We start from the raw sequence: 55,294 nt of genomic DNA, 5'->3' as shown, positions 1-55,294 counted from the left end.
GACGATCACGATCTCACCGTCCATGACGCAGCGACTCGGCAGATTGCTCTTCAGCGCCTCCACCAGCTCGGGAAAATACCTGGTCAGGGACTTTCCCGTGCGGCTGCCGATCTCGATCTCATCGCCGTCGCGAAACACGATGGCCCGGAAGCCGTCCCACTTGGCCTCGTACTGCATCCCGGGCGGGATCTTCGCCACGGACTTGGCGAGCATCGGCTTCACGGGCGGCATCACTGGCAGATCCATGCCATTGATTCTGCGGCGGTACGTCCTGGCCCGCCCGGTATGCGCGCATCGCCCGGCCCGCCTACCGTGGCGCACATGGGTGCTGCCGGTAGTGCGATCGAGCTGGACGCGGGCGGGCGGACGGTACGGCTGTCCAGCCCGGACAAGGTGTACTTCCCGGAGCGCGGCCTCACCAAGCGGCACGTGGCCGAGTACTACCTCGCGGTCGCGCCCGGCATCACCCGCGCCCTGCGCAACCGGCCGACGACCCTGGAACGCTTTCCGGACGGGGTGGAGGGCGAGTCCTTCTTCCAGAAGCGGGCACCGAAGAACCTTCCCGACTGGATCCCCACCGCTCACATCGCTTTCCCGAGCGGCCGCACGGCCGACGAGATCTGTCCGACCGAACCGGCCGCCGTCCTGTGGGCGGTCAACCTGGGCTGCCTCACCTTCCATCCCTGGCCGGTGCGGCGTGAGGACACCGACCGCCCCGACGAGCTCCGGATCGACTTGGACCCGCAGCCGGGCACCGACTATCACCACGCGGTGGCGGCCGCCCATGAACTGCGCGCCCTGCTGGAGGAGTTGGGTCTGCGCGGCTGGCCCAAGACCTCGGGCGGCCGCGGACTGCACGTCTTCGTGCCGATCGAGCCGCGCTGGACGTTCACCGAGGTCCGGCGCTGCGCCATCGCGCTGGGCCGGGAACTGGAACGCCGCATGCCCGGCAAGGTCACGACGGCCTGGTGGAAGGAGGAGCGCGGCGAGCGGATCTTCGTCGACTACAACCAGACGGCCCGCGACCGCACGATCGCCTCCGCCTACTCCGTCCGCCCCCGCCCGCACGCCCCGGTATCGGCGCCACTGCGCTGGGACGAGGTGGACGACGCGGAGCCCCGCGACTTCGACATCGTGACGATGCCGGCGCGCTTCGCCGAACTGGGCGATCTGCACGCGGACATGGACGAGCACGCCTTCGCCCTGGACGCCGTGCTGGAACTCGCGGCCCGCGACGAACACGAGCACGGCCTGGGCGACATGCCCTACCCCCCGGACTACCCGAAGATGCCGGGCGAACCCAAGCGGGTCCAGCCCAGCCGGGCGAAGCACGAGGACTGACTGCCGCTAAACGGCGGCGTCCAGCCGGGGGAAGGGGGCGAGGTCGGGCTCGACCCAGCCGTTCTTGGCCTGGGGGGCGGCCAGCGTGGCCGGGCGGTAGTAGCGGGTCAGCAGGCGCTTGTCGAGCAGCGCCGGGTGGCGGTCGGCGAAGGCGTCGTAGTCGTCCTCGCCGGACTCGCCGGCGTGGTACCCGACCAGCTCCACCCAGGCACGGCTGACGGTCACGTGGTACTTCTGCGGCGCGCCCGCGTAGCGGGCGGTGCGCTGGATGCCCTCACTGATCAGGTCGACCGCCGCGGGTATGCCGCAGCGGCGCACGGCCAGCCAGGTCAGATGGACATGTTCGCGGTGGCCGAACCGCTCCGCGGTCGCCATCACTTCGGCCATCAACGCGTCAAAGGTGGACTCGCTCATCAGGGCACCTCCGTCAGGGCTTGCAGGGCGGCGCGCAGGCCGGCGACGGCCTCGGCGGGCAGGCCGCCGAGCGCGCGGCGCTCCAGTTCGGCGATGGCCCGCCGGATGGTGGCGGCGGCCACCCGACCGGAGTCGGTGAGCTCGACGAGCACCGCCCGGCGGTCTCCGGGGCGGGCGCCCCGGGTGATGTGGCCGCGCCGCTCCAGCCGGTCCAGCACGCTGGTCAGCGTGCTCGGCCGGGTCCCGACGGCGGCTCCGAGCTCGGACACGGTGCGCCCGTGGCCGTCGGCGAGGTTGGCCAGCGCGTTGATCTCGGACGCGGTGAGATCCAGGTCGGCCAGCTCGGCGGCCAGCACCTGGAGGGTGGCGTGCGTGGCCCGCTGCAGGGCCAGGAGGGCGGACCATTCGGATGGAACGATTTCGTACGTCATGTTTTCGAACAATACGATTTCGTTGTATCGATGACAAGGGGTCGTTCGGCGCCATAAAACAACACGAACGATCGTGCTAATATCTTCTCATTGGCTCGCCCTCGGCATCTGGCTGCCCTGAGGAGAATTCCGGAGAACCCGCGCATGCATCCCATGGCTTCACTCCTGAGCACCACCCTCAACATCACCGCCCGGATCGCCCCGGGACTGGCCGGCCCCCGGGCCTTCGCGCTGTTCGTCCGGCCTCTCGGGCGGGCGCGCCTGCGGCCCGAGGAGGCGGAGGTGATGGCACGGGCCGAGAGGGGGCGGATGGTCGTGCACGGCACGGCCGTGACCACCTACCGCTGGGGCGACGGGGAGCGGCCCGTCCTCATCGTGCACGGGTGGTCCTCGCGCGCCTCGCGTCTCGCCGGATTCGTCGAGGCCCTCAGGGCCCAGGGGCGCACCGTGGTCGCCTTCGACGCCCCCGGGCACGGGGAGTCCGACGGCCGCGCCTCCACGATCCTCGACTACCGCGCCATCATCGGCCGGCTGCAGGCGGAGCACGGCGACTTCTCGGCCGTCGTGGCCCACTCCTTCGGCGTGCTCGCCACCTTCTCCATGCTGCACGACGGCATACGGGCCGACCGCGTCGTCTGCATCGGCGGCGTGGCCGACTTCGACCACCTCGTGGACCGCTTCCGCGCCGGACTGAACCTGGACGAGGGCGTCGGGCGTGCGCTGCGCGCCCACGTCGAGCGCCGCCTCTTCCCCGGCGACCCCGACGTCTGGCAGCGCCTCGACGCCCGCCGCCTCACGGACGTACGGGCGCCGATCCTGCTCGTCCACGACACCGAGGACGACGTGATCGACCCCGCCCAGTCCCGCGCGATCGCCACCGCCTACGGTCCGCAGGCCCGCCTGATCGAGACCACGGGCCTCGGCCATCGCCGCATCCTCGCCGACCCCGATGTCATCGGGACGGCGGTCGAGTTCGCAGTGTCCGAGCGTGTCCTCCAGCCCGGGCGCAGGCCCGAGGCCGCCCGACGCGTGTGAGGCGCGGGGTCAGGAAGCCGGGTCGAACACAGGCGGCCGTTCCGGGAGTTCGTCCGGGGCGGCCGCCACCGCACGCAGCCGGCCGAGGATGCCGCGGCTGGCCCGTTCGTACGCCAACGGGTCGTCGTGCAGGACGGAGTGCGCGTTGGCCAGTTCCATCAGGGCCGTCAGCTCGAAGGCGAGCTGTGGCACCTCCTGCGCGTCGACCGTGTCCCGGAACCCGCCCGCCAGCCGCGCCTCCTCCAGCAGCCGCTCCACGTAACGCGTCCAGTCGGAGCGGATCCTGGCGATCTCGTCCCGTACGGGGCCGGGGCGCGCGTCGAACTCGGCGGAGACGGAATAGAAGAAGCAGCCGCCGGGGAAGATCCGGCGCCCGGAGTAGTCGAGCCAGCGCTCGCACAGCCGCCACACCTTGGCGAGACCGTCGGGGTCCGGGCGCACGGGCCGCACGACGTTGTCCACGAACACGTCCACGGCGGCGCGGACGGTGGCGAGCTGCAGGTCCTCCTTGGAACCGAAGAGGGCGAAGACGCCGCTCTTGCTCAGGCCGAGATCCGCGGCGATCTTCCCCAGGGAGAGACCCTCCAGGCCGTCCACGGAGGCGATGCTCATCGTCCGGTCGAGAACGGCCCGCCGCGTCTGGTTGCCGCGTTCCACGCGTCCGTCAGCCATCACACCATCTTACCGAACGCACGGTCGTTCACTGAGTTCGGGAAGGCGGCCGCTGTCAGTGGGGGGTGCGATGCTCGAAGGGAAGGGGACGGTGTTCGCGGTACCGGGGGCGGAAGGAGTGCGGACCATGCTCACCACTGACTACAAGGACGGCTCCCCGAACTGGGTGGACTTCGGCACGCCCGACATCGACGGCGCCGCCGGGTTCTATGAGGCACTGTTCGGCTGGGACTTCCAGGCGGGCGGCGAGGAAGTCGACGGGTACGGGATGTTCCACCTCCGGGGCAGGACCGTCGCGGGCGGCATGGCCGTCCCCGCGGAGCAGGGCCCCTCCGCCTGGCAGGTGTACTTCCAGAGCGCCGACGCGGACGCGACGGCCGCGGCCGTGACCGAGGCGGGTGGCACGGTGGCCTTCGAGCCGATGGACGTGCTGGACCTGGGCCGGATGGCGATATTCGCGGACCCGGCGGGCGTGGGCTTCGGCGTGTGGCAGCCGAGGAAGAACACGGGCCTGGGTGCGGTGACGGACGTGGGCTCCCTGTGCTGGACGGAGCTGTACACGGGCGACGTGGCCGGGGCTGCCGAGTTCTACCGCGCGGTCTTCGGCTGGGAGATCAGCGAGATGCCGTTCGAGGGCGGAACGTACACGATGGTCAAGCCGGCCGGTACGACGGACGAGGCGGCCTTCGGTGGCCTGGTGCCGATCTCGACGGACCCGGTGGAGGACGCCGAACGGCCCTACTGGACGCCGTACTTCGAGGTGGCCGACTGTGACGTGGCCGCGGCGAAGGCGGAGGAGTCGGGCGGCAAGGTGCGACTGACCCCGGTGTTCATGGAGGGAGTCGGCCGGTTCGCCAAGCTGGCGGACCCCTTCGGGGCGCGGTTCGCCGTCATAGCCAGCGCGCCGGCGCCGGGGGCATGACAGGGTGTTGATCAGTCGTTGATCGGACGTCCATCCGCGGCGGTCAGTATCACCGGCATGTCGATGAATACCACTGCCACCACCACTGACACCGCTTGGTACGACCTTGCCCTGTGTGCCCAGACGGGCCCCGGCTTCTTCTTCCCGGAGCCCGGTTCCTCCTTGCGTGACGCGAAGCGGCTGTGCGGGGCGTGCGAGGGGCGGACGGCTTGCCTGGAGTACGCCCTGGCCAACGACGAGCGGTTCGGAGTCTGGGGCGGCCTCTCGGAGGCCGAGCGCCTCGCACTGCGCTCCCGCCGCCGCTGATCAGGTGCGCGTCCCCTTCCCGCTGCCACGGACCAGCCCCACTCGCCGCGCGAGGTCGAACCCCTCGCCACCGCACTCCTCCCGGCGCGGCGTGTGGGGGACGACGCGCACGGGATAGTGCCCCCCGACGGGCGACACGACGCCGCCGAAGCGGGGGTCTCCCGCGAACCAGATCCGGTCCGGATGGTCGCCCTCCATGAGTGCCAAGGGGACGGGGAACGGGATGATCCGGAACATGGCCGTGAAGTCTTCCCGGAACGGGATGGCGACGCTTGCAGGGCTGCCGTTCACCCTGGGCTGGTGTCGGCAGGGCAACTCGCGCCAGGGGTAGGCCTGGAGCACGGCGGCCACGCGACGACGGCGGAAGTAGGTGACGACGACCCAGGGCAGGTATGGGGTCGAAACGATGATCATCAAGGCGAAGGCCCAACCTGCGCGCGGAGTGAGACCGGTGAAGGCCAGGGCCGTCAGCGGGGGGCCACCGAGGCAGAGCACCCAATTGAAGCGACGGACGACCAGCCGCCTATATCCGACCACTGTCGCCGGGTGATCCCAGGCCACCTTGGTCAGGGTGACGCTCATAGGAGTACCTCCAGGATGCGTGAGGTCCCGGCGGCCGTCCGCGCGCTCGCAGAGAGGTCGGGGTCGGAGAAGCTGAGAGTGTGAGCGACTGCTTCGAGGATGTCCGTGTAGGCATCGGCGTGCTGGGTGGAGGAGCTGGTCAGGTCGAGGACCAGCAGATGGAGTCCATCTGGATGCGCGGTCGCGACCCTGGCCTGAAATAGACCTCGCTCCATGTCAGGGAGGGAAATGATCCCGGCAACCAGACAGCAAGGGAGAGTTGACGGCAGGTCAACGAACCGGCGGTTGGAGCTGGTCCACAGCGGCGAGCGGGCCATGGCCAGAGCGGTACGTGCCACGGTGAACCGGGGGTTGGGCTGCTCGACGCGTCGCACGGCCAGGGAGAACAGCGAGGTGGCGACGCCCTCAGGGTCCTCGGGATGGAAGCCGAGTGCCGTGTGCACGACATCGTGCTCCGCCAGCCCCTCAATTTCATCCATCACCTGGGACAGTTCCCGCTGTGCCGCGGGACTGCCCAACACCTCGGCGAACGCGTCCAAGGACGCCCTGTCACCGGCGGCGATGTCGTGGAAACCCGGAGGTAGGCGGAACCAGACCGGCGGAATGTTGCTCTGGTGTGTCATGGCCTCAGCACCGACAAGACGTGCCCCGACTTCCTGATCGCCGAGGGAGCGTCCTCCAGAACTCCGCGAGTGCCGTCCACGACTGTTGAGCCCTGTGCCAGGGTTTCGTCGTCCGAGGCGTAGTCTCCTGCGGCGGTCATCGCACCTGTAGTTGCTACTGCCACGCCCACCCCTTCTCTGGCATCCGGAGTTGATGACCGCATGGCCCATCCGGTGAGCGGGCTCTCCAGCTGACGTAGATCCTCGGACGTGCTCCAAGCCGTCTGCCTGAACGCGGTGGCTCCGGGGGCGAGTCCCACCACCGCGCTGCTCTCCGGGGCGGCTGCCATCGCGGCCCGCGCGGCCACCGTGCCAGCCTTGGCCCCGGAGGCGACTGCTGCCACGCCCGGGACCGCGCCGACGGTGTCTCCCAGGAGGGTCACGCTGCTCTTCCAGAAGTCCGCGTCGAACTGGCCCTTGGTGAAGCCGTCGGTCAGGGACTTGCGGAACTTCGGGTCCGAGGTGTGCATGGCCAGAGCGGCCAAGGACAGGCCGCTCCCGACCAGCATGATCGCGAGCCCTGCCGGCGGGCAGAGGAGGGCCACGCCCGCTCCGATTGCACCCAGGATCGCCGACGCGTTCGACATCGCGTCCGCCGGATCCTCGACGATCTTGTTCCAGATGGAGGCCAGCAGGCCCGGTTCCTTCGGGGCCAGCCGGTCCGTCGCCGCGTTCAGTGTCTTCGCCACCCGGCGGGCCGCCGCCGCGTGCTCGGCGGCGAGTTCCTTGGCCAGGCGGCGGGCGTCCTTCAGGGCCTCCTCCGTCTTCGCCGCGGCCGCCCGGGCCTCGTACCGGGTGGCCAGCGCGCGGTGGGAGACCAGGGTGTCGTGCCACCCCGTGAGCCGGCGGGCCGCCTCCGCGAGGGAGGTGTGGGCCGAGCCGAGATAGCGGGGGAGGTCCTGCGAGAGGGAGGCGCGGAAGGCGGTGGCGGCCTCGCCCTGCCATGCCGAGCTGTGGGAGACCAGGTCCTTCACCACCCGGGAGGCTTCTCCGAGGGAGGTGGCCGAGGCGCTGAGCTTCTTGGCCAGAGCCAGGACCGTGGCGGGATTCCCGGGGGCCGGGTCGAAGCCCAGCGCCGCGTGCTCAGTCACGGGCGGCCGCCGCCCTCAGGAAGGCCGCGCGGACGGCCTGGTCCAGCTCCGCGTACTCCGCGGCGCTGCGGTCCACGCCTTCCCGTAAGTCCTTGACGCGTTTGGTCAGCTCCTGCGTGCCGTAGGCCCACCGTTCCTGGAAGCCGTCACACGCCGCGTCGAGATCCGCTGTGCCCAGCTGGTCGGGCCGTACGTGGTCCAGAGCGCGCCGGGCCTCCCGCAGGGAGACCAGGGAGGAGTCCAGGGCGCGCGTCAGACGGGTCAGCTGGTCGATGTCCACCTGGAGCGAGGTCATGACGCGAAACCCTGGCAGAGCGCGGCTCTGCCAGGGCAATCGGCGTCACTCGCCAGAGCGAGCGGAAATCGGTCAGCCCTTGCGGGCGGCGAGGCGCGCGGCGCGGGCGGCCAGCTTCTCGTCGAACTTCCGGGCCTCGGAGTCCAGGCCGTTCATGAACAGCCCGAGCTCCTCCTGGGCCTTCTGGCCCTCGGGGCCGAGGCCGTCGATGTCCATGATCTTGAGGAAGCGGATCACGGGGCTCAGCACGTCGTCGTGGTGGATCCGCATGTTGTAGACCCCGCCGATCGCCATCTGCGCGGCCATCCGCTCGAAGCCGGGCATGCCGTGTCCGGGCATCCGGAAGTTGACCACGACGTCGCGCACGGCCTGCATGGTGAGGTCCGGGGCGATCTCGAAGGCCGCGCCCAGCAGGTTGCGGTAGAAGATCATGTGCAGGTTCTCGTCCTGCGCGATGCGGGCCAGCATCCGGTCGCAGACCGGGTCACCGGACTGGTGGCCGGTGTTGCGGTGCGAGATGCGGGTGGCGAGCTCCTGGAAGGCCACGTACGCCACCGAGTGCAGCATGGAGTGGCGGTTGTCGGACTCGAAACCCTCCGACATGTGCTGCATGCGGAACGCTTCCAGCTTGTCCGGGTCCACGGCGCGCGAGGCCAGCAGGTAGTCGCGCATCACGATGCCGTGGCGGCCCTCCTCGGCGGTCCAGCGGTGCACCCACGTGCCCCAGGCGCCGTTGCGGCCGAAGAGCGTCGCGATCTCGTGGTGGTAGCTGGGGAGGTTGTCCTCGGTCAGCAGGTTCACGACCAGCGCGATCTTGCCGATGTCGGTGACCTTGGACTGCTGCGGGTCCCAGGCCTCGCCGTCCTCGAAGAAGCCCGGGAAGTTCCGGCCGTCGCTCCACGGGACGTACTCGTGGGGCATCCAGTCCTTGGTGACCTTCAGGTGGCGGTTGAGTTCCTTCTCGACCACCTCTTCCAGCGCGTACAGCAGCTTGGCGTCTGTCCACGCCTCCGAGCTGCCGAGGTGGGGAGAGGTGATCGTCACGGGTACTCCTGGGTGCAAAGCGAATTACCTACGGTTCCGTAGCCTACGGAGTCGTAGGTTAAGCGCGACATCAAGACCAGCCAAGCCCCCGGTGGGTGTATGTCCGGTTACATCCAGCTATCTGTACAGTTTATGGCGGGTGTGTGGGGGTATTGAGGGCCCAAAATCACGCAGGCAGGTGGTCCGCCGCCCTCCGTTTTGACGGAAAAAATTGGTTCCGGTTCGCCCGTCACCGCCGCCGCCACCACCGCCGCCGCCCGCCCCGATGACGGGGCGGGCGGCGGTGTGGGCGGTGTGGACGGGGCGCGGCCGGGCGGTCGGCCTCAGTCCCGGCGGCGGCGCGGGCTCACTCGCCCGACCACAGCGTCTCCCGGACCTCGGCGGCCGTGGACGGACGCAGCTCGCCGTCGAGCATGAGCCACCGCGTGATCCCGATCGACTCCAGGAACGGCACGTCATGGCTCGCCACCAGGAGCGCGCCCTCGTAGGACTCCAGCGCGTTCGTCAGTTGCCGCACGCTCGACAGGTCCAGGTTGTTCGTCGGTTCGTCCAGCATGAGCAGCTGCGGAGCCGGCTCCGCCAGCAGCAGCGCCGCCAGGGCCGCCCGGAAGCGCTCGCCGCCCGACAGGGTGCCGGCCGGACGGTCCGCCCGGGCCCCGCGGAAGAGGAAGTGCGCGAGCCGGGCCCGGATCAGATTGTTGGTGGCCTGCGGGGCGAACCGCGCCACGTTCTCCACCACCGAACGGCTCTCGTCCAGTACGTCGAGGCGCTGCGGCAGGAACCGCGTCGTCACGTGCGTCACCGCCTCCCCGGACTCCGGCGGGAGCTGTCCGGCGATCGTGCGCAGCAGGGTGGTCTTCCCCGACCCGTTGCGGCCCACCAGTGCGATCCGCTCCGGACCCCGCAGCTCCCACTCGCCCGGTACGGATGCCCCGTGGGCCAGGTGCAGAGCGCTCAGGGTCAGGACCCGCCGGCCCGGCGGGACCTGGGTGGCGGGCAGCTCGATCCGGATCTCGTCGTCGTCGCGCACCGCTTCCACCGCGTGGTCCAGGCGTTCCTTCGCCTGTGCCAGTTTCTCGGTGTGCATGATCCGGTGCTTGCCCGCCGATTCCTGGGCGGCGCGCTTACGCGCTCCCATGACGATCTTCGGTTCGCGCTTGTTCTCGAACATCTTCTGCCCGTACCGCTTGCGCCGCGCCAATTTGACGTGTGCGTCGGCCAGTTCGCGCTTCTGCCGCTGTACGTCGGCCTCCGCGACGCGGACCATCCGCTCGGCCGACTCCTGCTCGGCGGCGAGCATGTCCTCGTAGTCGGTGAAGTTCCCTCCGTACCAGCGGACTTCGCCGTCCCGCAGATCGGCGATCTGATCCACCCGCTCCAGCAGCTCCCTGTCGTGGCTGACCAGGAGCATCACCCCGGACCAGGACTCGACCGCCTCGTACAGGCGGCCGCGGGCCCGCAGGTCCAGGTTGTTGGTGGGCTCGTCCAGCAGCAGGACGTCGGGGCGCGCGAGCAGCAGGGAAGCCAGCCGCAGCAGGACGGACTCGCCGCCCGAGAGCTCGCCGACCGTTCGGTCCAGGCCGATCCGGGCGAGACCGAGCTGGTCGAGCGTGGCCAGGGCCCGCTCCTCCACGTCCCAGTCGTCGCCGACGGCGGTGAAGTTCGCCTCGGTGGCCTCGCCCGCCTCGATGGCGTGGAGAGCGGCGCGGGTGGTGTGGATACCGAGCGCCTCGTCCACGCGCAGCGCGGTGTCGAGGGTGACGTTCTGAGGGAGGTGGCCGACCGAGCCGGCGACGCAGGACTGGCCCCCGGTCGGGGTCAGTTCACCGGCGATCAGCTTCAGCAGGGTGGATTTCCCGCAGCCGTTGAGCCCGATCAGGCCGGTGCGGCCGGGGCCCACGGCGAGTTGGAACCCGTCGAAGACGGGAGTGCCGTCGGGCCAGTCGAAGGACAGGGCGGAGCAGGTGATGAAAGCAGGGGCGTGACTCATGGAGGCCTCCAGGTTGCGTGAGTGGTGCGTGCAACGCGGGGAGACAGCCGACGCTCGGACGGTGACGATGACGGTGGCGTTGATGCCAGGGGTCACGGCGGTCGGTGTCTCGAACCTCAGAAGAGCAACGTCCTGCTCCGTTTCGACGGGGATGGGCCGTCTTCGAAGCTACGGGCGGCCGGAGCCGCCCGCAATCGAATTTGTCTCAGCAGGTGTCGCGCATCAGCTCGGCCAGGCTGTGGTCCATGTCCAGGTAGAGGTGCTCGAGGCCGGGCGGAACCACGGCCGCCGCCCGCTCCAGGAAGCGGTGCAGCTCGGCCGTCAGCATCAGCACGATCGCGACGCCCTCCGTCGCGTGGAACTCGATGGTCGTGCGGTCGCCGTCGTACGGGCGCACGCGGACGTCACCGCAGCCCGACGGGCGGTCCAGCCCCGACTCCAGCAGCTCGCGCGAGAAGGTCCACGAGACCTCGACGCCCTCCAGCGTGGCCGGGGCGGGGAAGGCCATGCGCACGGCGAACGGATCCGCGCGGTCGTAGCAGAGGGTGACGGGCACGGTCTCGACCTTCGGCGCGGTGGCTACCAGACGGGCCTGTGCGGCCTGCTCGATGACAGTGATCAAGGCTCACTCCCTTGCGGCGGATCTGCTGCCGGACGGCGGGGTGGGGCCCGGCAACCCGATAGACGCCGGAATCGGCAAATCCGTGCATGGGCCGTTGCGTGAGCTGTGTCACCGATTGGCTTGAACCAATCCGTGTGATCGCACAGAGTGACCGGACGGGGGATGTGCCCGAAGGCGAGCCCCGGACCGCAGGGGGGTCGGGGTGCCTCGGAGAAGGGCCGGTTACCGATCACTCCACAGGCCTAACGGCCGGCGCGCGAGGGCGGGGCCGCGGCTTTCGGGAGCCGTGGAGGCCGGTCGGGAGCGGGAGTCGGGACGGGGGTGAGAGCGCTGACGGGGTCGTGTGAGGGTGGGTGCCGTGGATGAACCCGTGGAGCGCGTGGACGAGCAGGATCAGGTGTTGGCGGTGGTGGACCGCGGTGAGGCGATCCGTCGAGGTTGGCTGCACCGCATCGCGACGACGATCTGCCGTGACCGGCAGGGGCGGGTGCTGGTCCATCGCCGGCCCGAGAACCTGTCCCGGTTCCCGGGCCACCACGAGGTGATGTTCGGCGGGGCCGTGGACGTGGGCGAGTCCTATGAGCAGGCTGCGGCCAGGGAGCTGGCCGAGGAGCTGGGCGTTCACGTGCCGGTGCGCTTCTTGTTCAAGTTCCTGTGCCGGGGGGCGATCAGCCCGTACTGGCTCGGCGTGCACGAGGCCGTGATCACGGGCGAGGTGACGCCCGATCCGGGAGAGGTTGTCTGGCACGGCTGGCTGACGGAGGCGGAGCTGCGGGAAGCCGTGCGGCAATGGCGCTTCATTCCGGACGGGCAGGAGGCGTTCGGCCGGTATCTCGCGCGGCGCCAGGACCTGCCCCGGACCGGGGCGTGACGCGGTAGGGGCCGACCGGCTTCCCGAGTGGGTCAGCGCCCGGCCGAAGGGGCCGAAGGGCCGAAGGAGGGCGCGGCCCCCGGCGTGCGGTGCGCGTGGCGGTGGCGGACGGAGCACTGCCGGCCTCGATGGCGGACCGAGTCGGCAGGGCCCGCATCAGCGTCGCGTACAGCGTGGCGGAGACGGCCATGCCGACGGGCAGGGAGAGGTCCAGGCCGCCCAGGGCCGTGGCGATCGGCCCGGTGTAGAGCGTGTTGACGCAGAGGGCGGCCCCGGTCACCCCGGCCGTGAGCGCGAGGGCGCCCGCCGGGTTGACGCCGCCGGTGTACCAGAAGGGGCTGCCGGGGGTCTCGTCCGCGAGGGCCCGGCCGTCGTAGCGGAACCGCCGCAGCAGGATGTCGGTGGCGTAGATCGCCATGACGGGGCCGATCAGGACGACGATCAGCTGGAGGGAGTTGCTGACGGTGTCCAGCAGGTTGGAGACGAGCAGGCCGTACAGGGTGAGGGCGACGGCGACGGCTCCGTCGAACAGCACGCTGACGGAGCGGCGGATGCGGATGCCGACGGCCTGGAGGGCGAGGCCCGCGCTGTAGGCGGTCAGGGCGTTGACGGAGATCGTGCCGAGGATCAGGGCGAGCAGGAAGACGGGGTGGAACCACCCGGGCAGGATCTTCTCCAGCGCGGCCTGCGGGTCGCTCATGTCGACCGCGGTCGCGGCGAACGCGCCCAGCGAACAGACGACGACGCTCGGCAGGAAGGCTCCGAACGCGGTCCAGCCGATGATCGCCTTCCGGGAGGAAGTGCGGGGCAGGTAACGGGAGAAGTCGGCACTGGTGGTGTACGACAGCGGGCCGGAGGCGATGAGGGTGGTGCCGGCGAGGAGCGCCGCCCAGAGGCCGGTGCCGGTCAGGGGCGGTGCGGGCCGGTGGGAGAAGTCGGTGTGCCCGAGCACGGCGAAGGCGACGACGGCGAAGGCCGCGGCCAGCGTGAGCGTCATGGGGAGGTAGAGCTTCATGATCATCGCGTGGCCATAGACGCTGATCACCAGGGTGAGTGCGGCGATGGTCACGATGACGACGGCCTTGATCCCGGTGTTCGCCGTGATGCCGGCCTGTTCCACGAGGGCGAAGGCGGCGGCCGCGGCGGCGGCCAGGTTGAGGGCGAAGTAGCAGACGGAGACCAGCCAGCCGCCGACCGCGTTCATCACGCGGTTGCCGATGACGCCGTACATGGCCCGGGTGATCACCTCGCTGGGCGCGCCGGCGGCCGGGCCCGAGGTGGCGAGCAGGCCCGTGAGCAGCCAGAACAGATTGCCGACCACGATCACGGCGACGGCCTGCCACAGGCTGAGGCCCATCAGGACCAGCGCACCGCCGATCACCAGGCTGAGGTAGTTGACGTTGGCGGCCGCCCAGACGGAGAAGAGGTTCCTGGGGTGGCCGTGGCGCTCGGAGTCGGGGATGTGGTCGATTCCGTGGGCCTCGACGCGGGTCGCCCGCTCGGAGGCCGGCGCGGCCTGCCCGACCGCTCCGCGGGACGGCCGGGAACCGGGAGTCGGATCGGGAAACGTGGACGCCATGGGGGACCTCCGGGCGCTGGGCGTGTCGACCTGGCTTGCTTATTGGTCGCACGCTCAATAGCATCCTCGGTATGTCGTCAAGCGTCCAGCGCAAGCGAATCCGCAAGTCCCCGGAGGCCCGCCGGGCCGAGATCGTCGACACGGCGGCCGCCGTCGCCCTGTCCGAAGGGCTGGAGTGCCTCACGCTGCGCCGGATCGCCGACGAGCTCGATGTCCGGCCGGGGCTGATCAGCCACTACTTCCCCTCGGTGGAGGACCTGGTCGCCGAGGCATTCGGGACGGCGGCCGGGGCGGAGCTGGAGCTCCTCCTGTCGACCGGACCGGACGCGCCGACCGGACCTGACGCATCGGCCGGACCGGACGCGCCGGCCGGACCGGATGCGCCGGGCGGGATCGCGACCGCGCGCCTGGCCCGGTTCCTCGCCCGCACCTCCGGCGAGGCCTACGACGCCATCAGCCGGCTCTGGATCAACGCCCGCCACCTCAGCCGCTACCGGCCCGTCCTGCGCGACCGGGTCGCCGAGCAGGAGGCCGCGTGGCGCGGCCGCCTGGAAGGCCTGATCCGGGAAGGCGTCGAGCGCGGCGAGTTCCGTACGGAGGACCCGTATGTGACGGCCATTCAAATCCTGGTCGTCCTCGACGGCCTCGGCGCCCACGCCAACACCGATGACCGCGGGCGCCCCGACGCGGTCACCCGGATGGCCGTCACCACCGCGGAACGCGAACTCGGCCTGCCCCGCGGCGCCCTCACCGGCGACGCCTGACCCTTTACCCCCTTCGCTCCCGTACCGTCCCGTCCTGCCCCGCCCCCGCTGGAGGATCCGTGCGCACCCGTCTCGTCCTGCTCAACGCCCGCCTGCTCGACGTGGCCACGGGCGGGTTCCTGCCGGACACCGCCCTGGCCGCGACCGGCGGGCAGATCACCGCGCTGGGCGACGACAGCCGTATCCGTGCGCTCGCCGACGCCTCGACGACGGTGATCGACCTCAAGGGGGCCGTGGTGACCCCCGGACTGGTCGACGGCCACATCCACCCCGTCTCGGGTGCCGAACTGACCCACGGCCTGGACCTGTCGGGCTGCACCGACCTGGAACAGGTCCGCGAGACGCTCGCCTCCGGCGTACGCGGGCTCGCGCCCGGCGCCTGGCTGACCGGCTGGGGCCTGGACCCGAACGCCTTCGGGGACCACCCGATCGAGACCGCCCCCTTCGACTCCGTACTCGACGGAGTGCCCGCCCTCCTCCTGCTCTTCGACGCGCACTCCATGCTGGTCAGCTGGCGCGCCCTCGAACTCGCCGGTGTGGACGGGCCGCGGACCTTCGACCAGGCCTCCGCCGAGGTGGTCTGCGATGCGGCCGGCCGGCCCACCGGCCTGCTCCTGGAGGACGCCGCCTGCGAACTCGTCGAGCGCATCGCCCCGCAGCCCACCCGCGAGGAGCGCCGCGACCGGCTGGCCGCCGCACTGCGCGCGATGGCCGCCGCCGGGCTGACCGGCGGCCACGCCATGGACGCGAACGGAGACAGCCTCGCCTTCTACGCCGAACTCGACGAGGCCGGACAGCTACCGCTGCGGCTGCGGGTCGCGCCCTGGTGCCAGCCCGGCACCGACCCCGCCGGAGTACGCGCGCTCATCGCGCAGCAGGGGGCCGGCGGCAGGCTCTGGCGCACCGACGGCGTCAAGATCTTCATGGACGGAACGATCGACAACGGCACCGCCTGGCTGGAACACCCGGACCGCAACGGCGAGTCCACCCACGCCTTCTGGCCCGACCCCGAGGTCTACACGCGGATCGTGGGCGAGTTCCACCGCGCCGGCGTGCCCACCGCCACCCACGCGATCGGCGACGCCGCCGTACGGCACGCCCTCGATGCCGTCGAGAAGGCCCAGGCCTCCGGTGGGCACGCGACCGGGGTGCGTCACCGGATCGAGCACATCGAGACCGTCCCGGACGAAACCCTGCGCCGGTTCGCCGAGCTCGGTGTGATCGCCTCCGTACAGCCCACCCACTGCTGCGACTTCACCCGGGCCGACCACACGGACAACTGGTCCCGCCGCCTCGGCGAGGAGCGCGCCTCGCGCGCCTGGCGCTGCCGCGACCTGTGGGACTCCGGAGCCACGGTGGTCCTCGGCTCGGACTGGCCGATCGCCCCGTACCCACCGCTGGGCGTCATGGGCGGCGCCCGCCACCGCCGTCCCGGCCGCGATCTCACCCAGGCCCCGCACGGGCCCGAGCAGGCCCTCACCGCCCTGCAGGCCCTCCGGGGCATGACCGTCAACGCCGCTCGCGCGGCGGGCGAGGAGCACCGGGCGGGCCGGATCGGCGTCGGCCGCCGCGCCGATCTGACGGTCCTCGCCGACGATCCGCTCGCCGTGGCGGCCACCGAACTGCCGGACCTGCCGGTGCTGCTCACCGTCGTCGACGGCGGGGTGACCCACCGCGACGCGAGCCTGTGACCCGGCAGCGGTTCGACGGGCCGGGTCGGGGGCCGGAAGGCGCCCTGGACGGCGCCTGCGGGGTGCGTTAGCTTCCGGCGCCATGAGACTTCTGGAAGTGGGAATCGGCATGTGCGCGGCAGCCCTGGTCGTGGGGGTACTGGCCGCCCCCGCCCAGGCCGATGCGGGCCAAGCCCCGGTGGCGCAGGACTTACGCGGCGCCGGCTGGGCGCTGAAGGAGACCGGCAAGGACGCGCGCTTCCGCGGGCTCGCGGCCGTCAGCCGGAGCACGGCCTGGGTGGCCGGCTCGAAGGGGACCGTGCTGCGCACGGTGGACGGCGGCCGCAGCTGGCGTGACGTTTCGCCGCCCGGTGCGGCCGCGGAAGGTCTGGAACTCCGCGACATCGAGGCCTTCGACGCGCGGCGCGCGGTGGCCCTGTCCATCGGGGAGGGCGAGGCCTCCCGGGTGCTGCGCACCGAGGACGGTGGCGCCACCTGGACCGAGACCTTCCGCAATCCCGACCCGCGCGCCTTCTACGACTGCCTCACCTTCTTCGACGCCCGGCACGGACTGGCGATGAGTGATCCGGTGGACGGGAAGTTCCGCATCCTGTCCACGGACGACGGCGGCCGGAACTGGCGGGTGTTGCCTGACGCGGGCATGCCCGAGGCCCTGCCGGGCGAGGCGGGCTTCGCCGCGAGCGGCCAGTGCCTGGTCAGCGCGGGCCCGCGCGACGTCTGGCTGGCCACCGGCGGCGGGGAGCGCGCCCGGGTCCTGCACTCCGCGGACCGCGGTCTGACCTGGCGGGTCGCCGAGTCCACCGTCCCGGCGGGCGACCCGGCGCGCGGGGTCTTCGCCCTCGCCTTCCGGGACCGTACGCGGGGACTCGCGGTCGGCGGTGACTACCGCACCGGGGAGGCATCCCCGCAGGCCGCGGCCGTGTCCGCCGACGGGGGACGCACCTGGAGCCAGGCCGCGACGCCGCCGCCGGCCTACCGCTCGGGCGCGGCCTGGTTCCCGTACAGCGGCGGGACGGCCCTCGCGGTGGGACCCACCGGCACGGATCTGACCACGGACGGGGGCCGCAGCTGGCGGTCCCTGGAGGCGGGGTCGTTCGACACGGTCGACTGCGCGGCAGACACCGGGTGCTGGGCGGCGGGGGAGAAGGGGCGGGTGGCGCGGCTGGAGCGGCGGCGCTGATCAGCCACCCGCAGCCGGCGGGGCCGGCGGGGCCTGCGGGGCCGAAGTCCCCGGCGTGTTGAAGAGGTCCATGCCCGGATAGCGCCCGGCGGTGAAGCCCGCGGCCCGGTAGACGGGCTCGCCGTCGGGGCTGGCGTGCAGCTGGACGTAGTGGATGCCGATGCCGTCGAGCCAGGCGACCAGCCCGTCGACGATCCGCCGGCCGTGGCCCCGTCCGCGGGCGGGCGCGTCGGTGACGATCCCGTCGAGGTAGCCGCGCCTGCCGTCCGTCCACTGCGGGCCGGGCAGGTGGTGAGTCACCCAGGCCATGCCGGTGGCGAGCAGCGGTTCGCCGGGTGCTCCGCCGACGACCAGGCAGTGCACGTCGGGGCGTTCGCCGATGCGCTCGGCGAACCAGCCGCGGGCCACCTGGCGCCAGGCGGCGTCGGCGGGCCCGGGGTCGGCCCCGAGGGCGTCGAGGGCGACGGCGCGCAGGCGTATGAGCTCGGGAACATCGGCGAGGACGGCGGGGCGGGGCTGCATGAACACTCCGGTGGGCGGGGACGGCCGGGTCGAGCGGGCGGGCCGGCGGGGCGGCGCGGCTCGCGCCGGCCGCGCAGCACGACTCCACGACGGCACGGCTACACGACCGGGTTCTCCCGCACCGTCGACAGGTCCGCCGAGGTCTTCGTGGCGAGGAACTCGGTGATCGTGTAGGCGCAGACGCCCGCCACCGTGAAGGGGTCCTCGGCCGCGATCCTCTCGATCTCGGCCCGGGACACCCCGCCCGCCAGGATCACGCCCCCGTCGCGCGGGACCTTGCGTCCGGACGCGAGGAAGACGCCGGCGGCGTAGTAGCCGTCCAGCCAGGCGATGTGTGCGTCCATCTGCTCCTCGACGGATTCGACGGGGGCTGTGTAGGTGAGCTCCATGACGAACATGATCGCCAGGCTACTCTCGCTGAATCATGACGAGTGCGAAGACCCCCGCCGACGAGGCCGAGGCCCGGGCGATACAGGACGAACTGCGCCATCAGGTGGTGCTCACCGAGCCCGGCCCCCCACCCGGCCGCGGCCTGGTCGCCGGAGTGGACGTCGCCTACGACGACGCACGCGACCTGGTCGCCGCCGCGGCCGTGGTGCTCGACGCCGCCACCCTGGAGGTCGTCGAGGAGGCCACCGCCGTCGGGCGCGTCAGCTTCCCCTACGTGCCCGGTCTGCTCGCCTTCCGCGAGCTGCCGACCGTACTGGCCGCCCTCGCATCCCTGAACACCGAGCCCGGCCTGGTCGTCTGCGACGGCTACGGCCTCGCCCATCCCCGCGGCTTCGGCCTCGCCTGCCACCTCGGTGTGGTCACCGGGCTCCCGGCCATCGGCGTCGCGAAGAACCCGTTCACCTTCACCTACGAGGAACCGGGCGCCCGGCGGGGCGACGCCGCCGCGCTGCTCGCGGCCGACGGGGCAGAGGTCGGCCGGGCGCTGCGCACGCAGGACGGGATCAAGCCCGTCTACGTCTCCGTCGGGCACCGGGTCTCGCTGGACAACGCCTGCGCGCACGCCCTGGCCCTGAGCCCCCGCTTCCGGATTCCCGAGACCACCCGCCACGCCGACTCCCTGTGCCGGAAGGCGCTGCGGGAGGCCTCCTGAAACCGGACCGGCGGGGCACCCGGCCGGCCGTCGGATCACCCGCCGGGCCGGCCGTGGGACCACCGGGTCACCCGCCCGGCCCATCCGTCAGCGGGAGTCCGCCACCCGGAAGGTGATCCCCGCCTTCTGGAGGCGGGCGATGAGGGCGTCACCCATCGCCACGGCCGTCGTCAACTGCCCGGCCACCTCCGGCAGGGCGTCGTGGGCCAGGCACAGGGCCGACTCGGCCAGCATCTTCGCCGTCTCCCCGTAGCCCGGGTCGCCGCCCGCCACCTCGGTGAGCACGCGCCGGCCGCCGCCCTCGCCCACGAACCGCGCCGTGAACCAGCTGCGCGCGCGGCGTTCCGCGTCCGGCCCCTGCCCCGGCTCCCAGCGGTTCATCAGCCACTGCCGGGCCGGCGGCACCTGGGCCAGGACGACCGTCGCGGCCATCGCCGCCGTACCGCCCACCGCGACGGGCAGGTGCCTGACGGAGGCGTAGTGCCGGTAGCGGAAGTCCGGGCCGTACCGCTCCAGCGCGGCCGCCGACCGGGCCACGATCTGCGGGTCCAGCGTGGGCAGCGGCAGCGCCCAGGTGCCGGTCTCCCGGCTGAACCGCGGTGCTCCCACCGGCCCGCGGGCCCGCCGTTCCAGCAGGCGGGGCTCGTACAGCCGGCGGGCGCGGGCCGCCGCCAGGCTCTGGGGGCCGCGGCTCATCACGGTCAGCGCGGAAGCCAGGGTGCCGCCGGAGAACAGGGCGTTGGACCGGACGAACCCGTCGACCGTCAGCGGGACCCCCTGCGGCAGCTGCCGGACCGTGAAGTACGCACCGAGGTCGGCCGGGATCGAGTCGAAGCCGCAGGCGTGCACGATCCGCGCCCCCGTCTCCCGGGCCCGCGCGTCGTGCTCGACGTACATGCGGTCCACGAACTCCGGCTCGCCGGTGAGGTCCACGTAGTCGGTGCCCGCCTCGGCGCAGGCGGCCACGAGCTCCGCGCCGTACCAGACGTACGGACCCACCGTCGTGGCCAGCACCCGGGTGGACGCGGCCAGCTCGCGCACGGCCGAGGCGTCCTGGGCGTCGGCCCGCAGCAGCGGCAGCTGCGCGCAGGCCGGATCGATCGAGGCCAGCCGATCGCGCAGCCGCTCCAGCTTCGCCGTGTCCCGGCCGGCGAGGGCCCACCGGCAGCCTGCGGGCGCGTGTGCGGCGAGGTACTCGGCGGTGAGTGCGCCCACGAACCCGGTGGCGCCGAAGAGTACGACGTCGTAGGCACGTTCCGGCCGGTCGTGCGGGACCTGTGCGTTCATGAGCGCTCCTCCCAGGGGGGTTTCGGTGGCCGAGGCTAGCGTGCTGCCCGGCCGTCGGGGCGGGCGGGTGCGGCAAGCGGGTCGGGCGACTTGACGGGGAGCGGGTACGACGCGAACAGCGCCCCGGGCCCGGCCTGGAGGCCGTTCCCGGGGCGCTGCGAGGGGTCACCGGCCACCTCGGGGGTGGCGGGGGCGATCAGCCCTTCTGGTAGAGGCCGAAGACGTCGACGATGAGGTCGACGTCGTCCCAGCCGCGATTCCAGAAGTCGATGATGCCGTGGTCGCCGCTGCTCGCCTGGACCAGGTTCGGGACGACGTCGCCCTTGGTCCAGTTCAGGTTGGAGGAGTTCGGCGGCGTCGGCCAGTAGGCCGACTCGTTGATGTAGTCGTCCATCGAGTTCGGGTCCGGGGTGACCGTGAGGTACCCGTTGCCCCGCGTGTTCGCGACCGTCGAGTTCATCACCCAGCCCGTGACGCTCGGTGCCAGGTCGGAGATCGCCAGGGGCACGTAGGTCTCGCCCCACACCTTCCCGTAGAACGGGTCCTCGGGCTCGCGGGTGTCGAAGGCACGCTCCGGCGTGAGCGGCACGAAGGCGCTCTCGCTGTCCTTGCTGTAGTAGCCGACGACGTCCACGACGACGTCGGTCGGGGCCCAGGCGCCGTTGAACACGCTGAGCTTTCCGTCGGCCGAGACGGGCACGATCACCGAGTTGGCGATCGTCTGGCCGCCGGTGAAGTTCAGGTTGGACGTGGCCGGGAGCGCCCCGCCGCTCGGGTAGACGGTCAGGTGGCCGGCGCCCTGCGGGGCGGTGATCGTCACGTTGAGCGCCACGGCGGAGATGCCCTGGGGCACGCCGCGCAGGCCGCTGATCTGGGTGCTGAAGGCCGACTGGCCGGCGAGCTTGCGCTTGGTGGCGCCGAGGCCCTCACGGGTGTCGACGAAGCGGGTCGGGTCGATCGGGGTGTAGCCGCTGGAGGCGGTGTGGGTGAAGTAGCCGGTGACGTCGGCGATCAGGTCGACCGACTGCCAGCTGCCGTTGTAGAGCTCCACGTAGCCGCTCTTGCCGACCGGCACGATGACCATGTTCGGGACGGTCTGGCCGGCCTTGAAGTTGACGTTCGACGTGGTCGGACGCTCGACGCCCTCGGGGAAGGCCGTGATGAAGCCGCTGTCGGTGGCGTTGGTGACGGTGACGTTGAGCGCCACGGCGGTGACCCCGGCGGGGATCTTGCCGTTGCCGCCGACCTTCACGCGGGTCGAGGCGCCCCGGCCGACCTTGCCCTGCGCCACGCCGGTCCCGAAGCGGGTGTCCAGCAGACGGGTCGGGGTGTACGGGGTGAAGTCGGAGCCGGGGGTGACGACCGAGATCGTGTTGGAGGCCGACAGGTTGTTGGCGGCGTCCTTCACGGTGACCGTGACCGAGTAGGCGCCGACCTCGGCGTAGGTGTGCGTGTTCGTCAGGACCGTGGCGCCGTTCGCGTTGACGACCTCGGTCGTCTCGTCGCCCCAGTTGATGGTGACCTCGAGCGGAGTGGCCACGCTGGTGAGGGTGGACTTCAGCTCGATGCCGTGCGCCGTCGTGCCGTAGCCGCTCAGGCCGACCTTGAGGTCCGGGTTGCCGGTGGCCGACTGTGTCTGAGGGGCGGCTGCCGCCCCGGCCTTGGCCGACTGCAGCGCCTTGCGGACCGTGCGGTCGGCAGGGCTGGTGAAGGTGTGGCCCTTGGCCGCGTCGGCCGCGGCCTTGCCCAGGTCCACGTCGGGAGTCGCCGCGCGGCGGGCGTCCGGCTTGGCCGGGTCGGCCTGGGCCACGCCCGGGATGAGACCAACGCCTGCCGCTATGGCGGCGACGGAAACTACGAGACGGCGGTTGCGCACCGGCCCCCCATTTTCTGATTGAACACTTGATCAGTTTAGAAAGCGTGTTCAGAGTACAGAGACGCGTCGCGGCAGATCAGGGGGGTCGCTCTTGATCTTGGCCCGATCATGCGGAGCCGGACATTTCGCGGCGCGGCCATCCGCGCGGAGCCCCGCCCGGGGGCTTGTGTTCGGTGGAACACGTTCCTAGCATCACTGGTGTTACATCAGATGTGTCACATAGCCGCACACCACGCACACCATGCACACCAGAGCCGCTGGGGGCCCGATGGCAGTGACAGGGAACGGGAACCGGGATACGAGCGGGCCCGGCCCGCTCGCCGGAGTGCGCGTCGTCGAACTGGCGGGCATCGGTCCCGGACCGTTCGCCGCCATGCTCCTCGCCGACCTGGGCGCGGACGTCGTACGGGTGGACCGGCCCGGCGGTGGCGGGCTCGCGGTCGATCCGGCCTACGACATCACCAACCGCGGCAAACGCTCCGTTCTGGTCGACCTCAAGGCCGACGACGGGCCCGCCCGCGTCCTGGACCTGGTCGAGCGGGCCGACGTACTCGTCGAAGGGTTCCGCCCCGGGGTCGCCGAGCGGCTGGGGGTCGGCCCGGCCGAGTGCCACGCCCGCAATCCGAAGCTGGTCTACGGCCGGATGACCGGCTGGGGCCAGGAGGGCCCGCTCGCGCAGACCGCCGGGCACGACATCGCGTACATCGCCGTCACCGGCGCCCTCGGCATGATCGGCAACCCGGGGGAGCCGCCGGCCGTACCCGCCAACCTGGTCGGGGACTACGCGGGCGGCTCGCTGTACCTGGTGATCGGGGTGCTGGCCGCCCTGCACCACGCCCGTGCCACCGGCGCCGGCCAGGTCGTCGACGCGGCCATCGTCGACGGCACCGCCCACCTCACCGCCATGATCCACGGAATGATGGCGGCGGGCGGCTGGCAGGACCGCCGCGGGACCAACCTCCTCGACGGCGGCTGTCCCTTCTACGGCACCTACGAGACCTCCGACGGCCAGTACATGGCGGTCGGCGCGCTGGAGCAGCAGTTCTACGACACCTTCGTGGAGCTCCTCGGCATCCAGGACCGGGCCCCGGCCCGCAAGGACCTCGCCCGCTGGGGCGAGCTGCGGACCGCCGTCGCCGCCCGCTTCAGGACCCGCACGCGCGCGGAGTGGACGGCCGTCTTCGAGGGGACCGACGCCTGCGTGGCACCCGTGCTCTCGCTGCGCGAGGCCCCGGACCACCCGCACCTCGCCGCCCGCGGGACCTTCACCGACTTCGGCGGGATCGTCCAGCCCGCGCCCGCGCCGCGGTTCTCGGTGACCCCGGGCGCCGTCACGGGCGGTCCGGCGCAGCCGGGTGCGCACGCCGAGTCGGTGGCGGCCGACTGGGACGTACCTGCCCTGCTCGGGAAGGAGCACTGATGGAACTGTCCATGATGCTCGACTACGCCGGGGATCCGCGCCGGGCCGCCGACGAGGCGGCCGCGCTGGAGTCGGCCGGGCTCGATGCCGTGTGGGTGGCCGAGGCATGGGGCTTCGACTCCCCGACGATCATGGGCTATCTCGCTGCCCGCACCGAGCGGCTGAAGATCGGCTCGGCCATCCTCAACGTCTACTCGCGCACCCCCGGCCTGATCGCCCAGACGGCCGCCGGCCTCGACGCGCTCTCCGGCGGCCGTGCCCTGCTCGGTCTCGGCGCCTCCGGCCCGCAGGTCGTCGAGGGATGGCACGGGATGGCGTACGACAGGCCGCTGGGCCGGACCCGGGAGACGGTCGACCTGTGCCGGCGCATCTGGCGCCGCGAGACGATCGACCACCACGGCATCACGGACATGCCGCTGCCGCCGTCGAAGGGCGGTCGGCACGGCAAGCCGCTGAAGATCCTCACCCGGCCGGTCCGCCCCGGGATTCCCGTCTACATCGCCTCGCTCGGCCCGGCCAACGTACGCATGACCGCCGAGATCGCGGACGGCTGGCTGCCCACGCTCTTCATCCCGGAGAAGGCCGCCGCGGTGTGGGGCGGCCCGCTCGCCGAGGGGGCGGCCGCCCGGTCGCCGGAGCTCGGCCCGCTGCAGACCGTCGCGGGCGGCCTGCTCGCCATCGGCCCGGACGCGGCCGCCGCACGGGACCTCGCGCGCCCGCAGATCGCGCTGTACGTCGGCGGCATGGGCGCGGTCGGCAAGAACTTCTACAACGACCTCGCCGTCGCCTACGGATACGGGGAGGAGGCCCGCCGGATCCAGGAGCTGTACCTCTCCGGACGCAAACGCGACGCCGCGGCCGCCGTCCCGGACGAGTTCTGCGAGCTGATGACGCTGTGCGGGCCCGAGGGTTACGTACGCGACCGGATCGCGGCCTTCAGGGAGGCCGGCGTCACCATGCTCAACGTCACGCCCGTCGGCCCCGACCCGGCCAAGCTGATCGAGACCGTCAAGAGCTGGCTCTGAGCGGGTCGGGATGAGTCCGGTCGGTGTCGCGTACCGGTGGCTGCCACCCGGGCGCACCCCACCCGGACGCACCCCGCCCGCCGCACGCGGCGCCGCCGCGCTCTCCTCCCGGCACGTGCCCGGACTCCGCCCCCGACCCGCTGCTTCACCCACCCGGACCCATCCCGACCCCGCTGAGAGGGGACCCGATGCAACGACGCATCTTCGACGCCGACCACGAGGCGTTTCGCGAGACCGTACGCACCTTCCTCGCCAAGGAGGTGCTGCCGCACTACGAGCAGTGGGAGAAGGACGGCATCGTCAGCCGTGAGGCCTGGCGGGCCGCCGGCCGGCAGGGGCTGCTGGGCCTCGCCGTCCCGGAGGAGTACGGCGGCGGCGGGAACACCGACTTCCGCTACGCCGCCGTGATAGCCGAGGAGTTCACCCGCGCGGGCGCCCCCGGACTGGCCATCGGCCTGCACAACGACATCATCGGGCCCTACCTGACCTCGCTCGCCACCGAGGAGCAGAAGCGACGCTGGCTGCCCGGGTTCTGCTCCGGGGAGACCATCACCGCCATCGCGATGACCGAGCCGGGCGCGGGCTCCGACCTCCAGGGGATCCGGACCACCGCCGAGGACCGCGGCGACCACTGGGTGCTGAACGGCTCCAAGACCTTCATCTCCAACGGCATCCTCGCCGACCTGGTGATCGTGGTCGCGAAGACCACCCCCGAGGGCGGGGCGCACGGGCTGTCGCTGCTGGTCGTCGAGCGCGGCGCGGAGGGCTTCGAGCGGGGCCGCAACCTCGACAAGATCGGCCAGAAGTCCCAGGACACCGCCGAACTGTTCTTCAACGACGTACGCGTCCCGAAGGAGAACCTGCTCGGCGAACTCAACGGCGCCTTCGTCCACCTGATGACCAATCTCGCCCAGGAGCGGATGGGCATAGCGATGGCCGGCATCGCCGCCGCCGAGCACCTGCTGGAGATCACCACCCAGTACGTGAAGGAGCGCGAGGCCTTCGGCCGTCCGCTGGCCAAGCTGCAGCACATCCGGTTCGAGATCGCGGAGATGGCCACCGAGGTCGCCGTCACCCGGACCTTCCTCGACCGGTGCATCACCGACCACGCGAACGGCGAACTCGATCACGTCCACGCCTCGATGGCCAAGTGGTGGGCCACCGAGCTGCAGAAGCGCGTCGCCGACCGCTGCCTGCAACTCCACGGCGGATACGGATACATGACCGAGTACCGGGTGGCGCGGGCCTTCACCGACGGCCGGATCCAGACCATCTACGGCGGCACGACCGAGATCATGAAGGAGATCATCGGCCGCTCCCTCCTCGGTTGAACCTCCCGCACGACCCCTCCCGAGGACCTTCCCGAGGGCCTTCCCAAGGACCTTCCAGAACACCGAAAGGCTTGACCAGTGAGCACCGAAGCTTACGTATACGACGCGATCCGCACCCCGCGCGGCCGCGGCAAGGCCAATGGTGCCCTGCACGGCACCAAGCCGATCGACCTGGTGGTCGGCCTCATCGACGCCCTGCGCGAGCGCAACCCCGGCCTGGACCCCGCCACCATCGACGACATCGTGCTCGGTGTCGTCGGCCCGGTCGGCGACCAGGGTTCCGACATCGCCCGCATCGCGGCGATCGCCGCCGGGCTCCCGGACACCGTGGCCGGCGTGCAGGAGAACCGCTTCTGCGCCTCGGGTCTGGAGGCCGTCAACCTGGCCGCCGCGAAGGTCCGCTCCGGCTGGGAGGACCTGGTCCTCGCGGGCGGCGTCGAGTCCATGTCCCGCGTCCCGATGGCCTCCGACGGCGGCGCCTGGTTCGCCGACCCCATGACCAACTGGGACACCGGCTTCGTCCCGCAGGGCATCGGCGCCGACCTGATCGCCACCATCGAGGGCTTCTCCCGGCGCGACGTCGACGAGTACGCGGCCCTGTCGCAGGAGCGCGCCGCCGCCGCGATCAAGGACGGTCGCTTCGCGAAGTCCGTGGTCCCGGTCACCGACCGCAACGGCCTGATCGTCCTGGACCACGACGAGTTCGTCCGCCCCGGGACCACCGCCGACACCCTCGCCAAGCTCAAGCCGTCCTTCGCGGACATCGGCGAGCTCGGCGGCTTCGACGCCGTCGCGCTCCAGAAGTACCACTGGGTCGAGAAGATCGACCACGTCCACCACGCGGGCAACTCCTCCGGCATCGTCGACGGCGCCTCGCTCGTCGCGATCGGCTCCCGCGAGGCGGGGGAGCGGGGCGGACTCACCCCGCGCGCCCGGATCGTCTCGGCGGCCGTCTCCGGCTCCGAGCCCACCATCATGCTCACCGGCCCCGCCCCCGCCACCCGCAAGGCCCTCGCCAAGGCCGGGCTGACCATCGACGACATCGACCTCGTCGAGATCAACGAGGCCTTCGCGGGCGTCGTCCTGCGCTTCGTCAAGGACATGGGCCTGTCCCTCGACAAGGTCAACGTCAACGGCGGCGCCATCGCGCTGGGCCACCCGCTCGGCGCCACCGGCGCGATGATCCTCGGCACGATCGTCGACGAGCTGGAGCGCCAGGACAAGCGCTACGGGCTCGTCACCCTCTGTGTCGGCGGCGGCATGGGTGTCGCCACCATCGTCGAACGCCTCTGAACCGTCCTGTATCCCCCGACCCCTCCGACACGGAAGTAGCGAACATGAGCGAGTCCACCACGATCCGCTGGGAACAGGACGAGACCGGCGTCGTCACCCTGATCCTGGACGACCCGGGCCAGTCCGCCAACACGATGAACCAGGCCTTCAAGGACTCCATCGCGGCGATCGCCGACCGCGCCGAGGCCGAGAAGGACTCCATCCGCGGCATCATCTACACCTCCGCCAAGAAGACCTTCTTCGCGGGCGGCGACCTCAAGGACATGATCCGGCTGCGCCCCGAGCACGCGCAGCTCGCCTTCGACACCGGCACCGAGATCAAGCGCTCGCTGCGCCGCATCGAGACCCTCGGCAAGCCCGTCGTCGCCGCCATCAACGGCGCTGCGCTCGGCGGGGGTTACGAGATCTGCCTCGCTTCCCACCACCGCGTCGCCCTGGACGCTCCCGGCTCCAAGATCGGCCTGCCCGAGGTCACCCTCGGCCTGCTCCCCGCCGGTGGCGGTGTCACCCGTACCGTGCGCCTGATGGGCATCGCCGACGCGCTGCTGAAGGTGCTGCTCCAGGGGACCCAGTACACCCCCCAGCGCGCCCTGGACAACGGCCTGGTGCACGAACTGGCCGCCACCACCGAGGAGATGCTGGACAAGGCCCGCGCCTTCATCGACGCGAACCCCGAGTCGAAGCAGCCCTGGGACGTACCCGGCTACAAGATCCCCGGCGGTACGCCGTCCAACCCGCGGTTCGCCGCCAACCTCCCGGCCTTCCCGGCCAGCCTGAAGAAGCAGCTGAACGGCGCCCCCTACCCGGCCCCGCGCAACATCCTGGCCTGCGCCGTCGAGGGCTCCCAGGTGGACTTCGAGACCGCGCTGACCATCGAGGCCCGCTACTTCACCGAGCTGGTCACCGGACAGACCGCCAAGAACATGATCCAGGCGTTCTTCTTCGACCTCCAGGCCGTCAACGCGGGCCGCAGCCGCCCGCAGGGGATCGAGCCGCGCCAGGTCCGCAAGGTCGCCGTCCTCGGCGCCGGGATGATGGGTGCGGGCATCGCCTACTCCTGCGCCCGCGCCGGCATCGAGGTGGTCCTGAAGGACGTCACCGCCGAGGCCGCCGCCAAGGGCAAGGCGTACTCCGAGAAGCTGCTCGACAAGGCGCTCTCCCGGGGCCGGACCACCGAGGCCAAGCGCGCCGAGCTGCTCGCCCGGATCACCCCGACCGCCGACGCGGCCGACCTCGCGGGCTGCGACGCCGTCATCGAGGCCGTCTTCGAGGACACCGCCCTCAAGCACAAGGTGTTCCAGGAGATCCAGGACGTCGTCGAGCCGGACGCGCTGCTCTGCTCCAACACCTCCACGCTGCCCATCACCGGGCTCGCCGAAGGGGTTTCGCGGCCGGTCGACTTCATCGGACTGCACTTCTTCTCGCCCGTCGACAAGATGCCGCTCGTGGAGATCATCAAGGGGGAGCAGACGGGCGACGAGGCCATCGCCCGCGCCTTCGACCTGGTCCGCCAGATCAACAAGACCCCGATCGTGGTGAACGACTCGCGCGGCTTCTTCACCTCGCGCGTCATCGGCCAGTTCATCAACGAGGGCGTGGCGATGGTCGGCGAGGGCGTGGAGCCCGCCTCGATCGAGCAGGCCGCCGCCCAGGCCGGCTACCCGGCGAAGGTGCTCTCGCTCATGGACGAGCTCACCCTCACCCTGCCGCGCAAGATCCGCAACGAGTCCCGCAAGGCCTTCGAGGCCGAGGGCCGGACCTGGTCCGAGCACCCCGCGGACACCGTCATCGACCGCATGGTCGACGAGTTCGGCCGTCCGGGCCGCAGCGGCGGAGCCGGCTTCTACGAATACGACGAGTCCGGCAAGCGCTCCCGCATCTGGCCGGGCCTGCGCGAGCACTTCACGAAGCCGGACGTCGAGGTCCCCTTCGAGGACATGAAGGAGCGGATGCTCTTCTCCGAGGCCCTGGACACCGTCCGCTGCCTCGACGAGGGGGTCCTCACCTCGATCGCCGACGCCAACATCGGCTCCATCATGGGCATCGGCTTCCCGGCCTGGACGGGCGGCGTGATCCAGTACATCAACGGCTACGAGGGCGGTCTGCCGGGCTTCGTCGCCCGCGCCCGCGAGCTCGCCGGGCAGTACGGCGAGCGGTTCATCCCGCCCGCCTCGCTGATCGCCAAGGCCGAGCGGGGCGAGACCTACACGGACTGAGCCCGGCCCGCCCCGGGGCCCGCCGCGTGCGGGCCCCGGGGACACGACACGACCTGGCGTTCGCCGTCGTCCCGCAGCACGGCGAACACCCCGCGCTCGCCGGTACCGTCCGGGGCGGACCAGTGGGCCACCAGCCGCCCGAGGACGCCGTCGCCGGCGGGGGCCTCCCCGGCGGGGGCGGGTCCGCGGTCCAGCACCCGGGACACGGTCAGGACCGACACCGGCCGCTCCCGCCCCGCCGGGCCCACCGTGACGACCGTCGCGTCGGCGGTGTCCGTCACGGCCCCGGGGCCGGTCAGGCCCGCCGGTACGCCCGCCCCCGCGGCGCGGACCTCGATCCCCGGGTCGGGGGCGTCGCTCGCGTTCTGGTCCTGGGCCGTCGTACGACCCGCCAGCAGGGCCAGCAACTGCTCGACCAGGACGGGGTCGTGCACGCCGTCGTAGATCCAGCGGCGGCCGAGCACACCGTGCTCCGAGGTGCCGATCAGCGAGCCTCCGGCCCCCTCCAGCGGCGCCCCCCGGTAGGTGAGCGGCACCTGGTAGGTCACCGGTGCGTCCCCCGAGGCGTCGGTGACCACCATGAACTCGATGCCCACCTCGCCCTCGGGGTCGTCGAGCCGGAAACCACCGGCCTTCGCCAGCTCGGGGCCACCCGCGCCGCCCCGGTACCAGGGGCGCAGGGGCAACCAGCCGGCGAGGAGTTCGAGCTTGCCGGGCGACATGGTGGTGCGGTGAATGACGGCCATGATCGTGGAAGTTACCCGGTCTCCGAGGAGAACGCCGCCCGCAATTCCTCCCGCAGCGACCGCTGGAAGGCCGTCACCAGCGCCTGTACCACCATCGGCTGCATGTGCGCCGACAGCGCCTTCATCGACTCCACCTGCTCCGGGTCGCTCTCGCCCTCCGTGAAGGGCCCCCACACCTCGTCCCGGAACAGCGCCGTCAGCTCGTGCGCCGACGCCCTGGCGTGCTCCATCAGCACCCTGCGCGCCGCCAGGATCGTCTCGTGCGCGATCGGTACGTCGAGCAGCGCGACCCCCAGCCGCAGCAGCCCCACGTCGACCCGGAACCCGTCCCCCGAGACGGCCAGCACGTTCATCGCCGTCAGCCGCCGGACATCGGTGTCCGACAGGCTCCGCCCCGCCCGCTTCTCCAGCTCCTCCCGCGACGCCTCCTGGGCCGCGTCCGGAGCCCAACTGGCCACCATCGCCCGGTGGATCGCCAGGTCATGGGCGCTCAGGTCGTCGGGCAGCGCGTCCAGATAGCGCTCGATGGCGGACAGGGTCATGCCCTGGTGCTGCAGCTCCTCGATCAGTGCCAGCCGGGACAGGTGCTCCGGCCCGTAGTGCCCCACCCGACGAGGGCCGATCACGGGAGGGGGCAAAAGCCCGCGGGTGCTGTAGAAACGAACGGTGCGCACGGTGACGCCCGCCCTGGCCGCCAGCTCGTCGACGGTGAGCATCGGCTCGGGTGCCTGGTCGGCCATCGTCTGCGCCTCGCTCTCTGCTCCACAGCTTGGGTTCAACAGTATTGCTGTCGCACCAACGATGTGAAACGGCCAGGAGCTGCCCATGACCACGAACCTGCGACTGCCCGGACGACCCGAAGAGATCACCCTGCCGGCCCTGCTGGCCCGCAACGCCACCGAGTACGGGGAGCTCCCCGCCCTCTCGTGGCGGTCCGGCCCCGACGCCGCCGAGTGGACGACCCTCACCTGGAGCGAGGTGCGCCGCAAGGTAGCCGTCCTCGCCTCCGGCTACGCCGCCCTCGGCGTCGAGCGCGGCGAACACGTGCTGATGATGATGGGCAACCGCCCCGAGCACTGGCTCAGCGACCTCGCCCTCGTCCACCTCGGCGCCGTGCCCGTCACCGTGTACGGGACCTCCGCGCCCGAGCAGATCGCCCACATAGCCCGCCACAGCCGGGCCCGCGTCGCGGTCGTCGAGGGCGCCCGCGAACTCCTGCGGTGGGAGCCGCTGCTCGCCGACAGGGACGTGCCCCTGGAGCGTCTCGTCGTGGCGGAGGCCGCCGAGGCCGGCGCGCACTCCACGTACGGCTCCCTGCACGCCGGCGGGGCCCGGCTCCACCGCGCCGACGCCTTCGAGAAGGCCTGGCAGGAGACCCGGCCCGAGGACCCGCTGACCGTCGTCTACACCTCCGGCACCACCGGTGACCCCAAGGGCGTGCGGCTGACCCACCGCAACCTCATGCTCCAGGCGATCCGCCTCGACCGGCACGTGGATCTGCCCGAGCACGCCGAGCACATCTGCTACCTGCCCTTCGCGCACATCGCCGAGCGGGTCCTCGGCATCTACCTGCCCCTGCTGCGGGCCTCGCACGTCCGGCTGTGCGCCGACCCCGCCGCCGTGTCGGGGGCCGTCCGCGAGCTGCACCCGGTGCAGTTCTTCGGCGTGCCCCGGGTGTGGGAGAAGCTCGCCGCCTCGGTCCGCGCGGTCCTCGCGCAGCTTCCCGAGGCGCAGCGCACCGCCATCGAGGCCGCGAACGACCTCGCCCGCACCAGGGCAGGTCACCTGGAGCGCGGCGAGGAGGTACCGGCCGCGCTCGAAGCCTCGTACGCCGAGGTGAAGCAGCAGGTACTGGACCCGCTGCTGGGGCTGGCGGGCATGGACCGGCTGGCGTGGACGGCCAGCGCCACCGCACCGATGCCGATCGACGTGGTCCGCTTCTGGGCCGGCTGGGGCATCACCATCATGGACGCCTGGGGGCTCACCGAGACCTCGGGCGTGTGCACGGTCAACAGCCCGGACGGCTTCCGGCTCGGCTCGGTGGGCCGGGCGATCGAGGGGCTGGAGCTGAGGCTGGCCGAGGACGGGGAGATCCTCACCCGTGGGGAGACCGTCTTCGGCGGCTATCTGCGGCCGGACGGCTCGCTGGAGAGCGCGAGCGACGACGGGGGCTGGTTCCCGACGGGGGACATCGGCCGGCTCGACGAGGACGGGTACCTCTGGCTGACCGACCGCAAGAAGGAACTGATCATCACCTCGAACGGCAAGAACGTCTCGCCGGCCCTGGTGGAGAACACGGTCAAGGAGCACCCGCTCATCGGCCAGGCCCTGGTGCACGGCGACGGCCGCTCCTACCTCGTGGCCCTGCTGGTCCTCGACCCGGAGCTGGCCCCGGTCTGGGCCGCGGCCCGCGGCATCGAGGCCGCCTCCCCGGCCGAGCTCGCCGCGCACCCCGCCGTCCGGGAGGAGATCGCCCGCGCGGTGGAGGCGGCCAACGCCCGGCTCAACCGGACGGAGCAGATCAAGCGCTACCGGCTGCTGACCGAGGAGTGGGGCCCCGAGACCGGGGAACTCACCCCCTCGCTCAAGCTCCGCCGCCGGGTGGTCCGTGACAAGTACGGCGCCCTGATCGAGGGCCTGTACGAGGAGCCGCACGAGACGGCGTGACCCGAAGGGCCCCGGTGGGGTGGGCGGCGCTCACCCCACCGGGGGCCGCGGCGTCCTCGCGGAGACGGTGGGGCCGGCGCTCAGCGCGCGATGACGAAACCCCGCCCGGGCCGCGTCCTGAACACCGCTGCGACGCGGGCGAGGACATGAGCGGTCACATCCTGGCTGTCCGTGTCGACGGGGTCCGACGCCCGAGCCCGCTCACTGGCCGGCTGCCTGAACGTTGGCGGCGGCGGTGGTGAACTCGCGGCCGTCCGACTTCCGGATGTACGCGATGTCCACGACGCCCTCGGCGATGACGGCCATGAGCTCGCCCTCCACGCCGGACGCGATGTCCCGAACTCGCTTACGGAGCAGCCCGTGCGGCTGATACTCGTACACCTCAGTCATCGGGCGATTCCTCGCTCGCGGCGCTGTTGAAGCGCTCCCAGCCGACCTGCGCACGGTCGAGAAGATCGGAACTGGGATGGTGCACCGCGGCGAAGCCGACACCCGGACCGTCCGGGGTGTCGAGGCTCCATACGCCGCGCGGGGTGGGGCTCGTCACGGGGTGCTCCCAATCGTCGTCAGCGGGTGGTGACACCAGCCTGACGCGGCGGCGGAGGAGGATTGCTCACAGATTTGTGAGTGCTACGCCCCGATCCAGCGAGCCATCCCGCCCAGCCCGTCAGGAGCCCGTCGCGACATGTGCACCAGCCCCCGAATCGTGGTCCGGGTGCCCGGAAGATGCCGCGTCTGCTCCGGAGCCACCTTCCTGGCCTCCGCCAGGTACGCCAGCGACGTCTTCGCCGAGCCCGCCTCCATCTCCACCAGCGCCCGGTCCACGAGATACCGTGCCCGCCGCGACGTCAGCGTCGACGCCGGCAGTTTCAGTGCGCGGGCCCGGCCGAGGGCCTCGTCGAAATCGCGCAGCACGATCGACGTACCGAGCTCGTGCAGCCGGACGTTGGCCCGCCCGAAACTCAGCCAGTGCACGTCGCCCGCCTCTCCACCGACGCGATCCGCGAGCTCCCGGGCGGCGGCAAGATGCGTTTCCACGGCGGCCCGGTCCTCGTCCTTCGCGGCCACCGTGGCCAGCCCGAGGTGAAGTTGCCCGGTCACGGCAAGTGCCTCGCGGCTCATCTCGCCGGCGAGCAGGGCCTGCCCCGACGTGATCAGCGGAGCGGACGTGGCACACCGCCACAGCGTCGCCCGCTTGTACCGCTGCACGGCCTCCAGGCACGGGTCCGAAGCGTGGCCTGCGGCCCAGCCCATCCGGTCCAGGGCGACGCGTGCGAGATCCGGGTGATCGAGCTTCAACGCCACGTCGTGCGCGGTCCGGTACGCCGATGCGAGGGCCTGCCACGCCGGTGTGGTCGGCGCCGTGCAGACGGTGTGCGTCAGCTCCAGGATCAGGCGCGGCAGTGCCTTCCCTGCTGCGCGAAGATGCGTGGCCCGCACCTGCTGACACAGGGTGTCCGCCTCGGCAATCAGCTCCGGCACCGGCCGGACACAGGCCAGGCCCGGGTTCGGCCCGAGGTCGTACCGGTCGAGGGCTTCCCGGATCGGGGCGACCAACGTGAGCAGTCGATCGGCAGGAAGTGCGGTCACAGCGGGGGGTAGTGTCAGCTTGGACGAGTCCACCCGCAGCGCGTGCGCCACGGCCGCCACGAAACCCGGGGTGGCAGGGCGCGCCCCGCACTCGACCTGGCTCAGGAGGCTGAGGCTGTACGGGATCCGGTCGGCCAACTCGCGCTGCGTCAGGCGGGCAAGGCGCCGCTGCTCCCGAATCCGGGATCCGATGCGGTCATCGTCAGGTGCGGGCATACTCGCTCTCCGTCCACGACTCGTCATCATGGACCGTACCCGCGCACCGTGCGCCAGGTCCGCCTTCGCCTCCGACTCCACACGGATCGGGGGCGATTGCATAGGCTCGGGCGCCATGACGACGAGGACCCTGTACCTGCTCTGCTCGGCCGCCCCACCCGTCTTCGAGATCGCCGGGGTGGTGGAGGAAGCTCAGCGCCGCGGCTGGGACGTGTGCCTCGGCCTGACACCGACGGCCGCCGACTGGCTGACGGACAGCCTGCCGGGGCTGGCAGCGCTCACCGGGCACCCGGTCCGGAGCCGCTACAAAAGACCCGGAGACCCCGACGTGTGGCCGAAGGCGGACGCGATCCTCGTCGCCCCAGCCACCTTCAACACCGTGAACGCGTGGGCGCTCGGCCTCACGGACCGATTCGTCGTCGGCGTTGTCGCCGAGGGCATCGGCAAGGAGATCCCCATGGCTGTGATGCCGTGCGTGAACTCGGCCTACGCCCGACACCGGGCCCTGGCCCGATCGCTGCAGGAGCTGCGCGAGATGGGTGTGGCAGTGCTGTACGGGCCGGGCGGGTTCGAGCCGAACGCCCCCGGCGAGAAGCGGCCGTACCCGTGGGGCGTGGCGCTGGACGCGGTCGACGAGCTCGGCCGGTAGGCGGCCCCGGGACGCGCAAAAGCGCCCCGTCCCGGCCACGGAGGGCCGGAAGGGGGCGCGGCGGGAGGGCTCAGCGGCCGATCAGCGGGTAGTGGTCGCTGAGGTTGGTGTAGGTGTAGGAGGTGCCCCAGCTGGAGACCGTCCAGGGCGCCGACTGCTCCTTGACCACGTTGTTCTCCCAGCCCGCCGGGCGGGCGTTGCCCTTGCGGTAGAGGACGTAGTCCAGGTCCTCGCGGGGGTCGGTCGGGTAGCGGTAGTTCGCTATCGAGTTCAGCGCGGTGTCGAAGGAGTACGGGTGACCCGTACGCGTGTCCGAGTCGGCGAGGTCGGCGTTGGCGAGCAAGCTCGCGTACTCGGGGGTGCGCGAGTCGACGTTGAGGTCGCCCGCCACGATGACCTGCTCGTTCGCCGGGATGTTCTTCCCGTCCAGGAAGGCGTCGACGGCCCGGAACTGACGGGCCCGCATCTCCGCGGCCTCGCCCGCGGCGCAGCCGGGGTCGGTGGACTGCGCGTGCGTGCCGACCACGTGCACCTTGGTGCCGTTCACGTTCAGGACCACGTAGGCGAAGCCCTTGTTGGACCACCAGTCGGCGCCGCAGGCGTCCTTGTAGACGACCTGCTCCTTGCGGACGATCGGCCACTTGCTGAGGATCGTGACGCCGCCGTCCTCCGGGGTGGTGGCGGAGTACGCGCCGCCCGTGGCGTCCCAGCCGCTCTTGCTGCGGCCCACGACCGGGGTCTGGTACGGGTACTGCGCGGCGGAGTTCGCCTTCAGCGCGTCCGAGGAGCCGTTGTCGAAGGCCTCCTGGAGCACGACCACGTCGTGGCCCTTGTAGAAGGAGGTCTTGGGGATCTCGGCGGCCCGGTGGTCCTGGCCCCAGTTCGGGTACAGGTTCTTGCTCATCAGGAACACGTTGTACGACAGGACGCTGAGCCGCGGAGCGGCGGCGGTCTCCGCGGCCGTGGCGGCGGGCGCGGTGGTGGCGGCCAGCGCGCCTGCGGCGACCGCGGCGACGGCCGTGGCGGCGGCGCGGCGCGAGCGGGGCGTGGAAAGCAGCATGAAGGTCTCCGTCATTCCTGCGGGGGAAGATCGACGCCGTCATACAAGCAGCAGCAGTTACCTCTGGGTAACACCTGTGCAGAGACTTTCTGTCCGTGAGACGGCCGTCCGGTGCTCGCATACTTGGCATATGACGAAGACGGACTCCGCACACCCCGCCGGACCTGCGGCCGAGCGCCGCACCGACCCCGAGCCGCCCCCGCCCGGCGGAGTGCTGTGGACGATCGCCGGCGACGTCCGGGCCCTGCTGATGCTGCCCGCCGCCTTCACCATGCAGGTCGCGCACCCCGCGATCGCGGCCGGTGTCGACGAGTACTCCGTCTTCCGCACCGACCCCTGGGGCCGCGGCGAGCGCTCCCTGCGCTCGGTCCAGCTTTGGGTGTACGGCGGCGAGGAGGCCGCCGAGGAGGGCCGCCGGGTACGCCGCCTGCACAAGGACATCCAGGGCACCGACACCCGCGGCCGCCGCTACCACTCCCTCGACCCCGCCTGCTACGCCTGGGTGCACGCCACCGGCTTCCCGGTCTACCTGTACGCCGGGCGCTACCTGCTGCGCCGCTTCACCCCCGCCCAGGAGCAGCAGCTCTACCGGGAGTGGCTCCAGGTGGGCCGGATCCTGGGCCTGCGCGACCGGGACATGCCGCAGAGCATCGAGGAGTACTGGACGTACTGGGGCCGGATGCTGGCCGAGGAGATCGAGCCCACCGCGGTCGCCCGCGAGCTGATCTCCACCGAGGTGAAGCTGCCCCGGCCGGAGGCCGGCTCGCCCGCCGCGCGCCTGCTGCTGCGGCTCACCTGGCCGGTGCTGCGCGCGGCGTTCCTGCGCTTGCGGGCCTTCGTCACCGTCGGCTACATGCCGCCCGAGGCCCGCGCCGCGATCGGGCTGGAGTGGAGTCCGGCCCAGGAGCGCACGCTCCGGCGGTTCAGCACGGCCGTACGGCTCCTCGTACCGCTGCTGCCCGAGCGGCTGCGGTACCTGCCGATCGCCCACCGGGCGCGGGCCGCGTGGCATGCGGGCCGCCGCTGACGGCCCCCGGTGCGCACGCGGCCCCCGCCGGATGCGGGGGCCGCGTGCGGTGCGGACTCAGTGCCGGTGGCCGGGCCCGGAGCCGTGCTCGGTGTCGTGGATCGTGTTGGTCGCCGCGATCTTCTTCCAGGACTTCGGCTCAGCGGCGGGCTTCGCCGGGGCGGACTGCTGCGACGAGCGGGCCGTGGGCTTGGCCGCCGACGGATTGAGGGCCGAGGCCTCCGGCTTGCCCGGGGTGTAGAGCCAGGTCTCGAAGAGCTGCGCGAGGGGCTTCTTCGAGACCTTCTCGGCGTACCGGACGAAGTCCCCGACCTTGGCGTTGCCGTAGGCCCGCTCGGTCGGCCATCCCTTGAGGATCTCGAAGAACTTCTCGTCGCCGATCTCGTTGCGCAGCGCCTGCAGGGCGATGCCACCACGGTCGTAGACGGCCCCGTGGAACTGGTTCTCCGGACCCGGGTCACCCGGCTTGACCTGCCAGAACGCGTCCTCGGCCGGGCGCAGGGCGTACGCCCAGTCGGCGAGCTCCTGCGCCGTGCCCTCGCCCTCCTTCTCCGACCACAGCCACTGGCTGTAGCGGGCGAAGCCCTCGTTGATCCAGATGTCCTTCCAGCCCTCGACGGACACGCTGTCGCCGTACCACTGGTGCGCCAGCTCGTGCACGACCACCGAGACGTTGGCGCCGTTCTGGAACTGGCGCGGCCCGTAGAACGGCCGCGTCTGGGTCTCCAGGGCGAAGCCGGCGCTCACGTTGGGCACGTAGCCGCCCAGCGCGTTGAAGGGGTACGGCCCGAAGACCCCCTCCAGCCACTCGGCGACCTCGCCGGTCCGCTCCACGCTCGCGCGGGCCGCGCCCGCGTTGTCGCCGAGGTCCTTGCTGTAGGCGTTGAGGATCGGCAGCCCGCTCGCCGTCTTGTCGGTGGTGATGTCGAACTTGCCGACGGCGAGGGTGGCCAGGTAGGTGGCCTGCGGCTTGTTGGAGCGCCAGTTGTAGCGGGTCCAGCCGAGCCGCGAGGTCTGGGACTGGAGCACGCCGTTGCTGATCGCCTGGGTGCCGTCGGGCACGTTGACCGAGACGTCGAAGGTGGCCTTGTCCAGCGGGTGGTCGTTGCTGGGGAACCACCAGACCGCGGAGTCCGGCTCCTGGGCCGCCACCCCGCCGTCGGGCGTGCGCTGCCAGGCCGTCCAGCCGTCGACCTTCAGCTCGGAGGGCTTCCCCGCGTACTTGACGACGACGGACAGCGGGGTGTTGCGCGCCAGCGGCTTCGCCGGGGTGACCTCCAGTTCGTGGGAGCCGGACGTGGCGAACTTCGCCTTGACCCCGTTGACCCGGATCTCGCTGACCTGGAGTCCGAAGTCCAGGTTGAAGCGGGACAGGTCCTGCTTCGCGGTGGCCAGCAGGGTGGCCGTGCCTTCGAGCAGGTCCGTCTTCGGCTGGTACTGCAGGCGCAGGTCGTAGTGCGACACGTCGTATCCGCCGTTGCCGCTGGCCGGGTAGTAGGGATCGCCGATACCCGGGGCGCCCGAACCGGAACCCGCCGCCGATGCCGGGATCACCAGCAGGAGGGAAGCGGCGAGCACGCTCGGGGCGATGACTTTGCGGTGCACGAATGGCTCCAAGTGGTAGGGGAGACAGATCGGTTCACAGAGTGGTCCAAGGCCTTGTCGTTCGACCGTATTCACCCTTGACCGCTCAGGTCATGTCCATGGCCCCTGCTGTCACACGATCGCCATTCGGCCGTCACGGGCCGATGGGCAGCGCGGCGGCGGCGCCGAGGGCACCGAGCGTCAGATAGACCCCGCCGACGACCCAGTGCTGCCGGGCCAGAGCCCGTGGCCTGCGGCGCAGCCACCGGCTGAGGGCCCCGCCGGCGCAGGCGTAGCCGATGTCGAGGAGGGCTCCGAGGGCGAGGAACACCATGCCCAGCAGCCACATCCGGGCGTGCGGATCGGCCGAATCGGGCCGGACGAACTGCGGGAGGAAGGCCAGGAAGAAGAGGGTCACCTTGGGGTTGAGCAGGTTGGCCAGCGCGCCGTCGAGGTAGGCGCGGCCCCACCGCCCGGGCGCCGCCTCCCCGGCGCCGGGGAGGAACGGCCCGGCGCGCAGGGCCCGTACGCCGAGGAACACCAAATAGGCCGCGCCCGCGTGGGTGAGGACCAGGTACGCGGCCGGGGAACGCGCCACCAGCTCCGCACCCCCGGACACGGCGACGGCTATGTGCACCACGGTGGCGCTCTCCACCCCCGCGGCGGTGGCCAGCCCCGCCCGCCGGCCCCGGTCGGCGGCGCGCGTGACGATCAGGACCATGTTCGGGCCGGGGACCAGGATGAGCGCCGACGCGGCGGCGACGAAGGCGAGGAGGGTGCTGAGGGGCATGCGCGGGAGTCCCGTCGTCGAAGGAGCGCCGTCACGGATCGGGGACCGCGGATCCGGATCGCGGACCGCGGACCGGACGGTCCCGCGACGGCAGCCCTTAGCCTGGTCGGGGCCGGTGGAAGGGCCCCGGGCCAATGGAGGGGGAAGTGGACCGTTCCGCGCCGCGCACGTGGTCACCGGCCGAGCTGGACGAGGTGGTCGGCAGCTGGACGACCGGTCCCGGACCGCTGTATCGGCGCCTCGCCGGCGCCCTGCGCAGCGCCGTCCGTACGGGCGACCTCGCCCCCGGCGACCGGCTGCCCGCCGAGCGGACCCTCGCCGCGGCGCTGGGCGTCAGCCGGGCCACGGTGGTCGCCGCCTACGACGAACTGCGCGGCTCGGGCACGGTGGAGAGCCGGCAGGGCAGCGGGACCCGGGTCGCACGGCTGCCGGGCGGCGCGCTGAGGCCCGCGGACGGCCGGGTCCGGGGCGGAACCTCCTCGGCCCTCGTGCAGCGGCTGGTCGACGGCCCGGACGAGGTGATCTCCCTGTCGGTCGCGGCGGAGGGAGCGGCCCCCGAGGTACGGGAGGCCCTCGCCGCGCTGCTGGCCGACGGCCTGGATCCGCTGCTGGCGGAGACCGGCTACCACCCCGGCGGACTCCCGGAGCTGCGGGCGGCCGTCGCCGCCCGCTACGCCGCCGGGGGGCTGCCGACGCGGCCCGGGCAGATCCTCATCACCACCGGGGCCACGCAGGCCCTGGCGCTGGTGGCCCAGTTGTACGTGCGGCGCGGCTCGGCGGTGGTCGTGGAGACACCGAGCTGGCCGGGCTGTCTGGACGCCCTGCTGGCCGCCGGGGCGCGGCCGCGCAGGGTCCCGCTGGACGGGGACGGGGTGCAGGTGCGCGGCTTCCGCGCCGCCCTGCCCGCGGCGGCGCTGGCCCATGTCACGCCGACCTTCCACAATCCGACCGGGATCCTGATGTCCGCCGGCCGCCGGGAGCGGATCGCGGAACTCGCCGCGCGGGCGGGCGTCCCGCTGGTGGAGGACCTGGCCTACGACACCCGGCTGTGGGCCGGGCCGGAACCGGGCCCGGTGGCCGCCTACGCCCCGGCGGGCGCCGAGGTGCTGAGCATCGGCTCCCTGGCCAAGTCGGTGTGGGGCGGGCTGCGGATCGGCTGGCTGCGCGGCCCGGGCCCGGTGGTGGAGCGGCTGGCCCGGCTCAAGACCCGGGCCGATCTGGGCAGCCCGCTGCTGGACCAGGCCCTGGCGGTGCGGCTGCTGCCGCGGGTGGACACCCTGCGGGCCGGGCGGGCGCAGGTGCTGCGGGCCCGGCTCGCGGGTCTGGAGGCCGCGCTGTCCCGCGAGCTGCCCGGCTGGACCTGGCAACGCCCGGCGGGCGGGGCGGCGTTGTGGATCCGGCTGCCCTCCGGAACACGGGCCGCGGTCTTCGCCCAGGTCGCGCTCCGGCACGGGGTCGAGCTGATCCCGGGCTCGGCGACCGACCCGTCGGGCGCGCACGACGCGTACGTCCGGCTCCCCTTCACCCTGCCCGAGCCGAGGCTGACGGAGCTGGTCGCCCGGCTCTCCGGGGCCTGGTCGGCCTTCGGCCGTGTCCCGACGGCCTGGCCCTGACGGTGAGACCCGCACCACTGAACGCGGCCCTACCCGGCATACCAAGCAGTCGGTAGCCTGCCGGGCATGACCCTTCCCCGGCTCGCCGCCCGTCGCTGCTGGCACGCGGCGATCAACCCGCTGCACGCGACGATCTACTTCTCGCCGGATCTCGGCGAGGAGTTCGCCACCCTCGGGATCAAGGACCCGGTCGCCGTCAACCTCGCGAGCCGCGCCGCCGCCATGGGCGCCGTCGGCCCCGGCACGGTGACCGCCACGTTCTACAACTACCGCCACGACCTGATCGCCCGGCACCTGCCGGCCGTGTGGGAGACCGCCACGCCCGAGCAGGCCCTCGCCGCCCGGCTGCGGGCCGCCGACAGCACGCTGCGCCGCCTCCTGGGCCCCGAGGTCATCGCATCGGCCGAGATCGCCGAGGCCGCCGACCTGGCCATGCGCGCCACCGAGGGCTGCACCCGGCACGCCCGCACGCTCTATGCCGCCCACGCCGACCTGCCCGTACCGCAAGCGCCGCACCTGCGCCTGTGGCACGCCACCACCCTGCTGCGCGAGCACCGCGGCGACGGCCACCTCGCCGCCCTGCTGTTCGCGGAGCTGGACCCGGTGGAGGCCCTGATCAGCCACACCGCCACCGGCCGCGGCATGACCGCGAAGTGGATCAAGGCGATCCGCGGCTGGAAGCAGTCCGACCTGGACGCCGCGACCGACCGGCTGCGCGAGCGCGGCGTCCTGGACGGCGCCGGCGGGCTCACCGACGACGGCAGGGCCGTGCGCGAGCGCCTGGAGGCCGAGACCGACCGCCTCGACGCGGCCCCGTACGAGCACCTGGGCGAGCAGGGACTGGCCCGCCTCGCGGAACTCGGCAGCGGCTTCGTCACCAGGGCGATCGGCGCCGGGGCGTTCCCGCGCGACCTCTTCGGCCGGGCCTGACCGGGGGCAACGGGCAGGGTTCCCGCCGTCCGCCACCGCCACCTGCCACAATTGGCAGCCTTCCAGTGCAAACGAAGGCAGGCGGGACCCGATCGTGACGACGTCCATCGAAGGCAGGATCGCCGAGGAGCTCGGCGTACGGGAGCGGCAGGTCAAGTCCGCCGTCGAGCTGCTCGACGGCGGCTCCACCGTGCCGTTCATCGCGCGCTACCGCAAGGAAGCGACCGAGATGCTCGACGACGCCCAGCTGCGCACCCTCGAGGAGCGGCTGCGGTATCTGCGCGAGCTGGAGGACCGCCGCGCGGCGGTCCTGGACTCCGTACGGGAGCAGGGCAAGCTCACCGACGAGCTGGCGGCGTCGATCGCCGCGGCCGACACCAAGGCCCGGCTGGAGGACATCTACCTGCCCTTCAAGCCCAAGCGGCGCACCAAGGCGCAGATCGCGCGCGAGGCCGGCCTGGAGCCGCTCGCCGAGGGCCTGCTGGCCGATCCGTCGGTGGAACCGGCCGCCGCGGCGGCCGCGTTCGTCGACGCCGACAAGGGCGTCGCCGACCCGGCCGCGGCCCTGGAGGGCGCCCGGTCCATCCTCACCGAGCGGTTCGGCGAGGACGCCGACCTGATCGGTGAGCTGCGCGAGCGCATGTGGGGCCGCGGCCGGCTCGCGGCGAAGGTCCGTGAGGGCAAGGAGGAGGCGGGCGCCAAGTTCGCCGACTACTTCGACTTCGCCGAGCCGTTCACCGCGCTGCCCTCGCACCGGATCCTCGCCATGCTGCGCGGCGAGAAGGAGGACGTCCTCGACCTCGCCCTGGAGCCGGAGGCCCCCGAAGACGCTGCGGTCCCCGGGCCGTCCACGTACGAGGGCATGATCGCCCGCCGCTTCGGGGTGAACGATCGCGGCCGCCCGGGCGACAAGTGGCTGGCCGACACGGTCCGGTGGGCCTGGCGCACGAAGATCCAGGTGCACCTCGGCATCGACCTGCGGACGCGGCTGCGGCAGGCCGCCGAGGACGAGGCCGTACGGGTCTTCGCGTCGAACCTGCGCGACCTGCTGCTCGCGGCTCCCGCCGGCACCCGGGCGACCCTCGGCCTGGACCCGGGCTTCCGTACCGGCGTGAAGGTCGCCGTCGTGGACGCGACCGGCAAGGTCGTGGCCACGGACGTGATCTACCCGCACGTGCCCGCCAACAAGTGGGACGAGTCCCTCGCCAAGCTCGCCCGCCTCGCGAAGGAGCACGCCGTCGAGCTGGTCGCCATCGGCAACGGCACGGCCTCCCGCGAGACCGACAAGCTGGCCGGGGACCTCATCACGCGCCACCCCGAGCTGAACCTCACCAAGGTGATGGTCTCGGAGGCGGGCGCCTCGGTCTACTCGGCCTCCGCCTTCGCCTCGCAGGAACTGCCGGGCATGGACGTGTCGCTGCGCGGCGCGGTCTCCATCGCCCGCCGCCTGCAGGACCCGCTCGCCGAGCTGGTCAAGATCGACCCGAAGTCGATCGGCGTCGGCCAGTACCAGCACGACCTCTCCGAGGTGAAGCTCTCGCGCTCGCTCGACGCGGTGGTCGAGGACTGTGTGAACGGTGTCGGCGTGGACGTCAACACCGCCTCCGCGCCGCTGCTTTCACGGGTGTCGGGCATCAGCGGCGGCCTCGCCGAGAACATCGTGGCCCACCGCGACGCCAACGGCCCCTTCCGCAGCCGCAAGGGGCTCAAGGACGTGGCCCGGCTCGGCCCGAAGGCGTACGAGCAGTGCGCGGGCTTCCTGCGGATCCGCGGCGGGGAGGACCCGCTGGACTCCTCCGCCGTCCACCCCGAGGCGTACCCGGTCGTCCGCGCGATGGGGAAGACCGCGGGCGGCGAGGTGGCGGCCCTGATCGGCAACACCGGCGTCCTGCGCTCCCTGCGGCCCGAGCAGTTCGTCACGGAGGCATTCGGCCTGCCCACCGTCACGGACATCCTGCGCGAGCTGGAGAAGCCGGGCCGCGACCCGCGACCCGCCTTCAAGACGGCCACCTTCAAGGAGGGCGTGGAGAAGATCGGCGACCTGACCCCCGGGATGATCCTGGAGGGAGTGGTCACCAACGTGGCCGCCTTCGGCGCCTTCATCGACATCGGCGTCCACCAGGACGGGCTGGCGCACGTCTCGGCGCTGTCGAAGAACTTCGTCAAGGACCCGCGGGACGTGGTCAAGCCGGGCGACATCGTCCGCGTGAAGGTCATGGACGTGGACATCCCGCGCAAGCGGATCTCGCTGACCCTGCGGCTGGAGGACGAGGCCGGGGCCGAGCGCGGCGCGGGCGCCCCCAGGCAGCGCGAGGACCGGCGGGGCGGCGGTGGTGGCGGTGGCCGTCCTCCGCAGCAGCGCGGCGGGGCCGGCGGCCGGGAGGGCGGCCAGGGTCAGGGCCGGGGCGAGAGGGGTCAGGGCGGCCAGGGCGGTCAGGGCCGGCGGCAGGGCGGCGGCAGCGCCCCCGCCCCCGCAAACAGCGCGATGGCCGACGCCCTGCGCCGCGCGGGTCTCACCGCCCCCGAGGAGCGCCGCAAGAGGTAGGAGCCGTCAAGGGTGTGTTGCAGCCACCCGGCGCGTGCGCATCTTCGTACGGGATGGCCGAATCGGTTCCCCACCTGGGGACTTGCCTTGCCAACTCCCGTACAAGATCTGTAGGCATGGTGGAACGCCCGTTCGTCACCCGGCGGACGGGCTTCCGCGTTTTCCCCTCAGGACCGCATTCCCCGAGGCCGCCTCGAAGGCACAGGACGTCATGCCCATGCCCACACACGCCTACCGCCGTTGCCCCGGAAAGGGTCCGAAGAGGGATCACATGCCCCACCGGCAACTCAGCATTCGCAAAAGGTGCGAGCAGATTCTCGGCCATCTGGATCTGACCCACCCCTTCTCCCTCGACGCCCTGTGCGGGCGGATAGCCGAGCGGCGCGGCCGCCCCATCCGGCTCCACCCGCTCCCCAAGGAAGCGGCCGAGTCCGGAGTCTGCGGCTTGTGGGTGGGCACGGCCAGCGTCGACTACGTCTTCTACGAGGCACAGACCACCCCGCTGCACCGGGAGCACATCGTCCTCCACGAGCTCGGCCACATCCTCTTCGGCCACCACTCCCTGGAGGGCGAGGAGCACGACGGCAACGCCCCCGTCGTGCTCGGGCGCACCAACTACACCACCCGCCAGGAGCAGGAGGCGGAGATGCTCGCCAGCATGATCCGCATCCGCACGGCGAACGCCGGCCCGCGGTCCGCGTGCAGCGACCGCGGCACCCTGGCCCGGCTGGAGTCCGCCATGGGGTACGAGCGGGGCAACGATGGCAGCTGACCTCACCGCCTTCGGCAACTGGCTCGCCGTCCCCAGCGTGGTGTGCCTGTGGACCGCCGTCCTGCTCCGGGCCCCCGGAGCCCTGCGCTCCCCCCAGCAGCGCGGCCTGTGGCTGGCCGTCGCCACCGCCGCCGCCGCGATGACGCTCAACCTCCCCGACGTCGTCTCGTACGCGATGGAGCGCGGCCCCGGCTACGCCCACACCATCGGCCTCGTCCGCAACCTCATCGGGGTGCTGTCGGCGGGCGCCGTCCTCTACTTCGTGGCCGCCACCACCCGCGGCCGCCGGCTCCAACTCGCAGCCGGCACCGCCACCGCGGCCTGGCTCACCGCCCTCCTGGCCCTGGACGCGGCCGCGCCCGGCCACGGCACGCACACCATGCCCCCGGTCGGCGACCCGGTGCCCTCCCTCGCGTACTGGCTGGTGCTGATCTCCGCGCACGTGGCCGCCAACACCGTCTGCGTGGCCCTGTGCTGGCGCTACAGCCGCCGCACCGAGAGCCGGGGCCTGGCCGCCGGGCTGCGGCTGTTCGGCCTGGGCACCGCCCTCGCCGGACTGTTCTGGACGGCGTACCTCCTCAAGGCCCTCTTCGGCAGCACCTGGGCGATGCCGGCCCTGCCGCTGCTGATGAACCTGCACGGCCTGCTGCGCGCCGCCGCGATCCTCGTGCCCACCCTGTTCACCCTCCGCCGCACCTGCGCCGACGTCGCCACCGCCTGGCGGCTGTGGCCGCTGTGGCGCGACCTCGTCGAGGCGGTCCCGCACGTCGCCCTCAACAAGCCGCGGGCCGGCCGGCTGGTGGAGCTGCTGTGGCCGCCGGTCCCGCGCAACCTGCTCGTCTACCGCAAGGTCATCGAGACGCGCGACGCGATCCTGATCCTGGGGGAGTACGCCGCCCCGGGCGCCCTGGAACACGCCCGCGGCCAGGTCGCCGGACACGGGGTCCCCGAACAGCGGGCCACCGCCGCCGCACTGGCCCGCGTACTGAAGGAGGCGCGGCAGGCGAAGCTCGACGGAGCGCCCGGACAGCCGGGCGAGGCGGCCGCGCTCGAACTGCCCGCCGCGATCCACACCTCGCAGGAGGGCGGGGACCTGGCGGACGAGGCCCGGTTCCTCGTCGACGTCGCCCAGGCGTACTCCGCGCCCGCCACCCCAAGGAAGTGAACCCGCCGTGACGACCGCAGCGACCACCGTACTGATCACCGGGGCCAGCGCCGGACTGGGCGCGGCCTTCGCCCGGGGCTTCGCGGCCAAGGGCTGCGACCTGGTCCTCGTCGCCCGCGACAAGGACCGCCTCGACGAGGTCGCCGCCGAGCTGGCCCGGGAGTACGGCGCCGCGTCCGAGGTACTGCCCGCCGACCTGCTGGACGCGGCGGACCGCGCAGCCGTCGCCGAGCGGCTCGCCGATCCGGCCCGGCCCGTGGACATCCTGGTCAACAACGCGGGCTTCGGGCTGCCCGCGCCCTTCCCGTACAGCCCGGTCGAGGACGAGGAGCGGATGCTCGACCTGCTGGTCAAGGTCCCGCTCCGGCTCACCCACGCGGTGCTGCCGGGCCTGCGCGCACGCCGCCGGGGCGCGGTCCTCAACGTCTCCTCGGTGGCGGGCCTCCTGCCGACCGGGACCTACGGGGCCGCCAAGGCGTGGGTCACCGCGTTCAGCGAGTCCCTCCGGGTGGACATGGCCCCGTACGGGGTCCGCGTGCTGGCCGTGGTCCCCGGATTCACCCGCACCGAGTTCCAGCAGCGCGCCGGGATGGACGTCAGCGCGCTGCGCGACGCGGTCTGGCTGGAGCCGGAGGCCGTGGTCGCGCAGGCGCTGAAGGACCTCGCCCTGCGCCGCCCGGTCAGCATCACCGGCCGCCGCTACCGCGCCTACGCCCTGGCCGCCCGCCACCTGCCGCGCACGTTCGTGGCCGCCCGCATGGCCCGCAAGCGCCGCCCGCCGACCGAATAGCCACAGCGCGGTCCGCCGGACCCGGGTGGGTCACCCGGCCGGCCCGGCAGCCAGCCCGGCGCCCGGCCCATGACGTGTCCGAGCTCCCCCGCCAGTGAACCGACGCTTCGTCCCCCGCTCGGAACGTCAGAGGGAAAGAAGACCGAGGCGACCGGAATTGTTGATTCCGAACCTAAATTCCGTTACGGATTCTACTATTCCGATTGGTTTGGAGTGGACATTACTTGTGGGTATGATCTTGGTCGGCTCCCCGGTGAGGGTGCCGATTTGCAAGTTCACCGCAAAAATCAACCTTGGTGGCTCACAGGCCGAGAAGCATTGATCTTTGCTGGTTGTAGCATTAGCGGGGGCGTTTCGTGTCAGGTTCAGGCTCAGAGTTGACCGCTCTGGGTGCAGCACATTTTTTCACCACGGGAATGACCGCCCTTTTTTCGATGCCGTCCCCTGTGGAGCCGGCCGGTGTTTTACCGGTGTCCGGCCCTTCCTGATCCGGCCTTCTGTATTCGCCCATGGCGGGTGCCGCTTCCGGTCCGTCCACGTCGCGGGTTGAGCAGGTCTCGACTCCGTACGGTCGGCTGTGCGCGAAGGTGTCATGCTCGGCCTTCTGGGGCGGGCGACCAGGCGTTGTGCCGCCGCATTGACGTAGTTCTGCTTCCGCTGTCGCGAGGGCTTTCCATGCTCTGGTGCATGCCTGGAACCGGATATCTCGACCGGATGCCGCGGCGTGTCGAGGGCAATCATTTTCGTTGAGCGTGCGAAATCAACCCCGGCTCGGCCGGGGAGTTCTGTGCTGCCCGCAGACCAATGAAGATCAAGGCTTATGGCACACCCCTGTCTTCTTGAATTCGCAAACAACTGGTCGCCGACTTCAAGAACTTGCCAAGATGATTTTTCCAAGTAAAGTGATGATCAACTTGTGGTTACGGGCCGGAAATTTCCGGTCCATTTCCGCCATAAGTGCATCTCTGAATAGAGGAATGAAATGAACCGAGTCAAGATTGTGGTCACGGGTCTCGCGGTGGCTATTGCCGCCACGGCCGTCGCAACGACCAACGCGTCCGCGGCACCCGCCCCGGGTGAAACCACCGCGGTCGCCTTCCAGGAAGCCGGCAGTCAGCCCGACAACGTTGTCGGCGATGGCCGCATCGAGGCCCGCAGCTGGGCCGCCGCCGGCCGTGCAATTGTTTCGGGCGTTGTGGGCAACCTGGCCTATGACGGTGCGAAGAAGGTGTTCGGGCACGCTCCGAGGGCTCAGGAGAAGATGTTCCGACGGGGCGGTGTTCCGACTCAGGCCGACACCGGCGCGGCCGCCATGTCTCGCGCTTTCGACTAATCCCACGAAAACCGCTTGATCATCGCTGTGCGGCGGGCCCCTCTGCGGGCCCGCCGCACAGGCTCGCTTGGAGGCGACCGAAACGGTGGAAGAGTCAACTCTCGAAAGTGCGCCGATCGCGCAATGGAGCAGACCCAGGAGAGCTGCGCTGCTGGCGGCCGCTGCTGCCATCCCCCTCGCACTGGCCTTTCATTTCGGCATGACAGCCCTGCATCAAATGCCGTTCAATCCGCTCAAAGAGAAGTACGGCGAAGAAGTCAACGCCTACATGCTGCCGCACTTCGGTCAGGACTGGCACCTGTTTGCGCCGGACCCCGTGGACACGGACAAGGGCGTGCTCGTGCGGGCCCAGAAGCGTCAGCCGGACGGGTCGATCGTCACCACGGAATGGGTCGATGCGACGTCCCCGGATCTGCTGAAACTCTACGGTGAGCGCTTCTGGCCCTCCAGGGAGTTCCGCGTGGGCGCGGGTCTGCCGCAGCTGCTCGAATCCTGGCCCAACCCTGAACTCGAAAAGATGAGAATCAAGAATCAGGGTGCCCGCGAGCCGGGCAATGAGGAGAAGGAAAAGAACAGGAAGGAAGATCCCCCTCTCACTCAGGACGAAGAGGATGCCCGTGACCAGGCAATCCTGTTCGCCCAGTCATTCGCGAGCGCCGAGGCCGGCAAGCTGTGGGGCCGCGATCTCGAATATGTGCAGGTGCGGATCGCTACCAACGAATTTCCCAGATTTTCGCAGCGCTACTCACGCGACGCAAAGGGAAAGGTTTCCTACTACGACCTGCCTTGGGCGAGGCCGGTTAAGGTTGAACAGTGACGAATAAGGAATTCCGCGTCGACGCCCGGTCAAGTACCGCACTCGCCGACATCAAGGCGGTGGTGTACTCCCGCCTCGAGAGCTACAGCGGCAGCCGGCGCGCGCTCACCGGAGCGGCTCTCACCAGAATCGCGCTGGGAGGCATCGGGTTCTGGTTCTATCTGCGGGACTACTTCCGGCGAAGCTTTCTCTGGGGTCCGGAAGGAGTGTGGCCCTGGCAGAACTTCACCGCGCCGGAGAGTGATGTCCTCTCCGTATATGCGCTCAGCAAGTCCGAGGCATGGTTCGAGATGTCCTTCCATCTCGGTGCAGTGATTGCCCTGCTGTTCATGCTGGGATGGAAGACCCGGGCAATGACAGTGCTGCACTATGTCTTCCTGTGGTCGCTTCAGCAGAGGAACCCGATGCTTCTGGACGGTGGCGACAATGCGACCGTCATCGTCCTCCTCTTCCTCGTGTTCGTCGATTCCGGTGCCCGTTTCTCGATCGATGCCTCGCTGCGCCGCAGGAAGCAGGTGACGCCTGACCGGGAAACGATGCGATACCGGATCGGATCACTGCTCCATCACGCAGGGCTGCTCGCAGTCGTCCTTCAGGTCTGTACGATCTACCTTGTTTCCGGAATGTACAAGGTCCAGGGTGAACGCTGGCAGAACGGGACCGCTCTCTATTACATCCTCCGCGTGGGGGAGTTCGGTTGGCCTGGTGTCAATCACATCGTTTACGAGCATGCCACCCTGGTGGTGGCCATGACGTACGCGACCGTATTCTTCCAGATTGCCTTCTCGTTCCTTCTGCTGAAGCGCTCCTTGCGACCCCTCGCTGTCACCTTCGGCGTGTTCCTGCACCTTGGGATCGCTGTATTCATGAGCGGTCTGCTGACGTTCTCCCTCACTATGATCGCGCTGGAACTGCTGATCATGGGAGATGACCACTACCGCCACCTCGCCGAAAGGGCGCGGCAGCTGTTCGGCAGGCCCGTAAGCCTTGAACCTGCGGCCAATGTCGGCTGAGACGAGCACGCTGCCGGGGTCGGCTCGTGGGAGGTGGGCGCAGCGGTCCCGATACCGGTTCCGCAGCCTTCTCCTGCCGTCCGCCATGATCATGGTGGCGCTGGGCTCCGGGATATTCCTCATGCCCCGCCCACCGGCGCTCAGCGGCGCAACGACGGGTGATGCCGCGCTCGCCGCCGAGGTGCGCGCGGCGGCCGGCGACGTACGCGGATACCGTGGGATCGCCGTAGCCCTCATCGACGGGGATCGGGTTCGCTTCTCCGGTCTGGGCGAATCGGGCAACCCCGAGCGGCCCGGCGTCGACGAGTCGACCGTCTTCGAAGCCGGCTCACTCGGCAAGCCGATGACGGGGATGCTTCTCGCCGAGCTGGCCTCCCGGCAAAGTCTGAACCTCGATGTACCCCTGCAGGACCTGCTGCCCGATATGAGCTTCCGTGACAGGGCGTTGGGAGCGGCCTCCCTCCGAGACCTGGCAAGCCACCGGGCCGGGCTCGACCTGATGCCCGCGAATCTCGACACCTTCCTTCGGGGCGCAGAACTCAAGACCCTGGGCAAGGACCCCTATCGCGGCATGACCCAAGGGGACGTGTTCACAGCCGGACAGAACGCTGTTTCCTCGGGCACCGGAAGATTCCGGTACTCGAACCTCGGCATGGCGCTCGCCGGCCAGACGGCCGCCCGGGTGCGGGACAAGCCGTATGAACAGCTCTTGCAGGAGCACGTGCTCACGCCTCTGGACATGCGCGGCACTCGGATGGTGCACTCCGGCACCACCGTGCCGCCCAACAGTGCAACAGGGTACAAATCCACTGGTGCTGTCATGGAGCACTGGCTGACCTCGGGCTACACACCGGCAGGGGACGTCTGGTCGACGAGCGAAGACCTCGCGCGCCTGCTGCAGGCCCAGCTGAACGGCACGGCGCCCGGTGCGGAAGCAGCGGTGCCGCGGTTCGACGCCGGGAAGGCCGGGCAGATCGGACTGGGCTGGTACACCACCCGGACGCAGGGCCGGGACATCACCTGGCACGACGGAGTGTCCGGCGGATTCACCTCTTACATGGGTTTCGACCGGTCCAGCCGCAAAGGCGTTGTCGTTCTCTCCAACACGAACCGCCCGGTCCAGGCCATCGGGAAACGCCTCCTGGGTCTCACCGCAGACGCGGACCCGGCACTGGCCACGACTCGAACAGCACTGACCGCGCTGTGCAGCACAGGAGCGGCCGGCCCCGTTCTCTACGTGGCCCTGCGCAGATTCCCGAGGCGGAGCCACGGCATCCACCTCGGCATCAGCACCGTCTTCGGAGTCGCCCTGCTCGCTCTCGTACGTCGTACCGGTGACTGGCTGTCAGTTCCACCCGTTGTCTGGGCGCTGGGAGGCGCCCTCCTGTCCGCCGGCATCCTGCTGGGCGCCCGCCGCCGTCCGTCACCGGGCCACGATCGGCAAGCAGGGAGAGAAGTCGTTCTCCCGGCGGCCCGGTACGGAGGAGCTCTCCTGTTGTTGCTTTCGCTCGTCGTAGCCGCCGAGCTCTGAGGAAATTCGAGGTATCCATGAGCCGTACCCACGCCGCAGTTGTGGGAACGGGGCCCAACGGCCTGGCGGCCGCAGTGACCCTGGCCCGCGCCGGACTGCGCGTCGAGATGTACGAAGCCGCAGATGACATCGGCGGAGGGCTGCGCTCCAAGCCCCTCTTCGACAGCGATGTACTCCACGACATCTGCGCGGCCGTCCACCCGATGGCTGCGGCGTCACGGTTCTTTCGCGAGTTCGACCTCGCCGCCCGCGGCGTAGAGCTCCTGCACCCCGAGATCAGCTACGCCCACCCCCTGGACGGCACCCGTGCGGGCCTCGCGTTTCGCGATCTGGATGCCACCTGCCGGCATCTCGGCCCCGACGGGGCCCGCTGGAAGGCGACGATGGAGCCCCTGCTGGGTCACAGCACGGGTGTCGTCGACATGCTCCTCTCCGGCCAGCGCCGAATCCCCCACGACCTCCGGGCCCCCCTCGTGCTGGCGCCCAGAGTCCTCGCACACGGCGGTCCGCTCGCCGGAGGAGTGTTCCGGACCGAGCGGGCACGGTCGTTGCTCACAGGTGTCGCCGCTCATGCCGTCGGCAGACTGCCCAGTCTCGCCGCCGGTGCGGTGGCTCTGCTCCTGGGACACCTTGCACACGGCACGGGATGGCCGATTCCACGGGGCGGCAGCGTCCGCATCGCCCAGGCCATGGCGGACGACATCACGGCACATGGCGGCAGGATCCACACCGGGTGCCGCATCACCGATCTCCAAGAACTCGGGCACGCCGACGCGGTCCTGCTCGACACCAGCCCGAAGGGCCTGCTGCAGATCGCCGGCAGCAGACTGCCCGCCCGCTACACCCGCCGCCTCGCGCGCTTCCGCTACGGCCCCGCCGCCGCCAAGGTCGATTTCCTCGTGTCCGACCCGATCCCATGGGCCGACCCCGAGGTCGGCCGGGCCGGGACGGTCCACCTCGGTGGAACCCAGCGTGAGATGTTCCGTCAGGAGACCCTGACATCAAAGGGCGTCGCCACCGATGAGCCCTTCGTCCTGGTGGTCGACCCCATGACAGCCGATCCGACAAGGGGCCTGCCCGGCAAGCGCCCGGTATGGGCCTACGCGCACGTCCCGAACGGCGACACCCGCGACCCGGTCGAGATCGTACGCGCCCGCATCGAGCGCTACGCCCCGGGCTTCACCGACACCGTCGTCGCCCACCAGGGCATCTCCGCCTCCGGATACGAGGCATACAACCCGAACTACGTGGGCGGTGACATTGCGTCCGGCGCCATGACGCTCACCCAGAGCGTTCTGCGCCCGGTCGCCCAGGCCGATCCCTACCGCACCCCTGTTCCGGGTCTGTACCTGTGCTCCGCCTCGACCCCGCCAGGGCCGAGCGTCCACGGCATGTCCGGCCATCTCGCCGCGCTTTCGCTGCTGCGCCGTGAATACGGAGTCCGGACGGTACCTTCCCTCGCACCGCGCTGCTGAGGCCGAGCGGACCTCGACAGCCCGAAGCCGGGCGCATCTGCGGTGCCGGGGAATCCGGGCGGTCGGCCCGCAGCCGACCGATCGGATCAGCCGCACCCCACCTCGTCGGCATCGCCGTCCGGACCGACGCCGACCACGGAGACACCCCCTAGTACTCCAGCAGTACTTCGTGGTTTGACCTGGGGAAACGTCGGGCGGTGGGGGTGTAGCGGGCAGAGTGCTGTGACGGACGGGTTCTGCCCGCCAGCCCCTCGAAGGAGTGCCCACGACGACGTGAACACCCCGGGTCGGGGAAGCCTCGGGTCATGATCACCGATCAGGCCGAGGCCTGGGACCGAAACCTGGACCACCTCTTCACCACCATCGGGCACCACTTCGGCCGCGTCGAACCCCGCCGCCGGATGCGGGACTACGTGCGCGGACGGTCGCTTCGCAGCTTGAGTCCGCGTAAGGCACGATTCGGTGTGCGTTCCGGTCGGGTAACGATCGGTTCTGGCGGCTCAGGGGTGACATACGGCCCCGTAGAGTACATACGCATCTATATCTTGAACATGTTCAAGTGAACATCGTTCGTACGCCTGGTCGTCCGTACGGGGCTCTTGGGGAGGGACTGCACCATGCGCAGCGGAGTGAAGACCGCCTTCGTCGGCGGCGTGTTCGTCCTGGTGGCGGGCGGGGTGGGGTTCGCGGGCTACGAGATGCTGGGCGGGGACTCGGATGGTGCGGGCCTCGGTGGCGCGGACGCCGCGCCGCTGAACTCGTCAGGGTCCGGGGAGGCTACTGCCAAGGAGGTCGAGCGGACATCGCGGGACTTCCTGGCGGCGTGGGCCCGCGGGGACGCGGACGCGGCGGGGACGCTGACCGACGACCCGGCGGCGGCCGGGGAGGCGCTGCGCGGCTTCCGGGAGACCGGGCACGTGGAGAACGTCGTGGTCACGCCGGGCGCGGCGAGCGGCGCCACGGTGCCGTACACGGTGAAGGCGACCATCAGTTTTAAGGGGCACGAGAAGGAGCTGGCGTACGCCTCGGAGCTGACCGTGGTGCGGGGCAAGAGCAGTGGGCGGGCGCTGGTGGACTGGCGGCCGACGGTGCTGCACCCGAAGCTGATCGAGGGCGCGACCCTGCGGACCGGTGAGGCGAAGACGATCCAGGCGGTGGACCGCGAGGGCCGGGAGCTGACCGCCGAGAAGTACCCGTCGCTGGCCCCCGTGCTGGACACCCTGCGTACCCGGTACGCGGACGGGGCCGCGGGCGAGCCCGGCGTCGAGACCTGGATCGAGCCGGCCGACGCCGACGCGCCGAACCGGACGCTGCTCACCCTCGCCAAGGGAAAGACGAAGAAGGTCCGGACGACGCTGGACGCCGACGTACAGGCCGCCGCCGAGCAGGCGGTGAAGAAGTACGACCGGGCCTCGGT

At 71.3% G+C, this 55,294-nt stretch carries 54 protein-coding genes (1 of these 54 cut by a window edge); 30 read left to right on the top strand and 24 right to left on the bottom strand.

Annotation, left to right across the window (positions count from 1 at the left end):
• On the bottom strand, nt 1-246 hold the start of the coding sequence (locus ACWGE1_RS08255) for an ATP-dependent DNA ligase (protein WP_453419745.1). 846 nt of this gene lie to the left of the window's left edge; the window shows 246 of its 1,092 coding nt (coding positions 1-246); it begins with the start codon at nt 244-246; its stop codon lies off the left edge, out of view.
• A gap of 75 nt (nt 247-321) precedes the next feature.
• On the opposite strand from ACWGE1_RS08255, the gene ligD reads away from it, so the two are divergent.
• Complete coding sequence (gene ligD, locus ACWGE1_RS08250) at nt 322-1,341, top strand: non-homologous end-joining DNA ligase (protein WP_453419744.1); 1,020 nt, start codon at nt 322-324, stop codon at nt 1,339-1,341.
• A gap of 6 nt (nt 1,342-1,347) precedes the next feature.
• Here ligD and ACWGE1_RS08245 read toward each other — a convergent pair whose 3' ends face one another.
• Both ACWGE1_RS08245 and ACWGE1_RS08240 read right to left on the bottom strand, forming a co-directional pair.
• Nucleotides 1,348-1,755, bottom strand: a complete 408-nt coding sequence (locus ACWGE1_RS08245) for a hypothetical protein (protein WP_453419743.1) — start codon at nt 1,753-1,755, stop codon at nt 1,348-1,350.
• Nucleotides 1,755-2,186 (bottom strand): MarR family winged helix-turn-helix transcriptional regulator, encoded by a 432-nt coding sequence (locus tag ACWGE1_RS08240; protein WP_453419742.1) that lies wholly within the window; start codon nt 2,184-2,186, stop codon nt 1,755-1,757. The genes ACWGE1_RS08245 and ACWGE1_RS08240 overlap by 1 nt, the downstream gene beginning before the upstream one ends.
• Nucleotides 2,187-2,339: 153 nt before the next feature.
• Between ACWGE1_RS08240 and ACWGE1_RS08235 the strand changes: the two genes are divergently transcribed.
• Complete coding sequence (locus ACWGE1_RS08235; RefSeq protein ID WP_453419741.1) at nt 2,340-3,221, top strand: alpha/beta hydrolase; 882 nt, start codon at nt 2,340-2,342, stop codon at nt 3,219-3,221.
• 9 nt (nt 3,222-3,230) lie between these two features.
• Here ACWGE1_RS08235 and ACWGE1_RS08230 read toward each other — a convergent pair whose 3' ends face one another.
• On the bottom strand, nt 3,231-3,893 hold the full coding sequence (locus ACWGE1_RS08230; protein ID WP_453419740.1) for a TetR/AcrR family transcriptional regulator: 663 nt from the start codon (nt 3,891-3,893) through the stop codon (nt 3,231-3,233).
• A gap of 127 nt (nt 3,894-4,020) precedes the next feature.
• On the opposite strand from ACWGE1_RS08230, the gene ACWGE1_RS08225 reads away from it, so the two are divergent.
• Both ACWGE1_RS08225 and ACWGE1_RS08220 read left to right on the top strand, forming a co-directional pair.
• Entirely contained in the window at nt 4,021-4,815 is a 795-nt protein-coding gene (locus ACWGE1_RS08225) for a VOC family protein (protein ID WP_453419739.1), read from the top strand.
• 57 nt (nt 4,816-4,872) lie between these two features.
• Nucleotides 4,873-5,121, top strand: coding sequence for a WhiB family transcriptional regulator (locus ACWGE1_RS08220; RefSeq protein WP_453419738.1), 249 nt, complete (start codon nt 4,873-4,875; stop codon nt 5,119-5,121).
• On the opposite strand, the gene ACWGE1_RS08215 is transcribed toward ACWGE1_RS08220, so the two are convergent.
• From ACWGE1_RS08215 to ACWGE1_RS08185, 7 genes are all read right to left on the bottom strand, one after another.
• Nucleotides 5,122-5,703, bottom strand: coding sequence for a hypothetical protein (locus tag ACWGE1_RS08215; RefSeq protein ID WP_453419737.1), 582 nt, complete (start codon nt 5,701-5,703; stop codon nt 5,122-5,124).
• Complete coding sequence (locus ACWGE1_RS08210; RefSeq protein ID WP_453419736.1) at nt 5,700-6,326, bottom strand: hypothetical protein; 627 nt, start codon at nt 6,324-6,326, stop codon at nt 5,700-5,702. Before ACWGE1_RS08210 ends, ACWGE1_RS08215 begins: the two co-directional genes overlap by 4 nt.
• On the bottom strand, nt 6,323-7,456 hold the full coding sequence (locus ACWGE1_RS08205) for a hypothetical protein (RefSeq protein ID WP_453419735.1): 1,134 nt from the start codon (nt 7,454-7,456) through the stop codon (nt 6,323-6,325). The genes ACWGE1_RS08210 and ACWGE1_RS08205 overlap by 4 nt, the downstream gene beginning before the upstream one ends.
• On the bottom strand, nt 7,449-7,751 hold the full coding sequence (locus ACWGE1_RS08200) for a hypothetical protein (protein ID WP_328960858.1): 303 nt from the start codon (nt 7,749-7,751) through the stop codon (nt 7,449-7,451). The genes ACWGE1_RS08205 and ACWGE1_RS08200 overlap by 8 nt, the downstream gene beginning before the upstream one ends.
• 72 nt (nt 7,752-7,823) lie before the next feature.
• Nucleotides 7,824-8,795, bottom strand: coding sequence for an acyl-ACP desaturase (locus ACWGE1_RS08195; RefSeq protein WP_453419734.1), 972 nt, complete (start codon nt 8,793-8,795; stop codon nt 7,824-7,826).
• A 346-nt stretch (nt 8,796-9,141) separates the two neighbouring features.
• Nucleotides 9,142-10,785: an ABC-F family ATP-binding cassette domain-containing protein gene (locus tag ACWGE1_RS08190; RefSeq protein WP_453419733.1), complete on the bottom strand. Its 1,644-nt coding sequence runs from the start codon at nt 10,783-10,785 to the stop codon at nt 9,142-9,144.
• A 205-nt stretch (nt 10,786-10,990) separates the two neighbouring features.
• On the bottom strand, nt 10,991-11,407 hold the full coding sequence (locus tag ACWGE1_RS08185) for a spore wall synthesis regulator SsgD (protein ID WP_390798194.1): 417 nt from the start codon (nt 11,405-11,407) through the stop codon (nt 10,991-10,993).
• A 358-nt stretch (nt 11,408-11,765) separates the two neighbouring features.
• Here ACWGE1_RS08185 and ACWGE1_RS08180 point away from each other — a divergent pair, with 358 nt between their 5' ends.
• Nucleotides 11,766-12,278: an NUDIX hydrolase gene (locus tag ACWGE1_RS08180; RefSeq protein WP_453419732.1), complete on the top strand. Its 513-nt coding sequence runs from the start codon at nt 11,766-11,768 to the stop codon at nt 12,276-12,278.
• Here ACWGE1_RS08180 and ACWGE1_RS08175 read toward each other — a convergent pair.
• A complete protein-coding gene (locus ACWGE1_RS08175; RefSeq protein ID WP_453419731.1) occupies nt 12,205-13,857 on the bottom strand; it encodes a purine-cytosine permease family protein in 1,653 nt (550 codons plus the stop codon). The two genes, ACWGE1_RS08180 and ACWGE1_RS08175, sit on opposite strands and share 74 nt — an antisense overlap.
• A 71-nt stretch (nt 13,858-13,928) precedes the next feature.
• Here ACWGE1_RS08175 and ACWGE1_RS08170 point away from each other — a divergent pair, with 71 nt between their 5' ends.
• From ACWGE1_RS08170 to ACWGE1_RS08160, 3 genes are all read left to right on the top strand, one after another.
• On the top strand, nt 13,929-14,621 hold the full coding sequence (locus ACWGE1_RS08170; protein WP_453419730.1) for a TetR/AcrR family transcriptional regulator: 693 nt from the start codon (nt 13,929-13,931) through the stop codon (nt 14,619-14,621).
• 59 nt (nt 14,622-14,680) lie between these two features.
• Complete coding sequence (locus ACWGE1_RS08165) at nt 14,681-16,312, top strand: amidohydrolase (protein WP_453419729.1); 1,632 nt, start codon at nt 14,681-14,683, stop codon at nt 16,310-16,312.
• Between the two features lie 109 nt (nt 16,313-16,421).
• Nucleotides 16,422-17,492 (top strand): WD40/YVTN/BNR-like repeat-containing protein, encoded by a 1,071-nt coding sequence (locus tag ACWGE1_RS08160; protein ID WP_453419761.1) that lies wholly within the window; start codon nt 16,422-16,424, stop codon nt 17,490-17,492.
• Here the strand turns inward: ACWGE1_RS08160 and ACWGE1_RS08155 are convergent, their stop codons facing one another.
• Both ACWGE1_RS08155 and ACWGE1_RS08150 read right to left on the bottom strand, forming a co-directional pair.
• On the bottom strand, nt 17,493-18,014 hold the full coding sequence (locus tag ACWGE1_RS08155) for an N-acetyltransferase family protein (RefSeq protein ID WP_453419728.1): 522 nt from the start codon (nt 18,012-18,014) through the stop codon (nt 17,493-17,495).
• Between the two features lie 98 nt (nt 18,015-18,112).
• The gene (locus ACWGE1_RS08150; RefSeq protein WP_453419727.1) at nt 18,113-18,412 is read right to left on the bottom strand and encodes a YciI family protein; all 300 of its coding nucleotides are present in this window, start codon (nt 18,410-18,412) and stop codon (nt 18,113-18,115) included.
• A 26-nt stretch (nt 18,413-18,438) separates the two neighbouring features.
• Here ACWGE1_RS08150 and ACWGE1_RS08145 point away from each other — a divergent pair, with 26 nt between their 5' ends.
• Complete coding sequence (locus tag ACWGE1_RS08145; protein ID WP_453419726.1) at nt 18,439-19,116, top strand: endonuclease V; 678 nt, start codon at nt 18,439-18,441, stop codon at nt 19,114-19,116.
• 87 nt (nt 19,117-19,203) lie between these two features.
• Here the strand turns inward: ACWGE1_RS08145 and ACWGE1_RS08140 are convergent, their stop codons facing one another.
• Together ACWGE1_RS08140 and ACWGE1_RS08135 are read right to left on the bottom strand one after the other, a co-directional pair.
• Entirely contained in the window at nt 19,204-20,403 is a 1,200-nt protein-coding gene (locus tag ACWGE1_RS08140) for a saccharopine dehydrogenase family protein (RefSeq protein WP_453419725.1), read from the bottom strand.
• A gap of 196 nt (nt 20,404-20,599) precedes the next feature.
• The gene (locus tag ACWGE1_RS08135) at nt 20,600-22,213 is read right to left on the bottom strand and encodes a PKD domain-containing protein (RefSeq protein ID WP_453419724.1); all 1,614 of its coding nucleotides are present in this window, start codon (nt 22,211-22,213) and stop codon (nt 20,600-20,602) included.
• 334 nt (nt 22,214-22,547) lie between these two features.
• Between ACWGE1_RS08135 and ACWGE1_RS08130 the strand changes: the two genes are divergently transcribed.
• The 5 genes from ACWGE1_RS08130 (at nt 22,548) to ACWGE1_RS08110 (ending at nt 29,564) form a co-directional block, all read left to right on the top strand.
• Nucleotides 22,548-23,699 (top strand): CaiB/BaiF CoA transferase family protein, encoded by a 1,152-nt coding sequence (locus tag ACWGE1_RS08130; RefSeq protein WP_453419723.1) that lies wholly within the window; start codon nt 22,548-22,550, stop codon nt 23,697-23,699.
• Entirely contained in the window at nt 23,699-24,724 is a 1,026-nt protein-coding gene (locus ACWGE1_RS08125) for an LLM class F420-dependent oxidoreductase (RefSeq protein WP_453419722.1), read from the top strand. The genes ACWGE1_RS08130 and ACWGE1_RS08125 overlap by 1 nt, the downstream gene beginning before the upstream one ends.
• A gap of 188 nt (nt 24,725-24,912) precedes the next feature.
• Nucleotides 24,913-26,055 (top strand): acyl-CoA dehydrogenase family protein, encoded by a 1,143-nt coding sequence (locus ACWGE1_RS08120; RefSeq protein ID WP_453419721.1) that lies wholly within the window; start codon nt 24,913-24,915, stop codon nt 26,053-26,055.
• 78 nt (nt 26,056-26,133) lie between these two features.
• A complete protein-coding gene (locus tag ACWGE1_RS08115; protein ID WP_390171845.1) occupies nt 26,134-27,348 on the top strand; it encodes an acetyl-CoA C-acetyltransferase in 1,215 nt (404 codons plus the stop codon).
• Nucleotides 27,349-27,392: 44 nt separating this feature from the next.
• Nucleotides 27,393-29,564, top strand: a complete 2,172-nt coding sequence (locus tag ACWGE1_RS08110; protein ID WP_453419720.1) for a 3-hydroxyacyl-CoA dehydrogenase NAD-binding domain-containing protein — start codon at nt 27,393-27,395, stop codon at nt 29,562-29,564.
• On the opposite strand, the gene ACWGE1_RS08105 is transcribed toward ACWGE1_RS08110, so the two are convergent.
• Both ACWGE1_RS08105 and ACWGE1_RS08100 read right to left on the bottom strand, forming a co-directional pair.
• Nucleotides 29,552-30,310 (bottom strand): maltokinase N-terminal cap-like domain-containing protein, encoded by a 759-nt coding sequence (locus ACWGE1_RS08105; RefSeq protein ID WP_453419719.1) that lies wholly within the window; start codon nt 30,308-30,310, stop codon nt 29,552-29,554. The genes ACWGE1_RS08110 and ACWGE1_RS08105 overlap by 13 nt on opposite strands.
• A gap of 11 nt (nt 30,311-30,321) precedes the next feature.
• Nucleotides 30,322-31,050, bottom strand: coding sequence for a MerR family transcriptional regulator (locus tag ACWGE1_RS08100; protein ID WP_453419718.1), 729 nt, complete (start codon nt 31,048-31,050; stop codon nt 30,322-30,324).
• Between the two features lie 85 nt (nt 31,051-31,135).
• Here ACWGE1_RS08100 and ACWGE1_RS08095 point away from each other — a divergent pair, with 85 nt between their 5' ends.
• Nucleotides 31,136-32,977 carry an AMP-dependent synthetase/ligase gene (locus ACWGE1_RS08095; protein WP_453419717.1) on the top strand — a complete coding sequence of 614 codons (1,842 nt, stop codon included), beginning with the start codon at nt 31,136-31,138 and terminating at the stop codon, nt 32,975-32,977.
• Nucleotides 32,978-33,178: 201 nt separating this feature from the next.
• Here ACWGE1_RS08095 and ACWGE1_RS08090 read toward each other — a convergent pair whose 3' ends face one another.
• From ACWGE1_RS08090 to ACWGE1_RS08080, 3 genes are all read right to left on the bottom strand, one after another.
• Nucleotides 33,179-33,367, bottom strand: coding sequence for a hypothetical protein (locus ACWGE1_RS08090; RefSeq protein WP_453419716.1), 189 nt, complete (start codon nt 33,365-33,367; stop codon nt 33,179-33,181).
• Complete coding sequence (locus ACWGE1_RS08085) at nt 33,360-33,524, bottom strand: hypothetical protein (RefSeq protein WP_453419715.1); 165 nt, start codon at nt 33,522-33,524, stop codon at nt 33,360-33,362. Before ACWGE1_RS08085 ends, ACWGE1_RS08090 begins: the two co-directional genes overlap by 8 nt.
• 83 nt (nt 33,525-33,607) lie before the next feature.
• Nucleotides 33,608-34,783, bottom strand: a complete 1,176-nt coding sequence (locus tag ACWGE1_RS08080) for a helix-turn-helix domain-containing protein (protein WP_453419714.1) — start codon at nt 34,781-34,783, stop codon at nt 33,608-33,610.
• A 115-nt stretch (nt 34,784-34,898) separates the two neighbouring features.
• Between ACWGE1_RS08080 and ACWGE1_RS08075 the strand changes: the two genes are divergently transcribed.
• Complete coding sequence (locus ACWGE1_RS08075; protein WP_453419713.1) at nt 34,899-35,432, top strand: flavoprotein; 534 nt, start codon at nt 34,899-34,901, stop codon at nt 35,430-35,432.
• 70 nt (nt 35,433-35,502) lie between these two features.
• On the opposite strand, the gene sph is transcribed toward ACWGE1_RS08075, so the two are convergent.
• Nucleotides 35,503-36,492, bottom strand: a complete 990-nt coding sequence (sph, locus tag ACWGE1_RS08070; RefSeq protein ID WP_453419712.1) for a sphingomyelin phosphodiesterase — start codon at nt 36,490-36,492, stop codon at nt 35,503-35,505.
• 130 nt (nt 36,493-36,622) lie between these two features.
• Here sph and ACWGE1_RS08065 point away from each other — a divergent pair, with 130 nt between their 5' ends.
• Nucleotides 36,623-37,519 (top strand): oxygenase MpaB family protein, encoded by an 897-nt coding sequence (locus ACWGE1_RS08065; RefSeq protein WP_453419711.1) that lies wholly within the window; start codon nt 36,623-36,625, stop codon nt 37,517-37,519.
• Nucleotides 37,520-37,576: 57 nt separating this feature from the next.
• Here ACWGE1_RS08065 and ACWGE1_RS08060 read toward each other — a convergent pair whose 3' ends face one another.
• Both ACWGE1_RS08060 and ACWGE1_RS08055 read right to left on the bottom strand, forming a co-directional pair.
• Nucleotides 37,577-39,124 carry a M1 family metallopeptidase gene (locus ACWGE1_RS08060; RefSeq protein WP_453419710.1) on the bottom strand — a complete coding sequence of 516 codons (1,548 nt, stop codon included), beginning with the start codon at nt 39,122-39,124 and terminating at the stop codon, nt 37,577-37,579.
• Nucleotides 39,125-39,257: 133 nt separating this feature from the next.
• A complete protein-coding gene (locus tag ACWGE1_RS08055; protein ID WP_453419709.1) occupies nt 39,258-39,893 on the bottom strand; it encodes a LysE family translocator in 636 nt (211 codons plus the stop codon).
• Between the two features lie 146 nt (nt 39,894-40,039).
• Between ACWGE1_RS08055 and ACWGE1_RS08050 the strand changes: the two genes are divergently transcribed.
• From ACWGE1_RS08050 to ACWGE1_RS07990, 13 genes are all read left to right on the top strand, one after another.
• Nucleotides 40,040-41,506 (top strand): aminotransferase-like domain-containing protein, encoded by a 1,467-nt coding sequence (locus tag ACWGE1_RS08050; RefSeq protein ID WP_453419708.1) that lies wholly within the window; start codon nt 40,040-40,042, stop codon nt 41,504-41,506.
• Nucleotides 41,507-41,572: 66 nt separating this feature from the next.
• A complete protein-coding gene (locus ACWGE1_RS08045) occupies nt 41,573-42,436 on the top strand; it encodes an SCO6745 family protein (protein WP_453419707.1) in 864 nt (287 codons plus the stop codon).
• A 94-nt stretch (nt 42,437-42,530) separates the two neighbouring features.
• Nucleotides 42,531-44,981 (top strand): Tex family protein, encoded by a 2,451-nt coding sequence (locus ACWGE1_RS08040; protein WP_453419706.1) that lies wholly within the window; start codon nt 42,531-42,533, stop codon nt 44,979-44,981.
• Between the two features lie 271 nt (nt 44,982-45,252).
• Nucleotides 45,253-45,753 (top strand): hypothetical protein, encoded by a 501-nt coding sequence (locus ACWGE1_RS08035; RefSeq protein WP_453419705.1) that lies wholly within the window; start codon nt 45,253-45,255, stop codon nt 45,751-45,753.
• Nucleotides 45,743-46,918: an MAB_1171c family putative transporter gene (locus ACWGE1_RS08030; protein ID WP_453419704.1), complete on the top strand. Its 1,176-nt coding sequence runs from the start codon at nt 45,743-45,745 to the stop codon at nt 46,916-46,918. Before ACWGE1_RS08035 ends, ACWGE1_RS08030 begins: the two co-directional genes overlap by 11 nt.
• 7 nt (nt 46,919-46,925) lie before the next feature.
• On the top strand, nt 46,926-47,708 hold the full coding sequence (locus ACWGE1_RS08025; protein ID WP_453419703.1) for an SDR family NAD(P)-dependent oxidoreductase: 783 nt from the start codon (nt 46,926-46,928) through the stop codon (nt 47,706-47,708).
• 982 nt (nt 47,709-48,690) lie between these two features.
• Nucleotides 48,691-49,041 (top strand): hypothetical protein, encoded by a 351-nt coding sequence (locus tag ACWGE1_RS08020; protein WP_453419702.1) that lies wholly within the window; start codon nt 48,691-48,693, stop codon nt 49,039-49,041.
• Nucleotides 49,042-49,108: 67 nt separating this feature from the next.
• Nucleotides 49,109-49,858: a DUF5819 family protein gene (locus ACWGE1_RS08015; protein ID WP_453419701.1), complete on the top strand. Its 750-nt coding sequence runs from the start codon at nt 49,109-49,111 to the stop codon at nt 49,856-49,858.
• Nucleotides 49,855-50,871 carry an HTTM domain-containing protein gene (locus tag ACWGE1_RS08010; protein ID WP_453419700.1) on the top strand — a complete coding sequence of 339 codons (1,017 nt, stop codon included), beginning with the start codon at nt 49,855-49,857 and terminating at the stop codon, nt 50,869-50,871. Before ACWGE1_RS08015 ends, ACWGE1_RS08010 begins: the two co-directional genes overlap by 4 nt.
• A gap of 85 nt (nt 50,872-50,956) precedes the next feature.
• On the top strand, nt 50,957-52,402 hold the full coding sequence (locus ACWGE1_RS08005) for a serine hydrolase domain-containing protein (protein WP_453419699.1): 1,446 nt from the start codon (nt 50,957-50,959) through the stop codon (nt 52,400-52,402).
• Between the two features lie 17 nt (nt 52,403-52,419).
• Entirely contained in the window at nt 52,420-53,877 is a 1,458-nt protein-coding gene (locus tag ACWGE1_RS08000) for a phytoene desaturase family protein (RefSeq protein WP_453419698.1), read from the top strand.
• A 305-nt stretch (nt 53,878-54,182) separates the two neighbouring features.
• Nucleotides 54,183-54,440: a hypothetical protein gene (locus ACWGE1_RS07995; protein WP_453419762.1), complete on the top strand. Its 258-nt coding sequence runs from the start codon at nt 54,183-54,185 to the stop codon at nt 54,438-54,440.
• Nucleotides 54,441-54,494: 54 nt separating this feature from the next.
• Nucleotides 54,495-55,294: NTF2-like N-terminal transpeptidase domain-containing protein (locus tag ACWGE1_RS07990; protein WP_453419697.1), on the top strand; the 800-nt coding region annotated here is incomplete at its 3' end.

This window comes from Streptomyces sp. NPDC054932 (assembly GCF_053610205.1).
This window is presented reverse-complemented; position numbering and strand designations above follow the sequence as displayed.

What these genes read in the sequence shown, in the direction of transcription:
- ligD (WP_453419744.1), top strand. Translation starts at nt 322, where the DNA reads ATGGGTGCTGCCGGTAGTGCGATCGAGCTGGACGCGGGCGGGCGGACG.
- ACWGE1_RS08245 (WP_453419743.1), bottom strand. Translation starts at nt 1,755, where the DNA reads ATGAGCGAGTCCACCTTTGACGCGTTGATGGCCGAAGTGATGGCGACC.
- ACWGE1_RS08240 (WP_453419742.1), bottom strand. Translation starts at nt 2,186, where the DNA reads ATGACGTACGAAATCGTTCCATCCGAATGGTCCGCCCTCCTGGCCCTG.
- ACWGE1_RS08235 (WP_453419741.1), top strand. Translation starts at nt 2,340, where the DNA reads ATGGCTTCACTCCTGAGCACCACCCTCAACATCACCGCCCGGATCGCC.
- ACWGE1_RS08230 (WP_453419740.1), bottom strand. Translation starts at nt 3,893, where the DNA reads ATGGCTGACGGACGCGTGGAACGCGGCAACCAGACGCGGCGGGCCGTT.
- ACWGE1_RS08225 (WP_453419739.1), top strand. Translation starts at nt 4,021, where the DNA reads ATGCTCACCACTGACTACAAGGACGGCTCCCCGAACTGGGTGGACTTC.
- ACWGE1_RS08220 (WP_453419738.1), top strand. Translation starts at nt 4,873, where the DNA reads ATGTCGATGAATACCACTGCCACCACCACTGACACCGCTTGGTACGAC.
- ACWGE1_RS08215 (WP_453419737.1), bottom strand. Translation starts at nt 5,703, where the DNA reads ATGAGCGTCACCCTGACCAAGGTGGCCTGGGATCACCCGGCGACAGTG.
- ACWGE1_RS08210 (WP_453419736.1), bottom strand. Translation starts at nt 6,326, where the DNA reads ATGACACACCAGAGCAACATTCCGCCGGTCTGGTTCCGCCTACCTCCG.
- ACWGE1_RS08200 (WP_328960858.1), bottom strand. Translation starts at nt 7,751, where the DNA reads ATGACCTCGCTCCAGGTGGACATCGACCAGCTGACCCGTCTGACGCGC.
- ACWGE1_RS08190 (WP_453419733.1), bottom strand. Translation starts at nt 10,785, where the DNA reads ATGAGTCACGCCCCTGCTTTCATCACCTGCTCCGCCCTGTCCTTCGAC.
- ACWGE1_RS08175 (WP_453419731.1), bottom strand. Translation starts at nt 13,857, where the DNA reads ATGGCGTCCACGTTTCCCGATCCGACTCCCGGTTCCCGGCCGTCCCGC.
- ACWGE1_RS08170 (WP_453419730.1), top strand. Translation starts at nt 13,929, where the DNA reads ATGTCGTCAAGCGTCCAGCGCAAGCGAATCCGCAAGTCCCCGGAGGCC.
- ACWGE1_RS08160 (WP_453419761.1), top strand. Translation starts at nt 16,422, where the DNA reads ATGTGCGCGGCAGCCCTGGTCGTGGGGGTACTGGCCGCCCCCGCCCAG.
- ACWGE1_RS08155 (WP_453419728.1), bottom strand. Translation starts at nt 18,014, where the DNA reads ATGCAGCCCCGCCCCGCCGTCCTCGCCGATGTTCCCGAGCTCATACGC.
- ACWGE1_RS08150 (WP_453419727.1), bottom strand. Translation starts at nt 18,412, where the DNA reads ATGTTCGTCATGGAGCTCACCTACACAGCCCCCGTCGAATCCGTCGAG.
- ACWGE1_RS08145 (WP_453419726.1), top strand. Translation starts at nt 18,439, where the DNA reads ATGACGAGTGCGAAGACCCCCGCCGACGAGGCCGAGGCCCGGGCGATA.
- ACWGE1_RS08140 (WP_453419725.1), bottom strand. Translation starts at nt 20,403, where the DNA reads ATGAACGCACAGGTCCCGCACGACCGGCCGGAACGTGCCTACGACGTC.
- ACWGE1_RS08130 (WP_453419723.1), top strand. Translation starts at nt 22,548, where the DNA reads ATGGCAGTGACAGGGAACGGGAACCGGGATACGAGCGGGCCCGGCCCG.
- ACWGE1_RS08125 (WP_453419722.1), top strand. Translation starts at nt 23,699, where the DNA reads ATGGAACTGTCCATGATGCTCGACTACGCCGGGGATCCGCGCCGGGCC.
- ACWGE1_RS08120 (WP_453419721.1), top strand. Translation starts at nt 24,913, where the DNA reads ATGCAACGACGCATCTTCGACGCCGACCACGAGGCGTTTCGCGAGACC.
- ACWGE1_RS08110 (WP_453419720.1), top strand. Translation starts at nt 27,393, where the DNA reads ATGAGCGAGTCCACCACGATCCGCTGGGAACAGGACGAGACCGGCGTC.
- ACWGE1_RS08105 (WP_453419719.1), bottom strand. Translation starts at nt 30,310, where the DNA reads ATGGCCGTCATTCACCGCACCACCATGTCGCCCGGCAAGCTCGAACTC.
- ACWGE1_RS08100 (WP_453419718.1), bottom strand. Translation starts at nt 31,050, where the DNA reads ATGGCCGACCAGGCACCCGAGCCGATGCTCACCGTCGACGAGCTGGCG.
- ACWGE1_RS08095 (WP_453419717.1), top strand. Translation starts at nt 31,136, where the DNA reads ATGACCACGAACCTGCGACTGCCCGGACGACCCGAAGAGATCACCCTG.
- ACWGE1_RS08090 (WP_453419716.1), bottom strand. Translation starts at nt 33,367, where the DNA reads ATGACTGAGGTGTACGAGTATCAGCCGCACGGGCTGCTCCGTAAGCGA.
- ACWGE1_RS08080 (WP_453419714.1), bottom strand. Translation starts at nt 34,783, where the DNA reads ATGCCCGCACCTGACGATGACCGCATCGGATCCCGGATTCGGGAGCAG.
- ACWGE1_RS08075 (WP_453419713.1), top strand. Translation starts at nt 34,899, where the DNA reads ATGACGACGAGGACCCTGTACCTGCTCTGCTCGGCCGCCCCACCCGTC.
- sph (WP_453419712.1), bottom strand. Translation starts at nt 36,492, where the DNA reads ATGCTGCTTTCCACGCCCCGCTCGCGCCGCGCCGCCGCCACGGCCGTC.
- ACWGE1_RS08065 (WP_453419711.1), top strand. Translation starts at nt 36,623, where the DNA reads ATGACGAAGACGGACTCCGCACACCCCGCCGGACCTGCGGCCGAGCGC.
- ACWGE1_RS08055 (WP_453419709.1), bottom strand. Translation starts at nt 39,893, where the DNA reads ATGCCCCTCAGCACCCTCCTCGCCTTCGTCGCCGCCGCGTCGGCGCTC.
- ACWGE1_RS08045 (WP_453419707.1), top strand. Translation starts at nt 41,573, where the DNA reads ATGACCCTTCCCCGGCTCGCCGCCCGTCGCTGCTGGCACGCGGCGATC.
- ACWGE1_RS08035 (WP_453419705.1), top strand. Translation starts at nt 45,253, where the DNA reads ATGCCCCACCGGCAACTCAGCATTCGCAAAAGGTGCGAGCAGATTCTC.
- ACWGE1_RS08030 (WP_453419704.1), top strand. Translation starts at nt 45,743, where the DNA reads ATGGCAGCTGACCTCACCGCCTTCGGCAACTGGCTCGCCGTCCCCAGC.
- ACWGE1_RS08020 (WP_453419702.1), top strand. Translation starts at nt 48,691, where the DNA reads ATGAACCGAGTCAAGATTGTGGTCACGGGTCTCGCGGTGGCTATTGCC.
- ACWGE1_RS08005 (WP_453419699.1), top strand. Translation starts at nt 50,957, where the DNA reads ATGATCATGGTGGCGCTGGGCTCCGGGATATTCCTCATGCCCCGCCCA.
- ACWGE1_RS08000 (WP_453419698.1), top strand. Translation starts at nt 52,420, where the DNA reads ATGAGCCGTACCCACGCCGCAGTTGTGGGAACGGGGCCCAACGGCCTG.
- ACWGE1_RS07995 (WP_453419762.1), top strand. Translation starts at nt 54,183, where the DNA reads ATGATCACCGATCAGGCCGAGGCCTGGGACCGAAACCTGGACCACCTC.